The sequence below is a fragment of the Amycolatopsis viridis genome, from assembly GCF_011758765.1.
Taxonomy (GTDB): Bacteria; Actinomycetota; Actinomycetes; order Mycobacteriales; family Pseudonocardiaceae; genus Amycolatopsis_E; species Amycolatopsis_E viridis.
In genome coordinates, this window is sequence record NZ_JAANOU010000001.1 from 3082324 (window position 1) to 3136583 (window position 54260).

At 73.3% G+C, this 54260-nt stretch carries 63 protein-coding genes (2 of these 63 only partly in view); 21 read left to right on the top strand and 42 right to left on the bottom strand.

Annotated features, from left to right (window positions below; translation table 11 throughout):
* From FHX46_RS15305 to FHX46_RS15330, 6 genes are all read right to left on the bottom strand, one after another.
* Window positions 1–620 carry the 5' portion of a metallophosphoesterase family protein gene (locus tag FHX46_RS15305; RefSeq protein WP_167121485.1) on the bottom strand. It extends 205 nt beyond the left edge of the window, so the window shows 620 of its 825 coding nt (coding positions 1–620); its start codon is at window positions 618–620; the stop codon falls past the left edge of the window.
* 182 nt (window positions 621–802) lie between these two features.
* A complete protein-coding gene (gene mshC, locus FHX46_RS15310; RefSeq protein WP_167114933.1) occupies window positions 803–2041 on the bottom strand; it encodes a cysteine--1-D-myo-inosityl 2-amino-2-deoxy-alpha-D-glucopyranoside ligase in 1239 nt (412 codons plus the stop codon).
* Window positions 2042–2050: 9 nt separating this feature from the next.
* Window positions 2051–2767: a pentapeptide repeat-containing protein gene (locus tag FHX46_RS15315; protein ID WP_167114936.1), complete on the bottom strand. Its 717-nt coding sequence runs from the start codon at window positions 2765–2767 to the stop codon at window positions 2051–2053.
* 64 nt (window positions 2768–2831) lie between these two features.
* Window positions 2832–3545 carry a GH25 family lysozyme gene (locus FHX46_RS15320; protein ID WP_313886149.1) on the bottom strand — a complete coding sequence of 238 codons (714 nt, stop codon included), beginning with the start codon at window positions 3543–3545 and terminating at the stop codon, window positions 2832–2834.
* 102 nt (window positions 3546–3647) lie between these two features.
* Window positions 3648–4070: a hypothetical protein gene (locus FHX46_RS15325; RefSeq protein WP_167114939.1), complete on the bottom strand. Its 423-nt coding sequence runs from the start codon at window positions 4068–4070 to the stop codon at window positions 3648–3650.
* Entirely contained in the window at window positions 4063–4653 is a 591-nt protein-coding gene (locus tag FHX46_RS15330; RefSeq protein WP_167114941.1) for a helix-turn-helix transcriptional regulator, read from the bottom strand. The genes FHX46_RS15325 and FHX46_RS15330 overlap by 8 nt, the downstream gene beginning before the upstream one ends.
* A 74-nt stretch (window positions 4654–4727) precedes the next feature.
* On the opposite strand from FHX46_RS15330, the gene FHX46_RS15335 reads away from it, so the two are divergent.
* Window positions 4728–5090 carry a cupin domain-containing protein gene (locus FHX46_RS15335; RefSeq protein WP_167114944.1) on the top strand — a complete coding sequence of 121 codons (363 nt, stop codon included), beginning with the start codon at window positions 4728–4730 and terminating at the stop codon, window positions 5088–5090.
* A gap of 3 nt (window positions 5091–5093) precedes the next feature.
* Here FHX46_RS15335 and FHX46_RS15340 read toward each other — a convergent pair whose 3' ends face one another.
* Window positions 5094–7052, bottom strand: a complete 1959-nt coding sequence (locus FHX46_RS15340) for a vWA domain-containing protein (protein ID WP_167114947.1) — start codon at window positions 7050–7052, stop codon at window positions 5094–5096.
* Complete coding sequence (locus FHX46_RS15345) at window positions 7049–8446, bottom strand: ATP-binding protein (RefSeq protein ID WP_167114950.1); 1398 nt, start codon at window positions 8444–8446, stop codon at window positions 7049–7051. Before FHX46_RS15345 ends, FHX46_RS15340 begins: the two co-directional genes overlap by 4 nt.
* 79 nt (window positions 8447–8525) lie before the next feature.
* On the opposite strand from FHX46_RS15345, the gene FHX46_RS15350 reads away from it, so the two are divergent.
* On the top strand, window positions 8526–9323 hold the full coding sequence (locus tag FHX46_RS15350; RefSeq protein WP_167114953.1) for a hypothetical protein: 798 nt from the start codon (window positions 8526–8528) through the stop codon (window positions 9321–9323).
* 25 nt (window positions 9324–9348) lie between these two features.
* On the opposite strand, the gene FHX46_RS15355 is transcribed toward FHX46_RS15350, so the two are convergent.
* From FHX46_RS15355 to fabG, 3 genes are read right to left on the bottom strand one after another with little or no spacing between them, the layout of a single operon-like run.
* Window positions 9349–10386, bottom strand: coding sequence for a ferrochelatase (locus FHX46_RS15355; RefSeq protein WP_167114956.1), 1038 nt, complete (start codon window positions 10384–10386; stop codon window positions 9349–9351).
* A gap of 46 nt (window positions 10387–10432) precedes the next feature.
* On the bottom strand, window positions 10433–11200 hold the full coding sequence (fabI, locus tag FHX46_RS15360; protein ID WP_167114959.1) for an enoyl-ACP reductase FabI: 768 nt from the start codon (window positions 11198–11200) through the stop codon (window positions 10433–10435).
* A 47-nt stretch (window positions 11201–11247) separates the two neighbouring features.
* Window positions 11248–11952, bottom strand: a complete 705-nt coding sequence (fabG, locus tag FHX46_RS15365; RefSeq protein WP_167114962.1) for a beta-ketoacyl-ACP reductase — start codon at window positions 11950–11952, stop codon at window positions 11248–11250.
* 217 nt (window positions 11953–12169) lie between these two features.
* On the opposite strand from fabG, the gene FHX46_RS15370 reads away from it, so the two are divergent.
* The 7 genes from FHX46_RS15370 (at window position 12170) to FHX46_RS15400 (ending at window position 18176) form a co-directional block, all read left to right on the top strand.
* Window positions 12170–13480 (top strand): MFS transporter, encoded by a 1311-nt coding sequence (locus FHX46_RS15370; protein ID WP_167114964.1) that lies wholly within the window; start codon window positions 12170–12172, stop codon window positions 13478–13480.
* 10 nt (window positions 13481–13490) lie between these two features.
* Complete coding sequence (locus FHX46_RS15375) at window positions 13491–14147, top strand: response regulator transcription factor (RefSeq protein ID WP_167114966.1); 657 nt, start codon at window positions 13491–13493, stop codon at window positions 14145–14147.
* Window positions 14148–15542, top strand: coding sequence for a sensor histidine kinase (locus FHX46_RS15380; protein WP_167114969.1), 1395 nt, complete (start codon window positions 14148–14150; stop codon window positions 15540–15542).
* Window positions 15539–16528, top strand: coding sequence for a TAXI family TRAP transporter solute-binding subunit (locus FHX46_RS15385; RefSeq protein WP_167114972.1), 990 nt, complete (start codon window positions 15539–15541; stop codon window positions 16526–16528). The genes FHX46_RS15380 and FHX46_RS15385 overlap by 4 nt, the downstream gene beginning before the upstream one ends.
* A gap of 17 nt (window positions 16529–16545) precedes the next feature.
* The gene (locus tag FHX46_RS15390; RefSeq protein WP_167114975.1) at window positions 16546–16962 is read left to right on the top strand and encodes an acyl-CoA thioesterase; all 417 of its coding nucleotides are present in this window, start codon (window positions 16546–16548) and stop codon (window positions 16960–16962) included.
* Complete coding sequence (locus tag FHX46_RS15395; protein ID WP_167114978.1) at window positions 16959–17615, top strand: class I SAM-dependent DNA methyltransferase; 657 nt, start codon at window positions 16959–16961, stop codon at window positions 17613–17615. The genes FHX46_RS15390 and FHX46_RS15395 overlap by 4 nt, the downstream gene beginning before the upstream one ends.
* Window positions 17616–17711: 96 nt before the next feature.
* A complete protein-coding gene (locus FHX46_RS15400) occupies window positions 17712–18176 on the top strand; it encodes a tRNA (cytidine(34)-2'-O)-methyltransferase (protein WP_167114981.1) in 465 nt (154 codons plus the stop codon).
* Here the strand turns inward: FHX46_RS15400 and FHX46_RS15405 are convergent.
* The 11 genes from FHX46_RS15405 to FHX46_RS15455 all read right to left on the bottom strand — a co-directional run bounded on the left by FHX46_RS15405 (window position 18173) and on the right by FHX46_RS15455 (window position 26984).
* Window positions 18173–18574 carry a DUF2267 domain-containing protein gene (locus FHX46_RS15405; protein WP_167114985.1) on the bottom strand — a complete coding sequence of 134 codons (402 nt, stop codon included), beginning with the start codon at window positions 18572–18574 and terminating at the stop codon, window positions 18173–18175. The two genes, FHX46_RS15400 and FHX46_RS15405, sit on opposite strands and share 4 nt — an antisense overlap.
* 62 nt (window positions 18575–18636) lie before the next feature.
* Window positions 18637–19617, bottom strand: a complete 981-nt coding sequence (locus FHX46_RS15410) for a VWA domain-containing protein (protein WP_167114988.1) — start codon at window positions 19615–19617, stop codon at window positions 18637–18639.
* Complete coding sequence (locus FHX46_RS15415; RefSeq protein WP_167114991.1) at window positions 19614–20564, bottom strand: DUF58 domain-containing protein; 951 nt, start codon at window positions 20562–20564, stop codon at window positions 19614–19616. The genes FHX46_RS15410 and FHX46_RS15415 overlap by 4 nt, the downstream gene beginning before the upstream one ends.
* Window positions 20564–21625 (bottom strand): AAA family ATPase, encoded by a 1062-nt coding sequence (locus tag FHX46_RS15420; protein ID WP_167114994.1) that lies wholly within the window; start codon window positions 21623–21625, stop codon window positions 20564–20566. Before FHX46_RS15420 ends, FHX46_RS15415 begins: the two co-directional genes overlap by 1 nt.
* Window positions 21626–21754: 129 nt before the next feature.
* Complete coding sequence (gene mobA, locus FHX46_RS15425; protein WP_167121487.1) at window positions 21755–22249, bottom strand: molybdenum cofactor guanylyltransferase; 495 nt, start codon at window positions 22247–22249, stop codon at window positions 21755–21757.
* Window positions 22250–22306: 57 nt separating this feature from the next.
* Window positions 22307–23260 carry an LLM class flavin-dependent oxidoreductase gene (locus FHX46_RS15430; RefSeq protein WP_167114997.1) on the bottom strand — a complete coding sequence of 318 codons (954 nt, stop codon included), beginning with the start codon at window positions 23258–23260 and terminating at the stop codon, window positions 22307–22309.
* Window positions 23257–23925, bottom strand: a complete 669-nt coding sequence (locus FHX46_RS15435) for a maleylpyruvate isomerase N-terminal domain-containing protein (RefSeq protein ID WP_167115000.1) — start codon at window positions 23923–23925, stop codon at window positions 23257–23259. Before FHX46_RS15435 ends, FHX46_RS15430 begins: the two co-directional genes overlap by 4 nt.
* Window positions 23926–24006: 81 nt before the next feature.
* The gene (locus FHX46_RS15440; protein WP_167115003.1) at window positions 24007–24684 is read right to left on the bottom strand and encodes an alpha/beta fold hydrolase; all 678 of its coding nucleotides are present in this window, start codon (window positions 24682–24684) and stop codon (window positions 24007–24009) included.
* 3 nt (window positions 24685–24687) lie between these two features.
* Window positions 24688–25011 carry a biotin/lipoyl-containing protein gene (locus tag FHX46_RS15445; RefSeq protein WP_167115006.1) on the bottom strand — a complete coding sequence of 108 codons (324 nt, stop codon included), beginning with the start codon at window positions 25009–25011 and terminating at the stop codon, window positions 24688–24690.
* Entirely contained in the window at window positions 25004–26011 is a 1008-nt protein-coding gene (locus tag FHX46_RS15450) for an alpha-ketoacid dehydrogenase subunit beta (RefSeq protein ID WP_167115009.1), read from the bottom strand. Before FHX46_RS15450 ends, FHX46_RS15445 begins: the two co-directional genes overlap by 8 nt.
* Window positions 26004–26984, bottom strand: coding sequence for a thiamine pyrophosphate-dependent enzyme (locus tag FHX46_RS15455; RefSeq protein WP_167115012.1), 981 nt, complete (start codon window positions 26982–26984; stop codon window positions 26004–26006). The genes FHX46_RS15450 and FHX46_RS15455 overlap by 8 nt, the downstream gene beginning before the upstream one ends.
* A 208-nt stretch (window positions 26985–27192) precedes the next feature.
* Between FHX46_RS15455 and FHX46_RS15460 the strand changes: the two genes are divergently transcribed.
* Window positions 27193–28116 (top strand): DUF5829 family protein, encoded by a 924-nt coding sequence (locus FHX46_RS15460; protein ID WP_167115015.1) that lies wholly within the window; start codon window positions 27193–27195, stop codon window positions 28114–28116.
* Here the strand turns inward: FHX46_RS15460 and FHX46_RS15465 are convergent, their stop codons facing one another.
* Window positions 28117–28659: a MarR family winged helix-turn-helix transcriptional regulator gene (locus tag FHX46_RS15465; RefSeq protein WP_313886150.1), complete on the bottom strand. Its 543-nt coding sequence runs from the start codon at window positions 28657–28659 to the stop codon at window positions 28117–28119. It lies immediately after the preceding gene.
* Between the two features lie 54 nt (window positions 28660–28713).
* Between FHX46_RS15465 and FHX46_RS15470 the strand changes: the two genes are divergently transcribed.
* Window positions 28714–29439: an SDR family NAD(P)-dependent oxidoreductase gene (locus tag FHX46_RS15470; protein WP_167115017.1), complete on the top strand. Its 726-nt coding sequence runs from the start codon at window positions 28714–28716 to the stop codon at window positions 29437–29439.
* A gap of 7 nt (window positions 29440–29446) precedes the next feature.
* On the opposite strand, the gene FHX46_RS15475 is transcribed toward FHX46_RS15470, so the two are convergent.
* Entirely contained in the window at window positions 29447–30958 is a 1512-nt protein-coding gene (locus FHX46_RS15475) for an MFS transporter (RefSeq protein WP_167115019.1), read from the bottom strand.
* Between the two features lie 89 nt (window positions 30959–31047).
* Here FHX46_RS15475 and FHX46_RS15480 point away from each other — a divergent pair, with 89 nt between their 5' ends.
* A complete protein-coding gene (locus FHX46_RS15480) occupies window positions 31048–31578 on the top strand; it encodes a TetR/AcrR family transcriptional regulator (RefSeq protein WP_167115023.1) in 531 nt (176 codons plus the stop codon).
* A 43-nt stretch (window positions 31579–31621) separates the two neighbouring features.
* Here FHX46_RS15480 and FHX46_RS15485 read toward each other — a convergent pair whose 3' ends face one another.
* The 12 genes from FHX46_RS15485 to FHX46_RS15540 all read right to left on the bottom strand — a co-directional run bounded on the left by FHX46_RS15485 (window position 31622) and on the right by FHX46_RS15540 (window position 39302).
* Entirely contained in the window at window positions 31622–32485 is an 864-nt protein-coding gene (locus FHX46_RS15485; RefSeq protein WP_243871277.1) for a mechanosensitive ion channel family protein, read from the bottom strand.
* Between the two features lie 327 nt (window positions 32486–32812).
* Window positions 32813–33103 (bottom strand): gas vesicle protein K, encoded by a 291-nt coding sequence (locus FHX46_RS15490; protein WP_167115026.1) that lies wholly within the window; start codon window positions 33101–33103, stop codon window positions 32813–32815.
* Complete coding sequence (locus FHX46_RS15495; protein ID WP_167096411.1) at window positions 33096–33287, bottom strand: gas vesicle protein; 192 nt, start codon at window positions 33285–33287, stop codon at window positions 33096–33098. Before FHX46_RS15495 ends, FHX46_RS15490 begins: the two co-directional genes overlap by 8 nt.
* Complete coding sequence (locus FHX46_RS15500) at window positions 33284–34045, bottom strand: GvpL/GvpF family gas vesicle protein (protein WP_167115028.1); 762 nt, start codon at window positions 34043–34045, stop codon at window positions 33284–33286. The genes FHX46_RS15495 and FHX46_RS15500 overlap by 4 nt, the downstream gene beginning before the upstream one ends.
* On the bottom strand, window positions 34038–34412 hold the full coding sequence (locus tag FHX46_RS15505; protein WP_167115031.1) for a gas vesicle protein: 375 nt from the start codon (window positions 34410–34412) through the stop codon (window positions 34038–34040). The genes FHX46_RS15500 and FHX46_RS15505 overlap by 8 nt, the downstream gene beginning before the upstream one ends.
* Window position 34413: 1 nt before the next feature.
* On the bottom strand, window positions 34414–34713 hold the full coding sequence (locus FHX46_RS15510) for a gas vesicle protein GvpO (RefSeq protein WP_167115035.1): 300 nt from the start codon (window positions 34711–34713) through the stop codon (window positions 34414–34416).
* Between the two features lie 6 nt (window positions 34714–34719).
* A complete protein-coding gene (locus FHX46_RS15515; RefSeq protein WP_167115038.1) occupies window positions 34720–34962 on the bottom strand; it encodes a gas vesicle protein GvpG in 243 nt (80 codons plus the stop codon).
* Between the two features lie 3 nt (window positions 34963–34965).
* On the bottom strand, window positions 34966–35757 hold the full coding sequence (locus FHX46_RS15520; protein WP_167115041.1) for a GvpL/GvpF family gas vesicle protein: 792 nt from the start codon (window positions 35755–35757) through the stop codon (window positions 34966–34968).
* A gap of 2 nt (window positions 35758–35759) precedes the next feature.
* Window positions 35760–36158 carry a gas vesicle protein GvpJ gene (gvpJ, locus tag FHX46_RS15525; RefSeq protein ID WP_167115044.1) on the bottom strand — a complete coding sequence of 133 codons (399 nt, stop codon included), beginning with the start codon at window positions 36156–36158 and terminating at the stop codon, window positions 35760–35762.
* A complete protein-coding gene (locus FHX46_RS15530) occupies window positions 36155–37192 on the bottom strand; it encodes an SRPBCC family protein (RefSeq protein WP_167115047.1) in 1038 nt (345 codons plus the stop codon). Before FHX46_RS15530 ends, gvpJ begins: the two co-directional genes overlap by 4 nt.
* 5 nt (window positions 37193–37197) lie before the next feature.
* On the bottom strand, window positions 37198–37785 hold the full coding sequence (locus FHX46_RS15535) for a hypothetical protein (RefSeq protein WP_167115050.1): 588 nt from the start codon (window positions 37783–37785) through the stop codon (window positions 37198–37200).
* Between the two features lie 269 nt (window positions 37786–38054).
* The gene (locus FHX46_RS15540) at window positions 38055–39302 is read right to left on the bottom strand and encodes an MFS transporter (protein ID WP_167115053.1); all 1248 of its coding nucleotides are present in this window, start codon (window positions 39300–39302) and stop codon (window positions 38055–38057) included.
* Between the two features lie 90 nt (window positions 39303–39392).
* Here FHX46_RS15540 and FHX46_RS15545 point away from each other — a divergent pair, with 90 nt between their 5' ends.
* Window positions 39393–40313, top strand: a complete 921-nt coding sequence (locus tag FHX46_RS15545; protein WP_167115055.1) for a LysR family transcriptional regulator — start codon at window positions 39393–39395, stop codon at window positions 40311–40313.
* Window positions 40314–40385: 72 nt separating this feature from the next.
* Here the strand turns inward: FHX46_RS15545 and FHX46_RS15550 are convergent, their stop codons facing one another.
* From FHX46_RS15550 to FHX46_RS15560, 3 genes are all read right to left on the bottom strand, one after another.
* Window positions 40386–40730, bottom strand: coding sequence for an MmcQ/YjbR family DNA-binding protein (locus tag FHX46_RS15550; protein WP_167115058.1), 345 nt, complete (start codon window positions 40728–40730; stop codon window positions 40386–40388).
* A 67-nt stretch (window positions 40731–40797) separates the two neighbouring features.
* Window positions 40798–42753, bottom strand: a complete 1956-nt coding sequence (glpK, locus tag FHX46_RS15555) for a glycerol kinase GlpK (protein WP_167115061.1) — start codon at window positions 42751–42753, stop codon at window positions 40798–40800.
* A gap of 16 nt (window positions 42754–42769) precedes the next feature.
* The gene (locus tag FHX46_RS15560; RefSeq protein ID WP_167115064.1) at window positions 42770–43531 is read right to left on the bottom strand and encodes an IclR family transcriptional regulator; all 762 of its coding nucleotides are present in this window, start codon (window positions 43529–43531) and stop codon (window positions 42770–42772) included.
* A 153-nt stretch (window positions 43532–43684) separates the two neighbouring features.
* Here FHX46_RS15560 and FHX46_RS15565 point away from each other — a divergent pair, with 153 nt between their 5' ends.
* Complete coding sequence (locus FHX46_RS15565) at window positions 43685–44500, top strand: MIP/aquaporin family protein (RefSeq protein ID WP_167096424.1); 816 nt, start codon at window positions 43685–43687, stop codon at window positions 44498–44500.
* 17 nt (window positions 44501–44517) lie between these two features.
* Window positions 44518–46029 (top strand): glycerol kinase GlpK, encoded by a 1512-nt coding sequence (gene glpK, locus FHX46_RS15570; RefSeq protein ID WP_167115066.1) that lies wholly within the window; start codon window positions 44518–44520, stop codon window positions 46027–46029.
* Between the two features lie 234 nt (window positions 46030–46263).
* On the opposite strand, the gene FHX46_RS15575 is transcribed toward glpK (FHX46_RS15570), so the two are convergent.
* Window positions 46264–47487, bottom strand: coding sequence for an acetyl-CoA C-acetyltransferase (locus tag FHX46_RS15575; RefSeq protein WP_167115069.1), 1224 nt, complete (start codon window positions 47485–47487; stop codon window positions 46264–46266).
* Window positions 47488–47668: 181 nt separating this feature from the next.
* Here FHX46_RS15575 and FHX46_RS15580 point away from each other — a divergent pair, with 181 nt between their 5' ends.
* The 3 genes from FHX46_RS15580 to FHX46_RS15590 all read left to right on the top strand — a co-directional run bounded on the left by FHX46_RS15580 (window position 47669) and on the right by FHX46_RS15590 (window position 49432).
* Entirely contained in the window at window positions 47669–48346 is a 678-nt protein-coding gene (locus tag FHX46_RS15580) for a hypothetical protein (RefSeq protein WP_167115072.1), read from the top strand.
* Window positions 48347–48413: 67 nt separating this feature from the next.
* A complete protein-coding gene (locus FHX46_RS15585) occupies window positions 48414–48749 on the top strand; it encodes an L-rhamnose mutarotase (RefSeq protein WP_167115075.1) in 336 nt (111 codons plus the stop codon).
* Window positions 48750–48754: 5 nt separating this feature from the next.
* Window positions 48755–49432, top strand: a complete 678-nt coding sequence (locus FHX46_RS15590) for a FadR/GntR family transcriptional regulator (protein WP_167115078.1) — start codon at window positions 48755–48757, stop codon at window positions 49430–49432.
* Window positions 49433–49458: 26 nt separating this feature from the next.
* Here the strand turns inward: FHX46_RS15590 and FHX46_RS15595 are convergent, their stop codons facing one another.
* Both FHX46_RS15595 and FHX46_RS15600 read right to left on the bottom strand, forming a co-directional pair.
* Window positions 49459–50208 (bottom strand): SDR family NAD(P)-dependent oxidoreductase, encoded by a 750-nt coding sequence (locus tag FHX46_RS15595; RefSeq protein WP_167115081.1) that lies wholly within the window; start codon window positions 50206–50208, stop codon window positions 49459–49461.
* Window positions 50208–51065 carry a fumarylacetoacetate hydrolase family protein gene (locus FHX46_RS15600; RefSeq protein WP_167115084.1) on the bottom strand — a complete coding sequence of 286 codons (858 nt, stop codon included), beginning with the start codon at window positions 51063–51065 and terminating at the stop codon, window positions 50208–50210. Before FHX46_RS15600 ends, FHX46_RS15595 begins: the two co-directional genes overlap by 1 nt.
* A 146-nt stretch (window positions 51066–51211) precedes the next feature.
* Here FHX46_RS15600 and FHX46_RS15605 point away from each other — a divergent pair, with 146 nt between their 5' ends.
* The 3 genes in view from FHX46_RS15605 to FHX46_RS15615 are tightly spaced (each overlapping or abutting the next) and all read left to right on the top strand, a layout consistent with a single transcriptional unit that may run on beyond the window.
* The gene (locus FHX46_RS15605; RefSeq protein WP_167115087.1) at window positions 51212–52489 is read left to right on the top strand and encodes an L-fuconate dehydratase; all 1278 of its coding nucleotides are present in this window, start codon (window positions 51212–51214) and stop codon (window positions 52487–52489) included.
* A complete protein-coding gene (locus tag FHX46_RS15610; RefSeq protein WP_167115090.1) occupies window positions 52482–53435 on the top strand; it encodes an aldo/keto reductase in 954 nt (317 codons plus the stop codon). Before FHX46_RS15605 ends, FHX46_RS15610 begins: the two co-directional genes overlap by 8 nt.
* A protein-coding gene (locus FHX46_RS15615) for an amidohydrolase family protein (protein ID WP_167115093.1) crosses the window boundary here: on the top strand, window positions 53432–54260 show its 5' portion. 20 nt of this gene lie beyond the right edge of the window; 829 of the gene's 849 nt are visible here — the first part of the coding sequence; its start codon is at window positions 53432–53434; the stop codon falls past the right edge of the window. Before FHX46_RS15610 ends, FHX46_RS15615 begins: the two co-directional genes overlap by 4 nt.

Consider the following 54260-nt stretch of genomic DNA (forward strand, 5'->3'; position numbering starts at 1 on the left):
TGACGCAGCGGCGCCGTCGGGTGGCGATGGAGCGGCCAGTGCGACAGGAGGATGGTGCCGTGGTCGGCGGGGATGGCGTCCAGCCGCTGTTCGCTGATCTTGAGCCGGTGGTCGCACCAGTCCGGCCGGCTGGGGAACGGGTCCGGGTCGAGGTAGAACTCGTCGGTGCACACCACGTTCGCCGCGCGGGCCTGCGCGAGCGCCTCGGCCGTGGACGCGTTCTCGGCCTGGGGAGTGCGCCAGCTGTAGTCGTAGAGCAGGAACAGCGCCGCGATGGTGAGCGGGCGGCCGGCGTGCGGCCAGACCAGGTAGTCGTCCTCGGGGGTGTGGACGCCCAGGTCGCGGCAGCGCCGCACGAGGTGCCGGTAGCGGGTCTCGCCGCGCAGTTCGCCGCCGTCGCGCGGGACGGTCCACAGTTCGTGGTTGCCCGGCACCCACACCACCTCGGCGAAGCGGGACTTGAGCGTGGCGAGGGTGCCGATGACGGCGTCGGCCCGCTCGGCGACGTCCCCCGCGACGAGCAGCCAGTCGTCCGGGGAGTCCGGCTGGATTTCGTCGATCAGCGGCGCGTTGCCGGTGTGGGTGACGTGGAGGTCGCTGGTGGCGTAGAGGCGGGGCACGGCTCCACCGTAGAGCGGCCCGCCCACGACCAGCACGACGGTGGCGCGGCGGGCTCGCGCGCGCACGTGACCTCGGCCGCCCGGCGGTGTCTCTGCCGGTCGGGCAGCAGCGGCAGCGGGAGTGGTCCGGCGCGGCCCTGGGGCTCGCCCAGGGCCGCGCCGTATAGGTCGTTATACGCTCGTCAGAGCTCGACGCCGAGCAGCGCGTCCACCGCGACGCGGATCAGGGCGGGCGCGCCCGTGTCGCGCCCGCCCTGGCGGATCGCCTCGTCGGCCCACGCGTCGACCGCCCGCATGGCGTTGACCGTGTCCAGGTCGTCGGCCAGGTGGTCGCGCAGGCGGGCAATGGTGTCGTCGGCCTCCGGCCCGGACGGCAGCGCCACCGCCTCCCGCCAGCGCGCGAGCCGCTCCTGCGCGGTGGTGAGCAGGTCGTCGGTCCACGAGCGGTCGCTGCGGTAGTGGCCGGCGAACAGCGCGAGCCGGATCGCGTTCGGATTGACCCCGTCGGCCCGCAACCGCGACACGAACACCAGGTTGCCCCGGGACTTCGACATCTTCTCGCCGTTGAGGCCGATCATGCCGCCGTGCACGTAGTGCCGGGCGAACGGGTGCTCACCCGAGAGGGCCTCGGCGTGCGCCGCGCTGTACTCGTGGTGCGGGAAGATCAGGTCCGAACCGCCGCCCTGCACGTCGAAGCCCATGCCGAGCCGGTTCACCGCGATGGCGCTGCACTCGATGTGCCAGCCGGGCCGGCCGGGACCGAGCTCCGACTCCCAGGACGGCTCGCCGGGGCGGGCACAGCGCCACAGCAGCGCGTCCAGCGGGTCACGCTTCCCCCGGCGGTCCGGGTCGCCCCCGCGCTCGGCGAAGAACTTCGCCATGGTCTGCGCGTCGTAGCCGGACTCGTAGCCGAACCGGCCGGTGGCGGACCGGTCGAAGTAGATGTCCGGGTACTCCGGGTCGTCGGCCCGGTAGGCGGCGCCGTCGGCCAGGAGCTTCGAGATGGCCTCGACGATCTCCGGGATGCTCTCCACCGCGCCGACGAACTGCTTTGGCGGCAGCACCCGCAGCGCCTCCATGTCCTCGCGGAACAAGGCGGTCTCACGCAGTCCGAGGACCACCCAGTCGTCGGAGTCCCGTTCGGCGCGCTCCAGCAGCGGGTCGTCGACGTCGGTCACGTTCTGCACGTAGTGCACCGTGTGGCCGCTGTCCCGCCAGACCCGGTTGACCAGGTCGAACGCGAGGTAGGTCGCCGCGTGCCCGAGGTGGGTGGCGTCGTACGGGGTGATGCCGCAGACGTACATCCGAGCCGTCTTGCCGGGCGCGGTGGGGCGCACCTGCCCGGTGGCCGTGTCGTACAACCGGAGGGCGCGCGGAGTGCCCGGCACGTACGGCAGGGGCACCGAGGACCAAGTCTTCATGCCCCAACCCTAGGTGGCGCCGGGGTGCCGCGTCCCGCCCGGTGGGAACGGCGCCGTCCCGGCCGGCTGGTCCTCGACGACCAGGCCGGTCTGGGTCGCCAGGCCGACCGCGATCGCGACGGCCTGCTCGGTGCTGATCTTCGCACCGGCCAGGGTGCGCAGTCCGCGCACCGCGCGGAGGTTCGAGGAGCGCAGGTCGCAGTCCGCGGCACGGCGAACGGCGAACTCGGCGCCCTCCAGGTCGCACTCCACGAAGGCGACCGTGGACAGGTCGCCCAGGAACATCGCTTCCCGGAACGAGCAGCCCTGGAAGACCACGGCCTGCTTCACCCGCTCCAGCTCGATCGTGGCGTAGTCGAAGCGGCACCCCTCGGCGAGGACGTCGCTCGCCTGCCGGAACACCAGGTGCAACCCGATGCCCCGGCTCGCCTCGACGTGGACGCGGCGCGCCGTCGTCGCCGGCAGGGTGGCGTTGGACAGCTCGGTGTCGACCAGGTGCACGTTGGACAGTTCCAGGGGCGCGAGCCGGCTTCCCGACAGGTCGAGGTTCGACAGGACCGATTCCGCGATCGACCCCTCGCCGGTCACCCCGGCAGAGGTACTGCCGGTGATGGCGACCCGCGTCAGGTCGAACTCGCCGCGCAGTCCCGGGGCGCCCGCTACCAGTTCGGCACGATCGAGGGACGGAAGCCGGATCTTGCGGCCGGCCACATCGCGGAACTCCATCCGGCGACGATACCGCTCCCACCCCCGGCAGCCGTCCAGTGTGGACAGAGCGGGGACACCGCGGTCAGGAGGCCGTGAGCGATCGGAGTTCGGCGAGGGTGCCGAAGAACGTGTCCTGGTTGCCGGGCAGCGGGCCGGTGACCGCGGACTGCCAGAACTTCGCCGTCCAGCCGCCGGGCACCGCGCCCATCGAGGTGTTGTACCGGGCCAGCCAGAGGACGTGGTCGGCGGCGAAGTCGTGGCTGTCGCCGGTGCACGCCTGCCACCAGCGCGTCGTGGTGTAGATGATCGGCGTGTGCCCGGTGCGCCGCGTCAGTTCGGTGCTGAAGTCGCGGATCCAGGCGACCATGTCGGCCGGCGCCATCGCGTAGCACGGCGGCGTGTTCGGGGTGTCCTCCAGGTCCAGCGTCGGCGGCAGGGTCATGCCGTCGGCGAACCACTTGCCGTCGTGCGTGTGCAGGTACGCAGCCTGCTGTGCGCCGGTGCTCTTGTCCGGCCGCGCGTAGTGGTACGCCGACCGGTACAGCCCGGCGGCCTTGGCGCCGCGGAACTGCGCGAGGTAGTTCGGGTTGGCGTACCCGACGCCGGCGGTGTCCTTGACGAACACGAATCCCGCCCCGGCCGCCTTGGCCGCGGCGAAGTCCGGCACCCCCTGCGAGGCGCTGATGTCGAACCCGGCGACCGGCCCCGCGGGTTGTGCGGACGCGGCCACGGGCACGAGCACGCCCGCGAGCGCGGCCAGTACCGCCACCATCCGGAAGATCACTTTCGTTGCCACGACCGGACCGTAAGTCGGCTTTCCGATCATCGCGCGCCGAGCGACCGCATCGGGTGAACCCGTCCGGAAGGGGGTGGTGACCCGGTTCGCGCCGGAGCGCGGTCAGTCCGCGGCGGCCAGCAGCAGCCCCGCCAGCGTGAGCAGGGCCAGCACCTTGACGACCTCCAGCACGATGTAGGCCAGGTGCGCGCGGGAACGGGGAGCGTCCTCGCCCGCCAGCACCCGCTCGGAGCGCCGGTTCAGCGGCGGCCGCACCACGGCCAGCTGCACGATCAGCACGAGCGCGGTGATCCCGCTGCACAGGTAGACCGGCCATCGCACGTCCGCCACCGCGATCGCTGCCGCCACGAGGACGGCGAGCACCACCTCCGCGCCGTTGAGCGCGCGGAAGACCAGCCGCCCGATGCCCAGTCCGATCGGGACGGTCACCCCGGGGGCGCGGAACTTCAGCGGCGCCTCCAGGAACGAGATCGCGAGCACCATGCCGAGCCACAGGCAGGTCAGCCCACCGGCGAATTCAGTCACGCAGTTCCTCCAGTTCCAGGACGCAGGCGTCCGGTTCGGCGAACGGGAGCAGCTGCCTCGCCCGCAGCGGGCCGCCCTCCAGGGCACCACTGAGCATGCCGAGGTGCACCGCGCACACCGCGTCGCGGTGCCGGGCAGCGAGCTCGTGGAACGGGCAGTGCCGCAGCCGCACGCGGTGCGGGTCGCCGCCGGGCTCGGGCGCGAAACCCAGGCCGTCGAGCAGCCGCACCACCTGTGCGGGCGTGCCGGGGCGCTCCGGGAGGCGGCGCCCCCACGCCGCGCCCGCCCCCTCCGGGCCGTCGAGCCCGCCGGTGAGCAGGATCTCCGCCAGCACCTCGTAGCGGCGGTCCCGGCCCCGGGCGGTGACCGGGGGCACGCGGTACTCCGCCGCGGGCCGGCCCGGGCCGCGGGCCGCTCCCGGGACGCGTTCGACCAGTTCGTCGGCGACCAGCTGGTCCAGGTGGAACCGGACGCTGTTGGGGTGCAGCGCGAGCCGCCGGGCCAGCTCCGCGACGCCCACCGGTCCCGCCTCGCGGATCGCGCGCAGCACCTGCCCACGCCGTCCGGACACCTGGTGCGCCATCTGGGGCCTCCCGTGCGGGTTATGCTGACCCCGAATTTATCCAAGGATTTCTCGTACTAACAAGGCGGGTCTCGTTGCGCGAACACACCCCGAGCGAAGCCGTCCCCGCGAACCTGCGGGAGATCGCCGCCACGGGCGCGGCCGGCATCCTGTGGCGGCTGCGCGAGGAGGGCCGCCAGCTCGACGCGAACCTCGTGCGCCTGGCGGCCGGTGAGCGGATCGACCAGCACGCCGAGCCGGATCTGGACGTGCTGCTCGTCGTCGTGTCCGGCGCGGGGACCCTGACCACCGGTGACGGCGCTGTCGGCCTCACCCCCGGCGCCCTGGCCTGGCTGGCGCACGGCCGGGCCAGGGCCGTCGAGGCCGGCCCGGAGGGCCTGTCCTACCTGACCGTGCACCGGCGCCGGCCGGGCCTGCGGATCGGCTTCCGCAGCTGACGATCAGCGGCGCCGCGTGCGCAGGTAGTCGCTGATCACCGCGGCGCCGAGACCGTCCACATCGGGCGCCACCACGCGCCCGCCGGAGCGCCGCGCGATCAGGTCCACGAACGCCGCCAGCCGCGGCTCGTCGCCCAGCCGGAACACCGACACCGACGCGCCCATCTTCGCCAGGCGGTCCACTTCGGACAGCGTCTTGACCAGCGTGCGCGGCTGCGGCGGATAGTCGAATTGCGCCGTGCCGTCCGCTTCCAGGTGCGCGGTGGGCTCGCCGTCGGTGACCATCAGCACCACCGGCTGCGCATCCGGGTGCCGCCGCAGGTGCCGCCCGGCCAGCAGCAGCGCGTGGTGGGCGTTGGTGCCCTGCTCCCACGCGCCCTCCAGCCCGACCAGCTCGGGCAGATCCACCGAGGCGGCGTACCGGCCGAAAGTGATCAGCTGCAGCGCGTCGTTGCGGAACCGGGTGGAGATCAACTGGTGCAGCGCCAGGGCGGTGCGCTTCATCGGCAGCCAGCGCCCCTCGGACACCATCGACCACGACGTGTCCACGCACAGCGCGACCGCGGCGCGGGACCGCAGCTCGGTCTCCACCACCTCCACATCGGACACGTCCAGGCGCACCCGGCCACCGCCGGTGGTGGCGGTCCGCAGTACGGCGTTGCGGACCGTGCGCGAGACCTCCCACGGCTCCCGGTCGCCGAACTGCCACGGCCGGCTCGCCCCGGTCGGCTCGCCCGCCGCACCGGCGGACTCGGTCTGCCGCTCACCGGTCCTGCCGCGCAGCGAGTGCACGATGTCCGACAGCGCCGTCTCCCCCAGGCGCCGCAACGCCTTCGGCGTGAGCCGGAGCGAACCGTCCGGCGCGCGTTCGAACAGGCCCTGCGACCGCAGTTCCCGCTCCAGTTCGGACAGTCGCCGCGCGTCCACGCCCGCGTCCGGCCCGAGCTGGCGTTCCAGCGCCTCCAGGTCGATGTCCTCCAGCCGGGCGCCGGGGTAGGACTGGGCCAGCTGCTCGGCGAGCGCGTCCAGCTCGGCCAGGTCCGCCATCGCCTGGGCACCCTCGCCCAGGCCCAGCGGGTCCTGTCCGCGGAAGCGGGCCGAGGACGTCCAGTCCTCCCCCGGTCGCAGCGCCTGCAGCCGGGCGTCCAGGCCGGCCAGCTGCTGCCCGATGCGCGGGTCCCCGAACGCCTGCTGGGCCAGCTCGGCCAGCTCCGCGCGCTGCTCGGCCGACATCGAGTTGAGCATCCGCTGGGCCGCCGCCGCCCGGGCGGCCAGCGCGTCGATCAGCTCGTCCACGTTGCGCGGGTTCTCCGGGAAGAACTCGCCGTGCCGGCGCATGAACTCGGCGAACCGCTCGTCGAGATCGTCCACGTCCCGGGCGTGCGCGTCGAGGAGGGCGTTGAGGTCGGCCAGCATCTGGTGGACGCGTTCGACGTCCTCCGGGCTGGTGCTCTGCAGCGCCTCCTTCATGCCTTCGAAGCGGGCGTCGAGCATCTCGCGGCCGAGCAGGTCGCGGATCTGGTCGTACTTCTCGCGGGCGTCGGCCGACCGCCACGGGTATTCGGACAGCTCGCGCACCGCGGCGGCGGTGCCCGGCGGCAGGGCGTCCAGCTGGGCCTCGGCGAAGCGGGCGTCGTCCGACGGGTCGGGGAACAGCGCCCGCCGCTCGGCGTCGAGCGCCTCGTCGAGCAGGCGCCGCACCTCCTGCAGGGTGCCGTCGAGCCGGTGCCGCCGCTGGATCTCGGCCCGGCGCTGCCACAGGCGCCGCGTCATCTCGTCCAGCCCGCGGGTGTTCGGTGTGCCGCGGCGCAGCAGCTCCTCCAGCGCCGAGCGCGGCGAGGCGCCGTCCATCACCTCGCGGCCGATCTCGTCCAGCGCCTCGCGCAGGTCGACCGGGGGTGCCAGTGGGTCCGGCCCCTCGTGCCACGGTCCGTAGGACCAGCTGCCCGGTGCGGTGGTCACGGCCCGTACACCGTGGTCGCGTCGTCGGAGTCCTTGGCCAGCTGCCGGGCCAGGTACAGCGACTCCAGAGCCAGCTCGACGGCCGCCGCGATCCGGCCGGGCTCGTCGGTGGCCGACACCCCGGCCCGCGCGGCGACCTCGTGCAGCACCGGCAACTCGGGCAGCGCGGCGAGCACATCGGCGCCCGGCACGCGTTCGCCGGTGGCGACCAGGTGCCCGTCCGCCACCGCCTCGACCAGCGGGCGCAGGTTGAGGCCGCCGAACCGCTCGCGGGCGGTCTCGGCGACCGCCCGGCGCAGCAGGTGCACCAGGTGCTCGGTCTCGCGGCCCTCCTCGCCCGGCTCGAACTCGATCTTGCCGCGCAACACCGCGGGCACGGCCTCCAGGTCGACCGGGCGGGCGACCGCGGGGTGCTCACCGGTCAGGGCGGCGCGGCGCAACGCGGCAGCCGCCACCGTCTCGGCGGCGGCGACGGCGAACCGGGCCGACACCCCGGAGCGCTGGTCCACCACGGTGGACTCACGCAGGTTGCGCACGAACCGGGCCAGCACCTCCAGCAGCGGTTCGCCGACCTCGGCCACCAGATCCGCCTCCTGGCGCACCACGTCCACCTCGGCAGCCACGGTCAGCGGGTAGTGCGTGCGGATCTCGGCACCGAAGCGGTCCTTGAGCGGGGTGATGATCCGCCCGCGGTTGGTGTAGTCCTCCGGGTTCGCGGTGGCCACGAGCAGCACGTCCAGCGGCAGCCGCAGCGTGTAGCCGCGGATCTGGATGTCCCGCTCCTCCATCACGTTGAGCAGCGCCACCTGGATGCGCTCGGCGAGGTCGGGCAGCTCGTTGATGGCCACGATGCCGCGGTGCGCGCGGGGCACGAGTCCGAAGTGGATGGTCTCCGGGTCGCCCAGGCTGCGGCCTTCGGCGACCTTCACCGGGTCGACGTCACCGATCAGGTCGCCCACCGAGGTGTCCGGCGTGGCCAGCTTCTCGGTGTAGCGGTCGTCGCGGTGCAGCCACGCCACGGGCAGGTCGTCGCCCAGTTCGGCAGCGCGGCGCCGCGAGACCGGCGTGATCGGCTCCAGCGGGTGCTCGGCCAGCTCGGAACCCTCGATCACCGGCGTCCACTCGTCGAGCAGCCCGGCCAGCGTGCGCAGCAGGCGGGTCTTGCCCTGCCCGCGCTCGCCGAGCAGCACCACGTCGTGGCCGGCCAGCAGGGCGCGTTCGAACTGGGGCAGCACGGTCCGGTCGAACCCGACGATGCCCGGCCACGGGTTCCGGCCCGCGCGCAGGGCGGCGAGCAGGTTGTCGTGGATCTCGGTCTTGATGCCGCGCGGCTGGTACCCGGCGGCGCGCAGCTCCCCCGCGGTGCGCGGAAGGTTCTCGGGTGCGGGTGTCACCTCTCCGACGCTACGCACCTCCGGCGGTGGCGTCGACGTGGAGCAACTCCAGCGTCCGGGTGCCGTATTCTGGGTCGCCGTGTGCTGTCCCAGTGCAACCCTCACCGTGTGGGCCTCGGCGTGGCTGTCCGGTGCCGCCGCGTCCGACGACGTGCTCGACGCCCTGCTCGCCTGGGGCGAGGCGCACGAGGTGGTCGCGGCCGACGCCGAAGCGGCGGTGACCCTCGACCTCCCGCTCGCCGGTGACTTCCCCGGCACGGCCGTGCAGCTGCTCGCCGCGCTGCGCGCGCACGGCGCCTCCTCGGCCCGGCTGGTGCTGCCCGCGCCGGGCGATGCGCGGGGGCTCGGCGGAGGTGGGCCGTTCACCGAGGCAGCGATGCGGGCGGGTGAGGCGGTGCTGCTGCCGGACCTGGGCTTCGGCCTGGTGCCGGTGCCCATCGCCGAAGGTCTCGTGCGGTGGTCCGTGCACAAGACCGTGGTGCCCCTGGCACCGGACTACGTCGGGCTGGCCGAGGCCGAGCACGGCCTGACCGACGCGATCCGCGACTCGGCCGGGGCGCTGCAGGCGCTGGACGTGGCGCGGGAGCGGCCCGGGGTGCGGGCCGAGCTGGCGGCGAAGCTGCGCGCGCGGCCCCACCTCGACTGGCCGGCCGGGACACCGGGCCGGGCGCTGCGGGTGCTGCAACGCGCCGACGAGGTGGGTGCGATCCTGGCCATCGCCGAGATCGACGATCCGGGTGGCGCGCTGTCCTCCTCGGCGGCGGTGCGCCGCGCCGATGCGCTGCGCCCGCTGAACACCGCCGTCCGCACGGCCCGGCTCGCGGCGATCAGCGAGGCGGTGCGGCAGCTCACCGGTCAGGCCGACCGGCAGCCCTGACCGGTGGCCGGCCGTGTGTCCGGGCTCAGGTGCGGGCCGGGCGGCGCAGCGGCTCGCAGCACCCCACCGCGCACGGCGCGCCGTTCGCCGTGCACCCGGCGAGCGGGAAGTCCGACAGCTTCCGCACCGGTGCGCCGGTCAGGTGCTCGCGCACCAGCTCCACCACCAGCTCCGCGAATCGCGGGTCACCGTTGGGTGTCGCCGCGCGGGCGAATCCCATGCCGTGCTCCGCGGCGCGTTCGGCGGCCTCGTTGTCCAGGTCCCAGACCACCTCGAGGTGATCGGACACGAACCCCACCGGGCACACCACGACCCCGGTGACGCCCCGGGAATGCAGGGCGTCGAGGTGGTCGACGATGTCCGGCTCCAGCCACGGCACCTGCGGTGGCCCGGACCGGGACTGCCACACCACGTCGTACTCGGCCACCCCGGCCTGCGCGGCCACCAGGCGCGCGGCCTCGTGGATCTGCCGCGAGTACCGCCGGCCGCCCTCGGACGGCGGTCCGGCGGCCCGGTCCGCGCTGTCGGGCACCGAGTGCGCGGTGAACACGACCCGCGCACCGGGCACCTGCGCCAGCCCGGCCCGCACGGCGTCGGCGAAGGCGCCGACGAACAGCGGGTGATCGAAGAACTGCCGCAGCTTCACCAGTTCCGGCGCGCCCTCGCCGACGGCGGCGCGGGCGCGTTCGATGTCCTCGTCGTACTGGCGGCACGCCGAGTAGCCACCGTAGGCGCTGGTCGGGAACACCAGCGCCCGGCGCACCCCGTCGGCCCGCATCCGCGCGAGAGTGTCCTCGACCATCGGTGCCCAGTTGCGGTTGCCGAAGTACACCGGCAGGTCGACGCCCTGCGCCGCGAGTTCCTTCTCCACCGCCGCGATCGCCTCGCGGTTGAGCCGGTTGATCGGCGACACGCCACCGAAGTGCTGGTAGTGCTCGGCGACCTCGAGGAGCCGTTCGCGCGGCACCCCCCGCCCCCGGGTCACGTTCTCCAGGAACGGCATGACGTCGTCCGGTCCTTCCGGACCGCCGAAGGACAGCCACAGCAGCGCGTCGTAACCCACGGCAGGAGATTCTGCCGCTGTGGCCGCCCCCACGCCCCCTCAGGGGTCACTGTCCCAGCGCGTGCACCCCGCCGTCGACCATGATCATCGAACCGGTGGTGGCGGGCAGCCAGTCCGACAGGACGGCGCAGATCGTCTTCGCCACCGGCGTCGGGTCCTCGGCGTCCCAGCCCAGCGGCGCGCGGTCGCCCCAGCCGCCCTCCAGCTCGCCGAAGCCCGGGATGGACTTGGCGGCCATGGTCTTGACCGGGCCGGCCGCGACCAGGTTCACCCGGATGCCCCGGGGCCCCAGGTCGCGCGCCAGGTAGCGGTTGACCGACTCCAGCGCCGCCTTCGCCACGCCCATCCAGTTGTAGGCCGGCCACGCCACGCGCGCGTCGAAGTCCATGCCCACCACCGAGGCGCCCCGCGACAGCAGCGGCAGCAGCGCCTTGGTCAGCGACATGAACGAGTACGCCGAGACCTCGACGGCGACCGAGACGTCCTCCTTGGGGGCGTCCAGGAACGGCGCGCCCAGGCAGGACTGCGGCGCGAAGCCGATCGAGTGCAGCACCCCGTCCAGTCCGTCGGTGTGCTCACGCACCCGGTCGGACAGCGTGTCCAGGTGCTCGGCGTTCTGCACGTCCAGCTCGATCACCGGCGCCTCCTGCGGCAGGCGCTTGGCGATGCGCTCCACCAGCGAGAGCCGGCCGAAACCGGTGAGCACGACCTGCGCGCCCTGCTCCTGCGCGGCCTTCGCCGCGTGGAACGCGATCGAGCCGTCGGTGATCACGCCGGTGATCAGCAGCCGCTTGCCTTCGAGAAGTCCGGCCACGCCAGTCCTTTCGTGTGTGTTCGCAGAAGGTGTCAGTGCAGAAGGTGTCAGTGCCCCATGCCGAGGCCGCCGTCGACCGGCAGCACGGCACCGTTGATGTAGCCCGCTTCGTCGGAGGCCAGGAACCGCACCGCGGCGGCGATGTCCGCGGTCTCGCCGTAGCGCCCGGCGGGGATCTGGGCCAGCGCCGCGCTGCGCTGGTCCTCGGTGAGCGCGCTCGTCATGTCGGTGACGACGAACCCGGGCGCGACGACGTTCGCGGTGATGTTGCGCGAGCCCAGCTCGCGGGTCAGCGACCGGGCCATGCCGACCAGGCCGGCCTTGCTCGCCGCGTAGTTCACCTGCCCGGCGCCCCCGGACAGGCCGACCACCGAGGAGATGAAGATGAACCGGCCCCACTTGCCGCGCAGCATGCCGCGGGAGGCCCGCTTGGCGACCCGGTAGGCACCGGTCAGGTTGGCGTCGACGACCCGGGTGAACTGGTCCTCGGTCATGCGCATGAGCAGCGTGTCGTCGGTGATGCCGGCGTTGGACACGACGACCTCGACCGGCCCCTGGTGCTCCTCGACCTGCTTGAAGGCCGCGTCGAGCTGCTCGCCGTCGGTGACGTCGGCCTGCACGCCGAACAGGCCCTCCGGCGCCCCGGAGCCCCGGTGCGTCACCGCCACCTGGTGCCCGTGCTCGGCGAGGTCCCGGGCGATGGCCAGGCCGATGCCCCGGTTGCCGCCGGTGACCAGTACGGACCGTCCCACGTACCACTCCTCGTTCGATTTCCCGCAGTTGCCCGGTGAGGTTATCCGGCGGCCGCGCGGCGGGGCAGCACCCCCGCCCGGCTACGCGGGAGTAACCCGGTGAGCCCGGTCACGAGCACCGCGGCTTAAGGGACTGTTAGGTGTGCGGGCACGCCCTTGTCGCCGGCCGCTCCCGGCACCGAACGTGGTCGGCGGTCATGAGACAAGGGAGTTTTCGATGACGACACGGATCTCCACCGGCGGGGACGAGCGCGCCGGGCGCCGCGTGGTGAGCAACATCCTCCGCGGCTCGGTGGGCAACCTGATCGAGTGGTACGACTGGTACGCCTACACGGCGTTCAGCGTGTACTTCGCCGCCACGTTCTTCCCGAAGGGCGACTCGACCGCGCAGCTGCTCAACACCGCGGGCGTGTTCGCCGTGGGGTTCCTGATGCGGCCGCTCGGCGGGTGGCTGCTCGGGCGCTACGCCGACCGCTTCGGGCGCCGCGCCGCCCTGACCCTCTCGGTGAGCATGATGGCGGCCGGTTCGCTGCTCATCGCGCTCACCCCGGGTTACGGCACGATCGGTCTCGCCGCGCCGTTGCTGCTGGTGCTGGCCCGGCTGCTGCAGGGCATCTCGGTGGGTGGCGAGTACTCGACCTCGGCGACGTACATGTCGGAGGTCGCCACCCGCGGCCGGCGCGGCTACTACTCCAGCTACCAGTACGTCACGCTGATCGCCGGCCAGCTGGTCGCGCTCGCGGTGCAGATCCTGCTGCAGCAGGTGCTCACCACCGAGCAGCTGCACAGCTGGGGGTGGCGCGTCGCGTTCGGCATCGGCGCGATCGGCGCGCTGATCGTGTTCCGCCTGCGCCGCGGCATGGACGAGTCGGCCGACTTCGAGGCGTCCAAGGCCGAGCGCGGCCCCGCCGCGCACGGCACGCTCAAGGCCCTGGCGAAGCACCCGCGGGAAGTCGCGCTGGTGGTCGGTCTCACCATGGGCGGCACGCTGTTCTTCTACACCTACACGACCTACCTGCAGAAGTTCATGGTCAACACCAGCGGTATCAGCAAGCCGACCGCGGCGTGGATCAACTTCCTCGCGCTGGTGGTGTTCGTGGTGCTGCAGCCGCTCTACGGCGCGCTGTCCGACCGGGTGGGCCGCCGCCCGCTGCTGATCGGCTTCGGCGTGCTGGGCACGCTGGTGACCGTGCCGTCGCTGACGCTGCTCGCGCACACGCGCAACCCGGTGTTCGCGTTCGTGCTGATGACCGTGCCGCTGGCGATCAGCGCGATGTACACCTCGATCAGCGCGGTGGTGAAGGCCGAACTGTTCCCGACCAACATCCGCGCACTCGGGGTCGGGCTGCCGTACTCGGTGGCGGTCGCGGTGTTCGGCGGCACCGCCGAGTACATCGCCCTGTGGTGCAAGCAGGCCGGGCACGAATCGCTGTTCTTCTGGTACGTCACGGTGGTCGTGTTCCTGTCGCTGATCATCTACGTGCGGATGCGCGACACCGGCAAGAACTCGGCGATCGACGCCTCCTAGGGTGAGGGCCGTGCGCGTGCTGCTGGTGGAGGACGACGACGGGGTGGCCGGCGCCCTCACCGATTCCCTGGGCGCGCACGGCCACCGGCTCACCCGGGTGCGGCGCGGCGCGGACGCCCTGCTCGCCCACCGCGACGCCGACCTGGCGCTGCTCGACCTCGGCCTGCCCGACCTGGACGGCCTCGAGGTGCTGCGCAAGCTGCGGGCGGTGAGCGCGCTGCCGGTCATCGTGCTCACCGCGCGGGGCGACGAACGCTCCGTGGTGCGCGGCCTGCGGCTCGGGGCGGACGACTACCTGGTCAAACCGGTGCGGCTGAGCGAGCTGCTGGCCCGGATCGAGGCCGTCACCCGGCGGGCGGCCGCCGCCCGGCCGCAACCGCGTGTGGTGGTCGTCGGGGACATCGAGGTGGATCTGGACGCGCGGCGGGTGCAGGTGGGCGGCGCGGACGTCGAGCTGACCGCGAAGGAGTTCGCCGTGCTGGCGGCGCTGGCGCGCCGCGCGGGCACGGCGGTGAGCCGGCAGCAGCTGATGGACGAGGTGTGGGGGGACGCCTTCGTGGCGGTGTCCCGGTCGCTGGACGTGCACCTCACCCAGCTGCGGGCGAAGCTGCGGCGGCCGGAGCTGCTCACCACGATCCGCGGGTTCGGCTACCGGCTGGGCGGGTAGGTGCGCACCCGGGTCCTGGCCGTGCTGCTGGCCTTCGTCGTGCTCGCGACCGCGGGGTTCGCGTTGCCACTGCTCACGGTGACCGCCACCGAGCGCACCCAGCAGCTGCTGCTCGCGCGCACCGCGGACCTCGACCGGTTCGCCGTGCTCGCCGACGCGGGTGACCGGGCCGCGCTGCGGGCGGAGGTGACCCGCTACACGGAGCTGTACGGGGAGGGGATCGTCGTCGTCACGGCGCAGCGTGTGCCGCTGGCCGAGGCGGGCGGGCTGAGCGCGGCGGACCCGGTGGTGGCCCGGCTGATCGACGCGGCGCTGCGCAACCAGCCGGTCCAGCCGGCGGGCACGGTGCGGCCGTGGTCACGCACGCCGGTGCTGCTGGCCCGCCCGGCCGGAACCGGGACGAAGGTGTCCGGGGCGGTGGTGTTGCGCGCGTCGGTGACTGCCGCGGCGGACGACGTGCAGCGCAGCTGGTTCGCCGTGCTGGCCGGTGCGGTGCTGGTGACCCTGGCCGGGGCGGGACTCGCGCTGGGCGCCACCCGCTGGGTGCTCGGCCCGCTGCGGCGCCTGGACCGCGCGGTCGGGACCTTGACCGCCGGGCTGCGGCCGGTGCACGCCGACCTGGCCGGACCGCCCGAGCTGCGGCAGCTCGCGGCGGGGTTCAACCGGATGTCGGACACGGTGACGGCGGCGCTGGACCAGCAGCGGCGGCTGGTCGCGGACACCTCGCACCAGATGCGCAACCCGATGACGGCGCTGCGGTTGCGGGTGGACGCGCTGGAACCGTCGTTGCCCGAGTCGGCGTCGGCCACCTATGCGGGGGCGGTCGGGGAACTGGACCGGCTGGAGTCCCTGCTGGACGACCTGCTGACCCTCGCGGCGGCCGAGCACCGGGCCGGTGAGCTGGCCGTGTCCGGGGAAGCCGCCTGCTGTGACGCGGCCGCCGTGGCGCGCGCGCAGACGCACCTGTGGCAGCCGCTCGCCGAGCGGGCCGGGGTGACGTTGCGCTTCGGCCCGGTGCCGGCCGGAGTGGACGGCGGGCCGCTACCGGCGGCCGCGACGGAGGCGGAGCTCGCGCAGGTGCTGGACGTGCTGCTGGACAACGCGCTGAAGTACGCGCCGGGCGCGGAGGTCGCGGTCTCCTGCGACCGGGAGGGCCGGTGGGCGGTGGTGACGGTGCGCGACTCCGGCCCCGGGCTGACCGCGGACGAGCTGGCGCAGGCGCAGTCCCGGTTCTGGCGCGCCGACCGGCACCGCGGCCTGCCCGGGACCGGCCTGGGACTGGCCATCGCCGAACGGCTGGCCGCGGGCCGCGGCGGGCGCGTCGAGCTGCGGGCCGCGCACCCGCACGGCCTCGTGGTGCGTGTCCTGCTGCCCGCCGCGCGGGAGGCGCGATGACCGCCGCCCCGCACCAGCCGCTGCCCCGAACGGAGCACCCCCGTGCCACCCGCCGGAGTGTGCTCCGGGCCGGGGTGGCGCTCGCCGTCACCGGCGGTCTCCTCACCGCCGGGCAGCCGCCCCGCAGCGAGGGACCGGCCGGGCTGCTGCGCATCGCCACCGGGGAGGAGTCCGGGTTCTACCGCGCGTTCGGCCAGTTGCTCGCCGCCGAGCTGCGAGCCGCCTACCCGCGTCTGGACGCCGTTGCCCTGGTCACCGAGGCCAGCGTCGCCAACCTGGAGATGCTCGAGGCCGGCACCGCCGATCTCGCCCTGGTCCTCGCCGACATCGCCGGCACCGCCCTGGGCGGCACCGCCCCCTTCGGGCACCGCATCGAACTGCGCGCGCTGGGCCGGGTCTACGAGAACTACCTGCAGCTCGCCGTGCGCGCCGACTCCCCCGTCACCACCGTGGCGGACCTGGCCGGGCGCACCGTCTCGCTCGGCGCGGCCCGCTCCGGCGGGGCGGTGCTCGGTGACCGGGTCCTGGCCGCCGCCGGGGTGACCGCGACGATCCGCCACCTGTCCATGGCGGCGGCCCGCGACGCCCTGAAGACCGGGGCCATCGACGCCATGCTCGTCTCCGGTGGCGTGCCGCTGCCCGTGCTGTCCACACTGGACAGCGAGGTCGGCATCCGGCTGGTGCCGCTCGCCCCCTACCTGCCCGCCCTGCACGGATTCGGCTACGAGGCCGTGCGGGTGCCCGCCGGCGCCTACCGCTCCCCCGAGGTCGACACGATCGGCGTGGCGAGCCTGCTCGTCTGCCGCCCGGACCTGCCCACCCCGGTCGCCGCGGCCGTCACCCGGGTGCTCGTGCAGCAGGCGAGCCGGCTGGTTCCGGCGCAGACGGTGGCGATCCAGTTTCTCGATGTCCGGTCGCTCATCGGAACCGGTAGCGTGCCCCTGCACCCCGGAGCCGTGGCGACCTACCGCGCGCTGCACGGCTGAACGAGGAAGGACCACCCGTGACCCAGTCCCGCCCGCCGGTCGTGGCGATGCCGCTGCGCGTCCGCTTCCACGAGTGCGACCCGCAGGGAATCGTGTTCAACGCGCACTACCTGGCCTACTTCGACATGGCGTCGTTCGAGTTCTTCAAAGCGGTTTTCGGCTCCTACGACGCGGTGCGCGATCGCGGCGTGGACGTCGTGGTGGCCGAGTCGAACCTGCGCTACCACGCGCCGAGCCGCTTCGACGAGGAGCTGGTCGTCGAGGTCGTGATCGACCACCTCGGCACCACCTCGATGATCCTCGGGTTCACGGTCCGCCGCGGCGCGGAGCTGATCGCCACCGGCACCAACCGGTACGTGTTTGTGGACGCGACCGCGCTCACCAAGGCCGCGCCCCCGCAGGACGTGCGCGCGAAGCTCGAGGCGCACACGTGACCGAGCCCGGTTTCGTGCGGGACACCCGCGCAGCCTACGACGCCCTCGCCGGGGACTTCGCCGAGTGGATCCGCGACGAGCTGGCGAGCAAACCGCTCGACCGCGCGGTCCTGGCCGCCTTCGCCGAGCTGGCCGACGGTCCGGTGGCCGACGTCGGCTGCGGTTCCGGGCGGATCACCGCGTACCTGCGCGGCCTCGGCGTGGACGCGTCCGGCATCGACCTGTCCCCGGAGATGATCGCGGTGGCCCGCCGGAACCACCCGGGCATCCGCTTCGAGGTCGGCTCGATGACCGCGCTCGACCTGCCCGAGGGCAGCCTCGGCGGCCTGGTGGCCTGGTACTCGATCATCCACGTCCCGCCGGAGGCGCTGCCCGCGGTGCTCGCCGGGTTCCGCCGGGTCCTCGCCCCGGGCGGATACCTGCAACTGGCGTTCCAGGTCGGCGACGATACCGTGCACCGCGACGAGGTGGGCGGGCACCGGGTGAGCCTGGACTTCCACCCCCAGCGGGTGCCCGAGGTCGCCGCACTGCTCGCCGAAGCGGGCCTTCAGGTGCGTGCCCGGCTCGAGCGCGCACCCGACGAGGACGGCCCGTTCCCGGAAACGACCCCGCAGGCGTTCGTCCTCGCCCGGCGGCCCGCGCAGCGCTCCTGACCCGCCGGTGGCGTGGTTCGGGCCCGTCCCCGCGCTGTGATGGGATGGGCGCACCAGGACGCGCGAACCACGGGTGAACGGACACGATCAACTCCGATGTTTCGGATTCTCTTCTACCAGCCGGAAATCCCGCCCAACACGGGCAACGCGATCCGGCTCGCCGCCAACACCGGCTGCCAGCTGCACCTCGTCGAACCGCTGGGGTTCGCGTTGGAGGACAAGCACCTGCGCCGGGCCGGACTGGACTACCACGACCTGGCCGACGTGCACGTGCACCCGGACCTGGACAGCGCGTGGCGGGCGCTGCTGCCGGCGAAGGTCTACGCGTTCAGCGCCGGCGCCACCCGGTGGTACACCGACGTGGCCTACCAGCCGGGTGACGTGCTGCTGTTCGGACCGGAATCCACCGGCCTGCCGCCCGCCGTGCAGGACGCGCCCCAGGTCACCGACCGCGTGCGGGTGCCGATGCGGCCGGGCGTGCGCTCGCTCAACCTCGCGAACACCGCGGCCATCGCGGTTTTCGAGGCGTGGCGCCAGCACGGGTTCACCGGCGGCCGCTAACGGTGCTGGTCCACCGGGGCGGTGGAGAGCAGGTCGTTCCGGTAGTCGGCAGGCAGCTGCTGTTCGAGGTGGTCGAACTCGCCCTGGCTCACGCCGGCCTTGAGCGCGGCGATCACCGCCCGGGCGTGCTCGCGGGCGCCGTCCTGCGTGCAGCCGTGACCTTCGGCGTCCATCACGCGGCGGTAGAACTCCTCGACGCCGAACGAGGCGCCTTCGCCGGTCTCCGGCAGCGCTTCCCTGATCCCGGCGGGCAGCTGCCCGGCCAGGTCGCCCGGCTCACCGCCGGCCAGCCGCTGCCCCAGCACGGTCAGTGTGGCCCGGGTGGCCGCCTCCGCGTGCCCGGCGTCGGCCAGCCCCGCGGTGCGGCGCACGGCCGCGATGATCTCGTGTTCCTTCATCACGCCTCCCTGTTCGGATCTCCCGGCAGGCGCATACCCGGCCGGGCCGGACACCACACCCGTCAGGGCAGCCGTTGACCCACGAACAGCGCCGTCCCGGCCGCGGCGACGAGGGCGAGCGTGCCGAGCAGCACCCACGGGCGGCTCGCGTCGGCCTCCTTCATCTCGTAGCCGATCTGCTCGCCGAGGTCGGCGTAGACCTGCTTGAGCTGCTCGGCCGAGCCGGCCTGGTAGAACTGCCCGTCGGACAGCCGCGCGACCTCCTGCAGCGAGCCGTCGTCGACGTCCACCGGCACCTCGCGGCCGTCGATCTCGACCGTGCCGTGGCTGGTGCCGAACGAGATCGTGGAGATCGGCACCTGCTCCTTGCGCGCCTCCTGCGCGGCGGTGAACGCCCCGCGCGGCGCGTACAGGTCGTCCGGCACGGTCTGCTTGCCGTCGCTCATCAGCACGACCCGCGCCGGCGGCGGCCCGTCCGCGCCGCCGACCACCGCGGAGAACCCCTGGATCGACTGGAGCGCCGCGTAGATACCCTCGCCGGTCGCCGTCGACTGGGCCAGCTTGAGGTTGTCGATCGCGGTGACCACGCTCTGCCGCTGCGTGGTCGGCGCGACCAGCACGGTGGCGGTGCCGGCGAACGACACCAGCCCCAGGTTGATGCCCGGCGTGAGGCCCTGCGCGAACTGGGTCGCCGCGTCCTGCGCCGCCTTGATCCGCGACGGCTTGACGTCGGTGGCCTCCATCGACAGCGACACGTCCATCACCAGCATCACGGTGGCCCGGTTGCGCGGCACCTTCTGCTCGGCGGTCGGGCCGGCCAGCCCCACGGTCAGCAGCAGCAGCGACAGCACGATCAACGCGGCCGGCACGTGCCGCGGCCAGCCCTGCGAGCGGGGCGCGATCCGGTCGAGCAGCTCCAGGTTGGCGAACCGCAGGGTGCGGCGCCGCCGGGCGCGCTGCGCCAGCACGTAGCCGACCGCCACCGCGGCGACCACGAACAGCAGCAGGAACCACCAGGGGGCGGCGAATCCGGAGACGCTCATGCCGCACCCCCGCTCCACCGCCGCTTGCGGGCCACCACGAAGCGCACCGTGTCGGCGATCCAGTCGGAATCCGTGCGCAGCACCAGGTGCGCGGCTCCCGCCTGCCGCAGCGCCCGCGCCACCTGCTCCCGGTGCGCCTGCGCGGCCGCCGCGAACTCACGGCGCAGCAACGCCGAGGCCCGCACCTCACGCTGCTTGCCCGTCTCCGGGTCGGCCAGCACGATCGTGCCCACCTCGGGCAGGTCGACGTCACGCGGGTCGAGCACCTCGATGCCGATGAGGTCGTGCCGCGCGGACAGCGCACGCAGCGGCCGCTGCCACTCGGTGCCGCCGAGGAAGTCCGACACCACCACGACCAGCCCGCGGCGGCGCGGCGGCCGGCGCAGCTGCTCGATCATGGCGGCGAGATCACCGCGGGTACCCTCGGGCGCGCGCGGCGTCTCGGCGATCCGGCGCAGCAGGTTGCGCGCGTGGGCACGGCCGCCGCGGGCCGGGATCCGCTCGGTCCGCTCGCCGTTGGCGAACACCGCGCCGAGCCGGTTGCCCCCACCGCCGGTCAGGTGCGCGATCGCGGCGACCGCGCACACCACCAGGTCCCGCTTCTCCGACAGCGCGGTGCCGAAGTCCAGGCTCGCCGACAGGTCCGCGGCCACCCAGGTTTCCAGCTCGCGGTCGGCGACCGTTTCCCGGATGTGCGGCTCGGTGGTGCGGGCGGTGACCGCCCAGTCCATCCGGCGCACGTCGTCACCCGGCTGGTAGGGCCGCGCCTCCCCCGGCTCCGACCCGGGGCCGGGCACCAGGCCGAGGTGGTTGCCCTGCAGCAGGCCGTCCAGGCGGCGGCGCACCTCGAGTTCGAGCATGCGCAGGCCGGCGTCCAGCCGTTCCCCGCGGAGCACGGGCGGCGCCCACGCGGGCCGGCCGTCGCCGGTGTTGGCAGACCTGGCCACTACCGCCCCGGGATTCCGCTCGGCACCGGCTGGCCCTCCGGGCGGGCGGAGACCTGCGGCAGCGGCACGGTCTGCAGCACCCGGGTGATGATGTGGTCCAGCGGCACCGCGTCGGCGAGCGCGTCGTAGGACAGCACGAGCCGGTGCCGCAGCACGTCCGGCACGACGTCCACCACGTCCTGCGGCAGCACGTAATCGCGGCCGCGGACCAGCGCGAGCGCGCGGGCGGCGGCGATGATGCCCAGGCTGGCGCGCGGGGAGGCACCGTAGGACACCCAGCCGGCGACGTCGGTGAGGCCGTGCTCGGCCGGGGTGCGGGTGGCCAGCACCAGGCGCACGACGTAGTCGACGAGCGAGTGGTGCACGAACACCTTCGACGCGACCTCCTGCAGCCGCACCAGCTCGCCCGGGCTGAGCACCTCGTGCGGCTCCGGGGGCGTCACGCCCATCCGGTAGATGATCTCGCGCTCCTCCTCGGCGGAGGGGTAGTCCACGATGATCTTGAACAGGAACCGGTCGCGCTGCGCCTCGGGCAGCGGGTAGACGCCCTCGTTCTCGATCGGGTTCTGGGTGGCCAGCACGAGGAACGGGTCGGGCATCGGGAAGGTCTTGCCGCCGATGGACACGTGCCGCTCGGCCATCACCTCGAGCATCGCCGACTGCACCTTGGCCGGCGCCCGGTTGATCTCGTCGGCCAGCACGAAGTTCGCGACCACCGGGCCGAGCTCGACGTCGAACTTCTCGCTGCCCTGCCGGTAGATGCGGGTGCCGAGGATGTCGGCGGGCACCAGGTCGGGGGTGAACTGCACGCGCGAGAACGAGCCGCCGACCACCCGGGCGAGGGTCTCCACCGCCAGCGTCTTGGCCACCCCGGGAACGCCCTCCAGGAGCAGGTGGCCCTTCGCGAGCAGGCCCACCAGGAGGCGCTCGACGAGCCGGTCCTGCCCGACGATCACCCGCTTCACCTCGAACACGGTGCGCTCCAGCAGCTGTGCGTCCCGCGCGGGGGTTGCCTGCTGCTGTTGCCCGTTCGCGCCCTCCGGGTAGCGGGGCTCGGTCACGGTTCCCTCCTCGCTCACGTTCACCTCTCGCGCTGCGACCGTACTAGCCGGCCGGGCACGGAGAGTCGCCACGGTAGTCAACGCGCTCACCGGTGTGACGGCTGTGAGCTGCGTCGCCGCGGTCCGGCGTCAGGTCAGGCGATCCAGGTCCCCGGGCGTGTCGACGTCCGCGCTCTCCCCGGGGATCGCCGGCACGTCGGCGATCGTCAGCCCCGCGAGCACCCGGCGCAGGGCGGCCCCGTGCGGCTGGGCGGGCAGCGCGGCGCGCAGGCTCGCGCTGCGCCACACCCCGATGAGCCACTGGCGGTGACCGGACTCGGTGAGCACCGCGCCGTCGGCCTGCCCGACAGCCGCCGCGAGGCGGTCCACGGTGGACGCGGTGATCCCGGCCAGGTCCCCGGCCAGCACGGCGACCCGTGGCGATCCCACATGCCGCAGGCCCGCCGCGAGCGCCGCGACCGGGCCACCGCCGGGCGGTTCCTCGCGCGTCCAGAGCACCCCGGACGTCCCGGCCCGTTCCGGTCCGACGACGACGACCGGGTCGGCACCGGCCACCGCCGCGAGCACGCGGTGCAGCAACGGCGTCCCGCCCACGACCAGCATGGCCTTGTCCACACCGGACATCCGGCTGGCGGCGCCACCCGCGAGCACCACGGCGGCCAGTTCACGCACCCCGCCAGGCTATCCCCGGCTCACCGGGAGCACCGCGGCCAGGGAGCCGAGTGCGGCCGGCGGGTCCGGCGCGACCGGGATCAGCACCACCGACGTGGCTCCCGCCGCGCCGAGAGCGCCGATCCGCCGCCGCAGCGCCGGCGCGGGTCCGGCCAGCGTGAGGGCGTCGACCCACTCCGGCCGCAGCGCGCCAGCGACGGTCCCGGATGCGCGTCCGGCCAGGGCACGCAGTTCGGCGGCGAAGGGCAGCGACTCGACGTGCGCCGACAACGCCGGATCCGCGACCCCGTCCAGCCGCGGCCGGACCAGCGCCCGCGCGGTGTCGGCGTCGTCGTGCACCGCGGCGTGCTCGAAGGCCACCACCCGGGCGTCCGCGGGCAGGAATCGCCGCGCCGCGGCGACGTACGCCGCGGGGGCCGGTTCGGCGAGGATCACCCCGTCCAGTTCCGCACCCGCCACCGCCAGCGATTTCGGGCCGCGCACCCCGGCCAGCACCGGCGGCACGACGTCCGGCGGTGATTCCAGGGCGACCCCGTCGAGGCGGACGTACCGGCCTGCCACCCGCACGCGTTCCCCGCGCAGCAGTGCGGTCAGCGCCCGGGCGTACTCCGTGAACAGGGTCAGCGGGCTCGCCGGCCACGCCCCGGCCTGCCGCATCCAGTCCGGCATCCCGTGCCCGATCCCGGCGACGACGCGCCCGGGGTGGAGGCGGGCCAGCGTCGCGAACTCCATCGCCGTGAACGCGACGGAACGGGCGCCCGCGGGGAGGATCCCGATCCCGACCCGGATCCGCCCGGTCACGGCGAGCACCGTCGCGGCCTGCGCGATCCCACCGTGGAACCCGAGATCCTCCACCACCCACAGCTCGCCGAACCCGAGTTCCTCGGCGCGCCGGGCGAACGGCACGATCTCCGCCGCGGGCAGATCGCGCGGCAGCACCACGCCGATGTCCACGGCCGTCATCCGAGGACGACCGGCAGCCGCCCGGCCAGCGGCCCGGCCAGCGGCCCGAGTGCGGCCCGCTCGGCGTCCCCCGGGGCACGTCGCCCGGTGCCGATCCGCAGCGCGTCGGCGTCCGGCCACGCGGCGGGGAACGCGAACCCGGCGATCCTCTCCAGCATCTCCCGCGACCGGGCGAGCCCGTCCGCCGGCGGTCCGGGTACGTGCGGCAGGTGCGCGACGAGGTCGAGGTGGTGCAGCGTCCACTCCAGGACGTAGGCGGACAAGTAGTCGCCGGTGGTCAGGACGAAGCCGCGGGTCCGTACCGGCTGGGCGGGATCGGCCAGCGCCGCGGCGCGGCCCGCGGCGGACCCGACGTCCTCGAGGTGGAACTTCAGCAGCGCTGGCTCCTGGTACGCAGCCGCCAGCCGGACGGTCAGCGCGTCGAGCGGATCCTCCCCGGTGGGCAGGGTGGCGGTCACCTCCCAGTAGGTCACCTGGTCGCGGGACGGTTCCTCCTCGACGGGCGTGGCGAGCGTGATGAGGACGTCCTGGGCGTCGATGACCAGATGGCACACCAGGTCCCGGACGAGCCACCGGGCGCAGCCGGACGGGCGGGCGAAGTCGTCGTCCGCGAGCCCGGCGACCGCGGCCCGCAACGCCGGCCACGAGCGCGAGAAGTGATCCACGGCGGCACGCTACCGCACCGGCGCCCGGCCCGAACCGGACTGCACGGCGCCCGCAGGGCCGGGCGGCACCGCACGGCTGCGTCAGCCGCCCGGCGCCGCACCCGGCCCGCCGGGCGCGTTGTCGAAGAACCCGATCGCGGCCTCCTTGAACGCGCGGCTGGACACGGCGTTGAAGTGGGTGCGCCGCCCCAGGGACACGAACGGCGCGCCGAGCCGGGCGGCGAACTCCGGCGCGTCCGCGGCGATCTCGTCCTGCTCACCGGCGGCGAACAGCACCGGAACGGGTGGCGGGCCGTCCAGCCGGTGACCGGCCATCCCGTCGATGCACGCCTGCAGGTCGCCGCCGGAGAGGGCCTCGGCCACCCGCCGCATGGACGACGCCCCGGCGGGCTGCCCGCCGGCACCGCCGAGAACGAGCCGGCCGATCCGGCCGGGCGCGAGCCGCGCCACCGTCCAGCCCACCAGCGCGCCCATCGAGTAGCCGACCGCATCCACTGTGGACAGCCCCGTCTCGTCGAGCACCGCGAGGACGTCCCGCGCCAGGATCTCCGGCGAGTACCCGGACGGCGGCCGGTCACTGCGCCCGTGACCACGCAGGTCGACCAGCACGTGACCGCGGCCGGCCAGGGCGCGCACCCAGCCGGTGCGCACCCAGGTGCTCTCGCTGTCCGAGGCGAACCCGTGGATCAGCAGCACCGGCCGTGGTCCGGCGGCGACGTCGTAGGAGATCTTCACCCCGTCGTCGGCGGTGGCGAACACGGTCTAGTCCTCCGGCAGGCTCAGGCGGACCCGCCGCTGCGGTTTCCGCTCCTGGGGCACGGTGCCGACGATCCCCGCCCGGTCGTCGTCGACGGTGAAGGTGACCAGCGGCTCGCCCACCGCCAGCTCCTCGTCCGCACCGACGTGCAGGCGCGCGACCCGGCCGGACTGCGGTGAGGGGATCTCCACCGCGGACTTGGTGGTCTCCAGCTCGACCAGCGGTGCGTTGCGCTCCACCCAGTCGCCCTCGGCGACCAGCCATTCCAGCACGCGGGCGCTGATCAGGCCCTCGCCGAGATCGGGCAGCGGGAAGGTCACTTCAGCCACGGCGGTACTCCAAAGTGGTCTGGACGGCGGCCAGGATGCGGTCCGGGGTGGGCAGGTACTCGTCCTCCAGCGCACCGGACGGGTAGGGCACGTCGAACCCGGTGACGCGCTGCACCGGGGCGCGCAGGTCGGCGAAGCAGCGCTCGGTGACGAGCGCGGCCACCTCGGCACCGAGCCCGGCGGTCAGCGGCGCCTCGTGCACCACCACCGCGCGGCGGGTGCGCGCGACCGAGGCGGCCAGGCCGTCGGCGTCGATCGGCTTGAGCCAGCGCAGGTCGAGCACCTCGAGTTCGACGCCGTCCTCCGCGGCGAGCTCGGCGACCTGCAGGCAGCGGGCGACCATCGCACCCCACGCGATGAGCGTGGCGTGCCGGCCGGGGCGCGCGATCCGGCTGGTGCCTGCCGGCGGCATGGTCACCTCGGCGGTGGGGTCGAACGACTCGCGGTGCCAGTACCGGGCCTTCGGTTCGAGGAAGATCACCGGGTCCGGATCGGCGATCGCCTGCCGCAGCAGGTGGTACCCCTCGCTCGCGCCGGCGGGCGACACCACCTTCAGCCCGGGCACGTGCGCGAACAGCGCCTCCAGGCTCTCGCCGTGGTGCTCCGGCGCGCGGATGCCGCCGAAGCTGGGCAGGCGCAGGGTGATCGGCATGTTCAGCACACCGCGGCTGCGGTAGTGCATGCGCGCGACCTGGTTGACGATCTGGTCGATCGCCGGATAGCTGAAGCCGTCGAACTGGATCTCCGGTACCGGCCGCCAGCCGTGCATCGCGAGCCCGACGGCCATGCCCATGATCGCGGACTCGGCCAGCGGGGTGTCGAACACCCGGTGCTCGCCGAACTTGTCCTGCAGCCCGTCGGTCACCCGGAACACCCCGCCGAGCGTGCCCACGTCCTGGCCGAACACCAGCACCCGGTCGTCGTCCTCACAGGCGTGCCGCAGGGCGAGGTTGAGGGCCTGCTGCAGGGACAGCTCGGCCGGCGCGGACAGCTCAGACATCGAGGGTCTCCTTCCACGCCCGCTGCTGCTCCAGCAGGGCCTTGGTGGGCTCGCGGTAGACGAACGAGAAGAGCTCGTCGGCCGGGGGCGCGTCCAGCGCGCACAACCCCTCCCGGACCTCGCGCACCACGGCAGCGGCGTGCTCCTCGGCGGCGGTGACCGCGTCGGCGGGAAGCTGCGCGGCGGCCCGGGTGAGCGGGTCGCGGGCGGCCCACGCCTGCTCGTCGGCGAGGGCGCGGTAGCGGCCGGGATCGTCCGAAGTGGAGTGCGGGCCCATCCGGTAGGTCATCGCCTCGATCACCGTCGGGCCGCCGCCGTCGCGGGCGCGGTCCAGCGCCGCGCGGGTCGCCTCGAACACGGCGACCACGTCGTTGCCGTCCACGCGGTGCCCCTCGATCCCGTACCCGGCCGCCCGGGCGGCCACCGAGCCGCCGGCGACCTGGCGCCCGGTGGGCACCGAGATCGCCCAGCCGTTGTTCTGGCAGAAGAAGATCACCGGCAGCCGGTAGACACCGGCGAAGTTCATCGCCTCGTGCACGTCGCCCTGCGAGCTGGCACCGTCGCCGAAGTAGGTGATCGCGGCGCCGCCGGTGCCGTCCAGCTTGGCACCCATGGCCCAGCCCACCGCGTGCGTCACGGGGCCGCCGACGACCGCGTTGAACGGCGCCAGCCGGGATGCCTGGGGGTCGTAGAGGCCGCCGTGCCAGATGCCGAGGTGGGTGGCCAGGTAGGCGACGAGGTCGACCCCCAGCGCGACGGCGGCCCCGAGGTCGCGGTAGCCGGGGAAGGCGAAATCGCGGGCCGGGTCCAGGGCCGCCGCGCTGCCCACCTGGGCGGCCTCCTGCCCCTGGGCGGGTGCGTAGCCGGGCAGCACGCCCTGGCGCTGCAGCGCGATGGCCTCTTCGTCGAGGCGGCGTGCCACCAGCATGAGCCGGTGGAGCTCCCGGAGATCACGGGGATCACGTTCCTGCATGCTGGGAAGAGTGCGGGGCGGACTCCGCGCTGTGCAAGTCTCGGTATCGCGGCTGATCACTCTGCACGATCTGACGGGTCTTGCCGCACTCGTACTGTGCAGATTGTCCAATCGGCGAGGCACGTTGCCGCCGGATGGGGACGGACCCGCGCAGTCCCCGGGGGTGAGGTCGCCGGCCTGGTTGACCGGCCCCGGTTGACTTCCGGCCATGACCACGTCATCGCGTTTCCGGCGGGCGCTCGCCGTGCTCGCTCTCACCGTCACCGGGGCGGCCGTCGTGCCCGGTGCGGCCCAGGCGGACGAGGCCGGCCGGGCGGCGCAACTGCTCTTCTACAACCACGCCTACGACGTGCTGGACAGACCGACGGCAGACGCGATCGAGCACTCCACCTACCTGCGGGAGTTCGCCAACTTCGAGGTCCGCACCACCAGCGGCGGTGGCGCGACCTGGACCGGCCGGTACCTCCGGGGCCGGGAGACCTACCTCGAGTTGTTCGGCGTCGGCGACCTGCCGGGTCCGGACGGGCAGTTCGGCGCGGCGGGCACGGCGTTGTCCAGCGAGCGGGTGGGCGGCCTGGCCACGGTGCGGAAGCGGCTGCAGGACCAGGGCATCACCCCGGTGGACTACCGGCAGACCCGCGACTTCGGCGACGGCGTCCCGGTGCCGTGGTTCGACACCGTGCGGACCGCGCCGCAGTACGAGGCGTTCGACGGCTGGGCGATGGAGTACCTGCCGGAGTACTTCGCCGACCCGCGCAGCGGCACCGAACCCGCGAGCTCCCCGGACGACGTCAGCCGGGAGCGCTTCCTCCCGGACGGCTACCGCGACCACCTGATGCGCGACATCGCCGCGATCCGCATCGGTGTCACCCCGAAAGACCTGGCCATCATGGTGCCGGTGCTCAAGGCCGGTGGTTTCCAGGTGCGCACCCAGTCCGGCGGCAGCGTCATCGCCACCGGCGGCGGCACCACCATCCGCTACGACGCGGTGCCGCGCGCCCGGGCCGGGCTGAAGGAAGTCGTGTTCACGCTGAACCGGACCACGCCGCGGCACGTCGAGCAGATCGGCCGGTCGACCCTCGTGGCCGGGCCGGGCGCCACCGCGGTCTGGACCTTCACCGGCACCGCCTGATCACTGCGCCGGCGGCTGGAGTGTCTCCTCGAGCCGGGCGAGCAGCGCCGTGAGCGCGGCCCGCTCGCCCGGCTCGAGGCCGCCGATCAGGTCGGCCTCGTGCGCCAGCAGCCGCCGCACCGTGGTCTCGACGAGCCGGTGCCCGGCGTCGGTGAGCCGGACCGCGACGGCGCGGCGGGACGCTGCCGACGGCGCCCGCGCCACCAGCCCGGCCTCCTCGGCCCGGGCCACGCGCTGGGAGACCGCGCCGGGCGTGACCAGGGTGCGCCGGGTGATCTCACGGGTGGTGAGCTCGTACGGCGGCCCCGCCCGGCGGATCACGCTCAGCAGGTCCAGTGTGGACGGATCGATCCCCAGCTCGGTCAGGGTGCGCCGCCGGTCGTCGGCGAGCAGCTTCGCGATCCGCCACACCGGGGTGATGATCTCGATCGACTCCGTGCGCACCCCGGGCAGTTCGCGCCGCCACGCGGCGGCGATGTCCCCCGCGGGCCAGCGCAGGATTTCCGCCATCGGGTAGCCCTCGGCACCGGCGTCCTCCGGCACGCTTCCACCTCCCTGTTATGTTTAGCGCTAAATCTAACACGGGAGGAACGCTTCATGAGTCGGATCGTGCTGGTCACCGGTGGCGGCAACGGCATCGGCAAGGCCGTCGCAGCCCGGTTCCGCGCGGCCGGGGACACCGTGGTCGTCACCGGGCGGAACAGGACGCGACTGGAGCGCGCGGCGGCCGAGATCGGCGCCCGGCCGATCTCCTGCGATGCCACCGTGCCGGAACAGGTGGCGCGGATGGCCGACGAGCTCGGCCCGGAACTGGACGTGGTGGTCAACATGGCGGGCGGCAACACCGACCTCCTCGACCCGGGCACCGGAGGCGGAGCCCTGGACCGGACGGCGGCTGCGTGGCGGGCGAACCTGGACGCGAACCTGCTCAGCGCCGTGCTCACCACCACCGCCGTGCGGGAGAAACTGCGGCCGGGCGGCTCGATCGTCAACATCGGCTCCATCGGCGCCGAGTACGCCGCGTCCTCCTACGGCGCGGCGAAGGCGGCGCTGGCGGCGTGGACCGCGGGCCTGTCGGCGGAAGTCGGACCGCACGGCGTGACGGCCAACCTGGTCGCGCCCGGCTACATCGCCGACACCGGCTTCTTCCACGGGAAACTCGGCGCGGAGCGGCGGGCCGCCCTGATCGCGGCGACGCACAACAGGCGGGCCGGGCACCCCACCGACGTCGCCGAGACGGTGTTCTTCCTGGCCTCACCCGGCGCGCGGCACATCACCGGGCAGACGCTGCACGTCAACGGGGGCGCCCACACCACCCGCTGAGCCGGCGTCAGCGCGGAACCCCGGCCGGGCGCTGCTGCACCGGGGCGGCTTCCACCGGGCGCCGCAGCAGCACCATCGCCTGCACCGCGGTGTAGGTGAGCAGGACGGCCCCGGCCACCGCGCTGACCTGGAGCCCGTGCACGAACGCCGTCTTCGCGGCAGCCAGCAGGGTGTCCGCCTGCGCGGGCGGCAGCGCGGCGGCCGCGGCGACTGCGCCGCCGAGAGTCTCCCGGGCCGCCTCCCCCGCCCCGGCCGGCAGACCGGACCGGTAGACCGCCGCGGCGATGCTGCCCAGCACCGCGGTGCCGAGCGCACCGCCGAGTTCGAACCCGGTCTCCGAGATCGCGGAGGCGGCACCGGCGCGCTCGGCCGGGGCCACGGTGACGATCAGGTCGTTGGTGAGCGTCTCGGACACCGACACGCCGAACCCGACCAGCGTGAGCGCGGTGACGAGCACCCCCGGCCCGGTGTCCAGGCCGGTCACCACGAGGGCCCCGAACCCGGCAGCCGCGGCGAGCAGCCCGCCACCGACCAGCCATCGCACCGGCACGTGCCGGGCCAGCCGGGCGGCGGCGAACGCGCCCAGGATCCCGGCCGCGGTGGTGGGCAGCAGCCACAGCGCCGCGACCACCGGGGACCTGCCGAGCACCAGCTGGAGGTGCTGTGGCAGCAGGACCAGCAGCCCGACCAGTGAGAACACGCCGAGCATGTTGGTCAGCAGCGACGCGCTGAACCGGCGGTCGCGGAACAGCCGCAGATCCAGCATCGGATCGTCCAGTGCGCGTTGCCGGCGCACGAACACCACGCCGAGCAGCGCCCCGGCCACGACGACCAGAGCACCGAGCGCGTCGGGGCCCTGCTGGGCGAACCGCTTGATCCCGTAGACGACCGGCAGGATCGCGGCCAGCGAGAGCAGCGCGGACACCGGGTCGAAGCGGCCCGGCCGCGGATCCTGGGCCTCCGGCAGCAGGACCGGCCCCAGGGCCAGCAGCACCAGCATCACCGGCACGTTGATCAGGAACACCGAGCCCCACCAGAAGTGCTCCAGCAGCCAGCCGCCGAGCACCGGGCCCAGCGCCATCCCGCCGGAGAACCCCGCTCCCCACACCGCGATCGCGGTCCGCCGCCGGCCGGGGTCGGTGAAGATCGTGCGGATCAGGCCGAGCGTCGAGGGCATCAGCGTGGCGCCGCCCACGCCGAGCAGCGCCCGCGCCGCGATGAGCAGGCCCGGGCTGGCCGCGAACGCCGCGAACACCGACGCCGCGCCGAACGCCACCGCACCGCAGAGCAGCAGCCGCCGCCGGCCGATCCGGTCGCCCAGCGTCCCCATCAGCACCAGCAGCCCGCCGAGCACGAACGAGTAGATGTCGACGATCCACAGCTGCTCGGCGGCGGTCGGGCCGAGGTCCTCGCTCAGGTAAGGCAGCGCGAACCCGAGTACCGTCATGTCCACGCTCAACAGCAGCACCGGCAGCACCAGCACCGCGAGCGCGAGCCAGTCCCGGCGTCCCCCGGCCATGCCGATCACGATCCCTTTCTGAACAGTCCAGACGGTATAGTTTACCTCCTCGTCGAAAGTAGACCGTCCGGACGGTATCGTCAAGCGCCATGGGACGGCCCTCATCACGGGAACAGATCCTGGACGCCTACCAGGAGATCCTCATCGACAGCGGCTCGGCCGCGGTCACCCTCGACGCCGTCGCCGCGCGCGCCGCCGTCTCCAAGGGCGGGCTGCTCTACCACTTCGGGTCCAAGGACGCGCTCCTGGACGGGCTCCTGGACCGGCTGCTGCGGCTCGCCGCCGCCGACGTGGAGTACGCGCGCACAGCACCCGAAGGCGTGGTGCGCTACTTCCTGCTCTCCTCGGTGACCGACGCGGACATGTCGAAACCGGCCCACCGCGCCTCGATCGCCGCGCTGCGGCTCGTGGGCAGCGAGCCACGGGTCACCGAGGCGATGGTGGAGGTGTGCCGGCTGTGGTCGGAACTGCTGGCCGAGCACATCGACGACCCGCTGACGGCCGAGATCGTCAGCCTGCTCGGTGATGGCCTCTACCTGCGCGCGACGCTCGGCGGGCCGGCCCCGCAGCCGGTGCTCGACCGGCTGCCGGAGACGCTGCGGCGGCTCGGCCTGGAGTGAGCCGGGAGGGCCACCGGCGGCGGCCCTCCCGGTCCGGTCGCGGTCAGGACGGCGGCGTCCGGTCCGGCGGACGGGTCGTCGCGGTCGGCTCCCCCGACTCCCCCGACTTCCCCGACTCCACTGACGACGCTGACGACGCTGACTCCGCCCGCTCCCCCGGCGGTTCCGCGGCGTGCCGCGGTCCGCCCGCGGCGGCTTCCCGCTCCGCGTCCTCCCGTCCGCGCCGGTACGCCTCCCCCCGGCTGCGCATCGACGGGATCTCCTCCTCGGCCCGGTTGAGCCAGCGGTCCCAGCGTTGCTGCATCGGCCGCATCAGGCCACCGCCGGCGCCCACCACCAGCACGCCGCCCACGGTGGCGAGCACCGCGATCAGCACCGGCCCGGTGACCGTGGTGGCGACACCGATCTGGTTCAGCGCGGCGATCACCCCGAACGCGATGACGATCACCTGCACCGTCTTCGCGACCAGCGGCCCGTAGCTGAGGCCGCCCATGGCACCGCGGATGAGGTCGTGCAACGCGCTGGCCACCGCGGCCGCGACGACCACGATGACGATCGCCACGATGGCACGCGGCAGCCAGGCCACGATCGCGGCGAGGATGGCGCTGATCGGGTTGGGGCCGAACACACCGAAGGCCAGTTGCAGCGTGATCAGCAGAACCGCGTAGTACACGAGCGCGGCGAGCAGCCCGCTCGCGTCGTACCGGGATTGTTCCAGTGCCCGTTGCACACCACCGCGTTCCACGGCGCGGTCGAAGTGCAGCCGTTCCAGGACGACCTTCACCACCTTGCGCAGGGCGGTGGCGACGAGCCAGCCGATGATCAGGATGACGAGGAACACCGCGAACTTGGGCAGGAAGGTGATGACCTTGCCGACCGCGTCGTTCCAGAATTGGGTGACGTTCATGGTTCACCTCCAGGAGGTGGGGCGCGGTCCGGACCGGGTTCGCCGGTGGGGGCCGGGCCGGGAAGGGGCCGGCGCACGAGCTCGGGCCGGCCTCCGCCACGGCAGGCCGGCGGCCGGTGCGGCCCCGGGGTGTTGCCGGCGCGCGGCTGGGTCAGGATCTCGAAGCAGCCGGCGCCGCGGGTGCCGGTGTGCCCGGCGCCGCGGCGATCGCGGTGCCCGGCACCGGCGGCAGTGCTCTGATGGTTCCGGTCGTGGCCATCGCGACTCCACTGTTGCGGCGACGCTTTCCCGGACTACGCGGACATCCGGGACGACACGGTTGTCGGCTCACCTCCGTTCGGACAGCAACGGCCCGAGCGGGCCGAGATCGATGTTCAGCTCCTCCGGGGACAGCCCGAAATGCTCGCACAGTTCGTCCATGCGCTCCTCCAGCCGCATGAGCGTCAGACCGATCGCCTCGACCTGGTCGTCGGTCAGGTCGCCGCGGTCCACCCGGCGCAGCGCCTGCTTCTCCATGAGCTGGCGCAGCAGCTCCACCACCGTCAGCACGAGACTGACCAGACCCCGCTCCACCGACTCGGGGTCGCTGTCCACGCGGCGCTTCACGGGCTCAGTCATGGGCGGGCACCAGCGCGCTCACCGAGGACAGCAGGGTCCGCAGCGAGATGTGCACCAGGTCGACGTCGGCGATGGACAGGGTGATCTCGCCCGACACCACCACCCCGCCGGCGAGCACCCGGTCGAGCAGGTCGACCAGCGACACCGGCCGGTCGGCGACGGTCGCGGGAACCGGTTCGGTCATCGATCCTCCCAATCGGCGAAGGAGTACGGCGGCCACGGGCCGGTCAGCTGCACGCGCACCGCGGGACTGTCCTGGTCGCACGCGGCGACCGCCTCGGCGAACGCACGCGACCGGTCGTCGTCGACGAGGTAGGCGGCGTTGAGCACCATCTGCCCGCCGTGCCCGGACAGTTCCCTGCTCTGCGGTGGATGGGTGCGCGCGGCGGTGGCCAGCCCGGTCAGTCTGAAGTGGACCTTCCCGGCCTGTTCGACGGCGAGCCGTTCGGCCTCGGCCTGGGTGTCCCGTTCGGCGCGGCGGCGTGCGAGGTACGCCGCCCCGGCCCCTCGCCGGGACGGCGCCTCCTCGGTCCGCGGAACGGGCGGCGGCACGTCCACGAACGCCTTCACCCCCCATTCCGTGCGCCCGGCGACGCGATCCAGCGTGCGCCCGAACTCCTCCGCGCGTTCCTCGAGCACACCGCGCACCCCGTCGTCGTCGTGGTACACCGTCGCGAGCCGGATCGGCACCACCGGCCCGGTCCGCGCCACCGCCCCGATCACCGCGTCGTGCGCACGCGCGACGGCGCCGAGCCAGTCCAGGTCCTCGAGGTTGCGGTGCAGGGCCTGTTCGCCGAACGCGTCCAGCGGCACGTCGCCGACGACGGCCACCAGCCCGCCCGCCGCGACCGTGCGCACCGCTTCGCCGGCGACGCCGCGCTGCCCGCCGCCGCCCGCTTCCCGGGCCACGGCGTAGAGCCAGACGCCCCGTTCCTCACTCATCCGGCTCATCCGAGTCATCCACTGCATCCTCGATCTCGGCCCGGCTCCCGCCGGATTCCAGTTCCTCGACCCGGGCACGCAGCTCGCGGTTCTCGTTCTGCAGCCGGGTGGTGTCACCGGAGAGCCAGGGGTCGCTCTCCCACCAGTTGATCCCCACCTCCCTGGCGGTCTCCAGGGAGGCGATCACCAGGCGCAGCTTGATCGTCAGCAGCTCGATGTCGAGCAGGTTGACGCGGATGTCCCCGGCGATCACCAGCCCCTTGTCGAGCACCCGCTCCAGGATGTCGCCGAGATTGGAGGACTGGTGGTTTCCGGTGGACAGCGGGGCGCTCTGTCCCGGCGTGACGGCGGGCTGTCCCGCGACCATGTCAGGACACCCCGCTTCCGCTGCCGGCCCGGCCCCGGGAATAGCGTTTCGTGCGCCGGTAGGCGAGCAGTTCACCGTCGGTGCCGAGCTCCAGCTCGTAGAGCGCGAGCATGTCGGCCGACGACGGGATGCGCCGGTCCTCCAGCACCTCGACCTCGACGAGCCAGCCGTCCTCGATGGGCTCGACCGAGGTGACCGCCGCCGGATTCCTCGTGATCAGCTCGCCGGCGTGGGCCAGCGCCCGGGACGCCGCCTCCGGCGCCGACAGGACGCCGTCACCGGCTTCGTCGCGTGGAGCCATCGACGGTCACCTCTCCTCGCTCGCCTCCGACACGTCCAGCCGTCGCAGCACCTGTTGCTGGATCGCGGCTTCCTCCTCCGCCGAGATCTCCCCGGCGGCGCGTTTCTCCTCGGCCTCCTCCAGTTCCCGGCGGATCGAAGCCGGTGCCGCGACCTCCTCCTCGACCCGGCGGCGGATCAGCTCGCCGAGCGAGATCACGCCGCGCACCGGCAGCAACGGCAGGCCGAGGATTCCGGACAGCAGACCCATCGGCTACGCCCCCGGCCGTTGCGTGACGACGAAGTCGTACGCCGCCAGCGGTCCGAGCAGGCGCATGTCGACGCGGCCCGACCACTCCTCGGCGATGCGGTCGACCACGTCCTCCAGGTCGGACTGCTTCGCGGTCTCGGCGAGACACGCGACGTGCACGGCGTCCTCCTCGTGGGTGGGCTCCCGCACGGCGATCTGGGCGCCGAGTTCGGACAGCGCGTCGACCACCTTCGCCGTGTCGGCCTCGCGCCTGGCCGCGATGGCGTTGCCGATCCCCTCGCCCAGCGCCATCCGCTCGTTGCGGGTGGCCTCCTCCGGCTTGCCCCGGATCGCCTCGCGCAACTGGGACAACCGTTCGTCGGACTCGAGGATCTCGCGGAGGATGGCCTGCTCCACGTAGCGGGCCTTGATGACGTACTCGGCCTTGCCCTCGAGCTGGTCGAGCGCTGCGGCGAAGTCGTCGTGGTTCTGCTCCAGCAGTTCCGTGCGCACCGCGTCCTCGTCGGCGACCACCGCACCGAACCGCAACGGCAGCACCGGCACCTCGGCGGCCGCCGCGTCGAGCAGCGCGGCGTGCGCGGTGAGGTCCTCCGGCCGCCCGAGCGGCTTGTCGCGCGGGATCTCGCTGATCAGGGCGGCGACGCGGTCGTGCTTGACCGCCCTGATCTCGGCCGGCGGGTCGCCCACGCCGCGGGCCTCGGGGTCGGTCTCCACGTCGGCGGGCACCATGCCGTACACGTAGACGACCGTCTCCCGGTCCTGCTGCTGCTCCTGGGGCTCCGGCTCGTCGGCCATCGTCACGCACCGCCCTTCCGGCGCCCGGCGCGCTCCTGCTGCGGGTCCTCGCCGAGGATGTCCCGCAGCTTCTCACCGGCGGCTTCGAGTGCACCCCGGGTCTTCGCCTTCGAGCCACCGGAGGTCACGTCCTCCAGCAGGTCGGGCAGTCCCTTCTGCTCGGTGTCGGAGATCTCGAGCCGGTTGACCGCCTCGGCGAACCGCAGGTAGGTGTCCACACTGGCCACCACCACGCGCGCGTCGACGGTCAGCAGCTCGATCCCGACCAGCGACACCCGCACGTAGGCGTCGATGACCAGCCCCTTGTCCAGGATCGTGTCGATCACGTCGGCGAGGCTGCTGGAGCTGGGCCCGCCCAGACCTCCGCCACCACCGCCGGACGGCTGAATCGCTGTCGTCATCGCCTGCTGCCCCTCCCCCGGCCGGCCGCCGCGCGCACACGGGGCCGCCGTTCGGGTTGTTCCTCGTCCTCGCCGGCTTCCTCGGGTTCCTCGTCCTCGGATTCCTCGTCGCCGGCCTCGTCCTCGTCGCGTCCGCGTTCGTCCTCTTCGGACTCCGGTTCCTCCTCGCCGGTGTCGGGTTCCTCCTCCTCGGTGTCCTGGACCTGGCCGTCGTGGATCTCGCCGTGCCAGCCCTGGATGTCGTCGGGGTGCAGCACCGCCTCGGTCATCACGTACCGCTGGAAGTGCTTGAGCTCCAGCCGGGCGCGCCGGCCCTGGGCGCGCCAGATGTTGCCGGTGCGCTCGAACAGGCCCTGCGGGTGGTATTCCAGGACGACCACGACCCGGGTCAGGTCCGGGGTGAGCTCGTGGAAGGTGACGGCGCCGTCGACGTGCCCCTTCGCGCCCTTGGAGCGCCACACGATGCGCTCGTTGGGCACCTGTTCCAGGATCGTGGCCTCCCAGGTGCGATGCGACCAGAAGACCTGGGCCTTCCACTCCAGCTTCTCGTCGCTGACCTGCTCGACGTTCTCAACCTTCTTCATGAAGTGCGGGAAGTCGGTGAAGCGGGTCCACTGGTCGTAGACCAGGTCGATCGGGGCGCCGACGTCGATCTGCTCGACGATGTTGGTGACCTTGATCTTGCCGCCCTTGCCCCCGCCGCCGGTGAGGGCGTCCTTGACCTTGTCCATGAGGCCGCTCATCCCGCCCTTGACGGCGCCCATCATCGCCTGCCGCTTGATGCTGGGCTTGCCGCCGGTGACGGCTTCCAGCAGGCCGCCGCCGTCCCCGCCGCCGGAGGCGTAGTCCTGCAGGCGGCCGGAGGTCGACATGATCTTGTTCGCCAGCGCGGTGGACGCGCGGCTGGTCGCGGCTCCGGCCAGCTTGCGCACCGCGTCGCCGAGCTCACCGGACGGTTTGGTCGCGGTGTCGGCCACGCCGGAGACGGTGTCGGTGGCCTTGCCGAGGGTCTTCCTGATCTGGTCGGTGGCCATGGTGCTCACCTCCGGGCCCGGCGGACCGGGGTGCGTCCGGTGGATGCCCGGGTGCTGCGGCGGGCCCGCGTGGGCGCGGGCTGGGAGCCCTCGTCCTCATCGCCCCCCGTGCGCCGGCGGGTGGCGGTGCGGCGCGCCCGGGGCGGCCGCTGCGGCTCCTCCTCGTCCTCCTCCGGTTCTTCCGCGGACTCTTCTTCGGGCTCTTCGGACTCTTCGCTGTCGACGTCCGCGGACCGGTCCTCGGTCTCGCCGGTCTCGTCCGGTTCTTCCTCGTCGGTGCGCTCCGAGCGGGACGAGGACTTGCCGCCCTCCTGGAGACGCTCGGTGAGGGACTCGATCCGCTGGGACGCCGCCGTCACCGCGGCCGCCTTCGCAGCATTGATCAGCTGGTCGCGGGCGACGCCGGTCAGTTGCGAAAGCTCCGGCGTCTCGCCGAGCTTGCCGAGGCCCTGTTGCAGCAGTTTCCCAGGCGTGACACCGGTCTTGCCGGTCGCGCCCGCGGCCGCGATCATCAGCGCCAGGCGCATCTTCTTGCTGCGTCCCAGCAGATAACCGAGCCCGACACCGGCGGCGACACGTGCTCCTGCCTTCATTCGTTGTCCTCCTGACTCAGGCGATTGGCGAGTTCTGCCGACAACCCACGCGCCACCCCCCGAACATCTCGGGGCGAGCAGGATGTACCGCCCGAGGATCTACCCCATCGGGTGATCCGGAAAACCGTGCGAGCGCGAGAAAAATCAATTTCCGCGGTGCACCGGCAGGTCAAAAGCCACTAACCGGGACAACGCTAATTGCGGTGACCGAGCAATTACTACTCCCGCGTCAAAACAATGTTCATGCGGATTGCGCACAAGACTGTCGCTTATTTCGCGCCGCTCTTCTCCCCGGCGTTCACCTGCGTGGTGTCGAGGGCTTCCCGCGACGGCAGCAGGAGCGGCGTCGCGAGCAGCAGCACGCCGGCCAGGCCGAGCGCGGCGCGCTCACCGGTGACCTGCGCCAGCAGGCCCCACAGCAGCGTGGTCAGCGCGACGCCGGTGCTGGTGCTGACCGACCACGCCGTGAGCACCCGCGCGTGGCGGGCAGGATCGGTGACAGTGAGCCGGTACGCCGCGAGAACCGGGTTGACCAGGCTCGTGCACACGATCAGCGCGAACTGGGTGCTCATCACGAGCACCAGCCCGGCGGGTCCGGGCGGCACGAACGCGAGGCCAAGCGGCCAGCAGACGCGGAGCGCACCGAACACCCGCAGCACGGTGCCGTCGCCGTAGCGGCCGGCAACCCGGCGCGCCAGCCGCGACCCGACCAGCCCACCCAGGCACGGCACCGCGAACGCGAGCCCGTACTGCCAGGCGGGGAATCCCAGCCGGCCCATCATGAGCACCGACACGAGCGGTTCCGCGGCCATGATCAGCGCGTTGACCGCCACGGCGTTGACGAACAGCCGGCGCAAGGCGCGGTGCCCGAAGATGTGGTGCCAGCCCTCGGCGAGGTCGCGCCACCGGCGCGTGCCCGGCCGATCCGGCCGCCGCCGTTCCGGTTCCCGGATCGCGGCGACACCGAGCGCCGACAGGAGGTAGCTCAGCGCGTCGGCGAGCACCGTGGTCACCGGGCCGAACAGGCCGATCGCGGCGCCGCCCACGGGCGGGCCGACGACGGTGGCCGACCAGGTGGTGGACTCCAACCGGCTGCTCGCGACCAGCAGCGCGTCCGCGGGCACCAGGCTCCTCAGGTGGGCACCGCCGGCCGCGGTGAACGCGATCTTCGCCGCCCCGGACACCACGGCCACCACCAGCATCTGGGGGAAGGACAACACCCCCAGCCCGTAGGCCAGCGGGATCGACCCGAGCGCGGCGAACCGGACCACGTCCATCCCGATCATGACGGGGCGCTTGGCGCGGAACTCCATCCACGGCCCGAGCGGGACGGCCAGCAGCGCACCGATCGCCAGCCCGGATGCCGACAGCGCCGCCACCTCCGCCGGTCCGGCGTGCAGCACCTGGATGGCGATCACCGAGAACGCCCCGAACCCGAGGCCCGTCCCGTACGCGCTGACCGCGTACGCAGCCCACAACCACCCGAACGACCGCCCCAGCTTGACTCTGTTCCGCATGGGGGCAGGGAAACCGATCGGGTGGCGGCGCCACCAACAACGGACCGGGCGGCGTGTCACAACTTCCGGTTGTGCCAGTAGGTTCGTCCCGTGGATCTCGATGCGGTGCGCACCTTCGTCGCCGTCGCGGAGGCGGGCCAGTTCCAGGCCGCCGCCGACGAACTGGAGGTCACCCAGCAGGCCACCTCGAAACGGGTGGCGGCGCTGGAGCGGGATCTCGGGGTGCGGTTGTTCGCGCGCCTCGCGCGCGGTGCGCGGCTCACCGTGGACGGGCAGGCGCTGCTGCCGCACGCCCGCGAACTGCTGCGGGCCGCCGACCGGGTGCGGGCAGCGGTCACGCCGGGCCGCCGGGCCCTGCGGGTCGACGTGGTCGGCAAGCGCATCGCCCCGGCGAGCGCGCTGCACGACTTCTACCGGCAGCGCCCGGGCATCGAACTCGACGTGGTCACCCTCGCCGACGCCGCGGCCGCGCTGGCCGAGGTCGCCGCCGGTGCCGTGGACGCCACGTTCCGGTCGTTGCGCGAGATCGACCTGCCGCGCGGGCTCCGGGCGTCCCGGGTGATCGACGACCGGCACGAACTGCTTGTCGGGCCGCGGCATCCGCTGGCCGGCGCCACGTCGGTACGGCCGGCGGACCTGGCCGCGCACCCGATCTGGATGCCGGGCGTGACCGACCCGGAGCCGCTGGGTTACTACGCCGAGCTGGCTGCCGCGTTCGGGCTCCGCATCGACACCTCCGGGCCGAGTTTCGGGGTCGAGGCGATGCTCGCCGAGATCGCCGGCTCGGCGCGGCTGGCCACCTTCGTCGGCGCGGGCACGCGGTACCTGTGGCCGGAAAGCTACGACCTCCGCCGGATCCCCCTGGCCGGCCCGGCGCCGGTGTACCCGCTCAAGGTCATCTGGCGGGCGGACAACCGGCACCCCGTCCTCGCCGATTTCCTGGACTACCTGCACACCCGCTACCGCAGCGCCCCGCCCGGCGAGGTGTGGACCCCCGCCTGGGCCGGCTGAGTCCGCTCCGGGCGAGGCCGTGCGCACACCGCGGCCACCGTCCCCAGCCGGGGGGCCGGATCGACAGCCGCGCTACCCGGGCAGCGGCTGCTCCGCGGCGAGCTCCTCCGGCGCGGACAGCCGCCACGCCTCGTACACCAGCTCGGCGAGCTCGTCGGCATCGATGCCCGCCAGGTGGACCACGACCCAGCCGAACCCGCCCGCGGTGAACTGCTCCTCGAACACCTCCGGCCGCTCCGCGACGAGCGCCTGCTGCTCGAGCAGGGTCTGTTTCAGCCCGACGGTCTGCGTCCGCGGCCAGTAGTAGCCGAACCGTTTGCCGCGCACGCTGAACGACGTGTACTCGCCGCCCTGCGCGCGCTGCACCTCCGCCAGCGCCGCCACCACCCGGTGGAATTCCTCGCTGTCCACGCTCATCCCGCACCCCCGGTGTCCGGCCTCAGCCTAGCCACCGGGTACGACATTCCCGGGCGCGCCGACGGGGTCAGGACAGGTGAACCGGCGTGCCCGGCTCACGGCGGAGACCGCCGGCGCGGGCCTGGTCCACCCGGCGGGCGCGTTCGGCGGCGAACGCCCGGCCCAGGCCGAGCCGCTCCGCCGCGGTGGCGGTGCGCCGCAGCTGGTTGAGCAGCCCGCGTTCCTCAGCACGGATGTGCTCGTCCACCACGCGTTCCAGGCGCAGCAGCGCCTTCTCCGCGTCCACGTCCGCTCCGGTGCCGGTGAGCGTGAGCAGGTCGGTGAAAATGTCCACCCCGGCGCCGGCGGAACGCAGGACCCGCGACGTGGCGATGGCGTGCGCGGCGAGCAGCGCGGTCAGCTCGGCCACCAGCGCGCCGCGGTCGGCCTCGTCGTTGCGCAGTTCGCGGAACAGCTCCTCGAGACGGCGGTGATCGGCCTGCACGAGATCGATCACGTCGGTGCCGGGAGCGGCCGCCGGGGCCGGGCGGGTCCAGCCGAACGTCAGCCCCACCGCCTGCCGCCACTGCGCGTACTCCAGTTCGCGGCGGGCCGGGTCCATCTCCGGCAGCCACTGGCCGGCGCGGTGCCAGTTGCGCCGCAGCCCCTCCAGGTCCGGCCAGTACCCCACCGACAACCCCGCCGCGTAGGCGGCGCCGAGGGACACCGTCTCGGCGACCATCGGCCGCACCACCGGCACGTCCAGCACGTCGGCGACGAACTGCATGAGCAGGTTGTCCGCGGTCATCCCGCCGTCGACCCGCAGGGTGCTCAGCGTGAGACCGGAGTCGGCGTTCATCGCGTCCACCACCTCGCGGGTCTGCCACCCGGTCGCCTCCAGCACGGCCCTGGCGAGGTGCCCCTTGGTGATGTAGGACGTCAGGCCGGCGATGATCCCCCGCGCCTCGCTGTGCCAGTGCGGCGCGAACAACCCGGAGAACGCCGGCACGATGTAGCAGCCGCCGTTGTCGGAGACGGTGCGGGCCAGCGTTTCGATCTCCGGTGCGCTGCTGATCAGGCCCAGCCCGTCGCGGAACCATTGCACGAGCGAGCCGGTGACGGCCATCGAGCCCTCCAGCGCGTACACCGCGGGCTCGTCGCCGATGCGGAACCCGACCGTGGTGAGCATGCCGTGGGTGGAGGGCACCGGGGTGGTGCCGGTGTTGAGCAGCAGGAAACTACCGGTGCCGTAGGTGCACTTGGCCTCGCCGGGCGCGAAGCACGTCTGGCCGAACAACGCAGCCTGCTGGTCGCCCAGCGCGGCGGCGATCCGGATGCCCGGCGCCACGCGGGAGGTCGTGCCGTACACCTCGGTCGAGGGGCGGATCCGCGGCAGCATCGCGCGGGGCACGCCGAAGAACGCGAGCAGCTCGTCGTCCCAGGACAACGTGCGGAGGTTCATCAGCATCGTGCGGGAGGCGTTGGTGACGTCGGTGACGTGCACCCCGCCCTCGGGGCCGCCGGTGAGGTTCCAGATCAGCCAGCTCTCCAGCGTCCCGAACAGCACGTCGCCGCGCTCGGCGCGCTCCCGCAGCCCCGGGGTGCGCTCGAGCAGCCAGCGGATGCGCGGCGCCGAGAAGTAGGTGGCCAGTGGCAGCCCGCACAGCTCGCGGACGCGGGCGGCGCCGGGTTCCCGGGCGAGCTGCTCGACCACCGCGTCGGTGCGGGTGTCCTGCCAGACGATCGCCCGGCCCACCGGGAGACCGGTGTGCCGGTCCCACAGCACCGTCGTCTCGCGCTGGTTGGCGATGCCCAGCGCAGCGACCTGCCCCGGTTCGGCGCCCGCATCGGCCAGTGCCCGCGGCACGATCTTGGTCAGGTTGCGCCAGATCTCGGTGGCGTCGTGCTCGACCCAGCCGGGCTGCGGGAAGTGCTGCCGGTGCTCGCGCTGCGCCAGCGACACGAGCCGGCCGCGGGCGTCGAACAGGATGCACCGCGTGGACGTCGTGCCCTGGTCGATCGCCATCACGTAGCGCTGCACCATGACGGGCGGCCTCCTTTCACCGGGACGCGCCCAGGTCACGGGACACGGCCCGGGCGGCGTCGCGGACGTGTTCCACCAGCCGTGCTTTCGGGGTGCCGCTGGGCGCGCAGATCCGGTCCTCAGGCCCGGAGACGCCGATCGCCCCGACCACGATGCCGCCGTGCCCGCGCACGGGGGCCGCGATCCCGGCCTCGCCGGGCACCATCTCGCCGAGCTCGCCCGCCCAGCCGGCCCGGCGGACCTCGGCCAGGGCCCGGGCGAGCGCGGCCGGGGTGAGGGTGCGGCGGGTGTAGGGCTCCGGCTCGCGCGCCCGCCAGGAAGCGGTCAGGGTGGCGTCGTAGGCCAGCAGCACCTTGCCCAGCGCGGTCGCGTGCAGCGGCAGCTGGGCGCCGACGTCGAGGACCTGCGGGCTGTCGTCCGGGCGGAACACGTGGTGCACGACCAGGACACGACCGTCCCGCGGCACACCGATCCGCACGGCCTCGCCGCTGCGCGCCGCGAGCGCGTCGGCCCAGTTGATCGCGCGTGAGCGCAGCTCGTTGACGTCGAGGGGGGCGGAGCCGAGCTGCCGCAGGGCAGCGCCGAGCCGGTACTTGCCGGTGCCGCGGTCCTGTTCCACGAATCCGACACCGGTCAGCGTGCGCAGGATGCCGTGCACGGTGCCCTTGGCCAGCTCCAGCGACTCGGCGATCTCGACGACGCCCAGCCGGCCGGAGCCGCGCGCCAGCAGCCGCAGGACCGCGGCGGCGCGCTCGATGGACTGGATGGAACCGGGCACAGCCGGACCCTACCTCGCCGAATCTCATTCGACAATGTCGAAACGCTCGCTGGACTGTTCGACATTGTCGACCGCAAGGCGTTGCCCCGGTCACACCACCGGCCCTAGCTTCGCCTCACCACTGGGGGCAAAAGGTCCATTCTGGAGGAAGCAATGACGCGAAGCCTCAAGGCTCACGGGCTCGCCGGTGAGCTCGCCGCCGAGTTCGTGGGGACGATGATCCTCATCCTGTTCGGGGTCGGGGTGGTGGCCCAGGTGGTGGCCGCCGGGATCGGCGACCACGACAGCATCGCCTGGGCCTGGGGGCTCGGCGTCACGCTGGGTGTCTACGTGGCCTCCCGGATCAGCGGCGCGCACCTCAACCCGGCGATCACCGTCGCGCTCGCCGTGTTCCAGGGTTTCTCCTGGCGCAAGGTGGCCCCCTACGCCCTGGCCCAGACCGCCGGCGCGTTCGTCGCCGCGCTCCTGGTCCGCTGGAACTACACCGAGGTGCTGCACGCGGCCGACCCCGGCCTGACCATCAAGACGCAGGGCGTGTTCTCCACGCTGCCGGGCAACGGCTCGCTGCCGGTGGGCGAGTGGGGTGCGTTCCGGGACCAGATCATCGGCACCGCGATCCTGGCGCTGATCATCTTCGCCATCACCGACCTGCGCAACACCGCGCCCGCCGCCAACCTCGGCCCGGTGGTCGTCGGGTTCGGCGTGGTCGCCATCGGCATGGCCTGGGGCACCAACGCCGGGTACGCGATCAACCCGGCCCGCGACTTCGGCCCGCGCCTGATGTCCTGGCTCACCGGTTACGACACCGCCTGGAACGACCAGTACGGCAACTCGTACTGGTGGGTCCCGGTCCTCGCACCGGTGATCGGCGCCGTGCTCGGCGGCGCGCTGTACAAGTACCTGATCAGCCGCAACCTGCCCCGCACCGAGGACATCGGCCCCGCCAAGGCCCTCGAGCCGACGGCCTGACCGGGCCGGGAGCCACCATGCCGGACTTCGTCGGTGCCGTCGACCAGGGCACCACCAGCACCCGTTTCATGATCTTCGACCACGGCGGCGGCGAGATCGCCCGCCACCAGCTCGAGCACGACCAGATCCTGCCCCGGCCGGGCTGGGTCGAGCACAACCCGGTCGAGATCTGGGAGCGCACCCGGGCGGTGATCACCAGCGCGCTCACCCAGGCCGGCCTGACCGCGGCCGACCTGGCCGCGCTGGGCATCACCAACCAGCGCGAGACGACCGTCGTGTGGAACCGCCGCACCGGCCGCCCCTACGGCAACGCGATCGTGTGGCAGGACACCCGCACGGACCGGATCGCCTCCGCGCTGGAGCGCGGCGGCCAGGGCGAGGTCATCCGGCGCAAGGCGGGGCTGCCGCCCGCGACCTACTTCTCCGCCGGCAAGCTGCAATGGATCCTGGACAACGTGGAGGGGGTCCGCGCCGACGCGGAGAACGGCGACGCGCTGTTCGGCACCACCGATTCCTGGCTGATCTGGAACCTCACCGGCGGCACCGGCGGCGGCGTGCACGTCACGGACGTCACCAACGCCTCGCGCACCATGCTGATGGACCTGGAGACGCTGGACTGGGACGACGAGCTGCTGTCCTTCTTCGGCATCCCCCGGCGGATGCTGCCGGAGATCCGGCCGTCGTCGCACCACTTCGGCACCACCCGGGCGGACGGGCCGCTGGGCGGCGAGGTCGCCATCACCGGCGTCCTGGGCGACCAGCAGGCCGCCACGGTCGGGCAGGTGTGCTTCCGGCCGGGCTCGGCCAAGAACACCTACGGCACCGGCAACTTCCTGCTGCTCAACACCGGCCCCGAGCTGGTCCGGTCGAAGCACGGACTGCTCACCACGGTGTGCTACCAGTTCGGCGACGCCAAGCCGGTGTACGCGCTCGAGGGCTCGATCGCGGTCACCGGGTCGGCCGTGCAGTGGCTGCGCGACCAGCTCGGCATCATCAGCGGCGCGGCGCAGAGCGAGAGCCTGGCCCGGCAGGTCGCCGACAACGGCGGGATCTACTTCGTCCCGGCGTTCTCCGGCCTGTTCGCGCCCTACTGGCGCTCGGACGCGCGCGGCGCGATCGTCGGCCTGACCCGCGCCACCACGAACGCCCACCTGGCGCGCGCGACCCTGGAATCGATCTGCTACCAGACGCGCGACGTCGTGGAGGCCATGCAGAACGACTCCGGCGTGCCGCTGGACGTGCTGCGCGTGGACGGCGGTGTCACCGCGAACGAGCTGTGCATGCAGCTTCAGGCGGACATCCTCGGGGTGCCGGTGTCCCGGCCGGTGGTGGCCGAGACCACGGCCCTGGGTGCCGCCTACGCGGCCGGGCTCGCCACCGGGTTCTGGCGGTCCACCGACGAGCTGGAACAGAACTGGAACGAGGACCGGCGCTGGGAGCCGTCGTGGAGCGACGACCGGCGCGCCGAGGGGTACGCCGGCTGGCAGAAGGCGGTCGGCCGCACCCTCGACTGGGTCGACGTCGGGTAGGCCCCCGCGGCGCAGTGAACACGGCGCAGTGAACACGGCGCAGTGACACGGCGCGGTGCGCACGAGGAGAGCCGTGCCCCAGCCCCTGTCCCCCGGTTACCGCGGCGACGCGCTGCCCGGCTGAGGCCGTCGCGGTCCCGGGTGATCCCGCTGGGGGTGGGATCACCCGGACGGCGGTCCCACCGTGCCGCCGGGCCGGTTCGCGGGCTCGCCCCGGCGGGCACGCGTGCCGCGTCAGGCGATGCGCTCGAAGACCGCCGCGAGGCCCTGCCCACCGCCGATGCACATCGTCTCCAGGCCGTAGCGGGCCTCGCGCCGGGTCATCTCCCGGGCCAGCGTGGCGAGGATCCGCGCACCGGTCGCCCCGACCGGGTGCCCCAGCGACACGCCGGAACCGTTGACGTTGAGCCGTTCGTGGTCGGCGTCGGTCAGGCCGAGCGCCCGCGTGCACGCCAGCACCTGCGCGGCGAACGCCTCGTTCAGCTCGATGAGGTCGATCTCGGCCAGCGTCAGGCCCGCCTTGGCCAGGGCTGCCCTGGTCGCGGGCACCGGGCCGATCCCCATCGTCTCGGCAGGCACCCCGGCACGGGCGAAGGACACCAGGCGCACCAGCGGGCGCAGGCCCAGCTTCTCGGCGGTCGCGGCGCTGGTGACCAGGCACGCGGCGGCCGCGTCGTTCTGGCCGCTGGCGTTGCCCGCGGTCACCGTCGCATCGGGATCGGTGCGGATCATCACCGGCGTCAGCTTCGCCAGGCCCTCCGCGGTGGTGTCCGGTCGCGGGTGCTCGTCGGCCTCGACGACCGTCCGGCCCTTGCGCGTCTGCACCGTCACCGGAACGATCTCCTCGGCGAACAGCCCGTTCTCCATCGCCCGGGCGGCCCGCTGCTGCGAGGCCAGGGCGAGTGCGTCCTGGTCCTCGCGGGAGATGCCGTACTCCCGGCGCAGGTTCTCGGCGGTCTCGATCATCCCGCCCGGGATCGGGTGGTGCACGCCGCCCGCGGTGGCGCGGCCCCGCGCCAGCGAGTCGTGCAGCTGCAGGCCCGGGCCCTTGATCCCCCACCGGCCCTCGTGCGTGTAGTAGGGCGCGGCGCTCATCACCTCGGCGCCGCCGGCCAGGACCACCTCGCTGAACCCGGCGCGGATCTGCATCGCGGCGTCGAGCACGGCCTGCAGGCCGGACCCGCACCGCCGGTCGATCTGGATGCCGGTCACCGTGTCCGGCAGACCCGCGTCCAGCGCCGCGACGCGGCCGATCGCCGGCGCCTCCGACGTCGGGTAGGCGTGGCCGAGGATCACCTCGTCGACCCGGCCGGGGTCGATGCCGGTGCGTGTCACGACGGCGGACAGCACGTGCGCGGCGAGCGCCGCGGGGGTCTGGCCGGCCAGCGCGCCTCCGAACCGGCCGATCGGCGTGCGCAGCGGCTCGCAGATCACGACATCGACGGGCTGACCGGGCATCCGTGGTCCTTTCCGGGCGGGCAGGCTGACGGTTCGACCATCGCACTCCGGCACCATGATGTCCAATATCCGATTCGCCACCGACTGAGACGACCGAGATCTCAGTCCGGGCCCCTGCCCGACACCATGGCCGGTCACTGGAGCCGGGCGCGGTGACGGTGCGGTGGAGGATGATCCCCCCATGACTACCGATGACACGACGCTGCCCGCGTGGCGGCGTCCCACCGAGGGGGCGCACCGCTGGCCGGCGGCGCTGACGGTGGCCGTGGCGATCGGACTGCAACTCCTCCTCCCCGACCGCCTGGTGATCCACCCGCACTGGGTTCTCCCCGCGTTGTCGGCGCTGCTGCTGGTGACGCTCGTCGGCCTGGGCCCGCGCCGGGCGGCCGGGGACCACCGGCACGCGCGCAAGGTCGCGCTGAGCCTGCTGCTGGTGGTGAGCGCGGGCAACGCCGGCTCCGCCGTCCTGCTCGTCGGGCACATCCTGAACGGCTCGATCGGCGACCAGGCCGCGCCCCTGCTCGCCGCCGGCGCCAGCATCTACCTGACCAACATCGTGGTGTTCTCGTTGTGGTACTGGGAGTTCGACCGCGGCGGGCCGGCCGCCCGGGCCGCGGGCTCACGCGAGTTCCCGGACCTGCTGTTCCCCCAGATGGCCGACCCCAAGCTGGCCCCGCCGGACTGGGAACCGGTCTACCTGGACTACCTCTACCTGGCCTTCACCAACGCCACCGCGTTCAGCCCGACCGACGTCATGCCGCTCAAACCGTGGGCGAAGCTCACCATGCTGGCCCAGTCCGCGGTGTCGCTCGTCCTCGTGGTGCTCGTCGTCGCCCGGGCGGTCAACATCCTGCACTGAGCCGGCCCGGGGCTGACCCGGAAAGATCCGATGTATCCTGCCGCTACACATCGGACAGGGAGCGGGTATGCCGGAGATCGCGCTGCACACGGAGCTGAAGCCCGGTGCAGAGCTCGACTACGAGACCGTCCACCGGTCCATCCCCTCCGATGTGGCGGCGGCGCTGGTGGAGAGCGGCGTGCGGAACTGGCGGATCTGGCGCGACGGCACCCACCTGTTCCACCTCGTCGAGGTCGACGACTACCACCGCATGCGGGACGCGCTGCGGAACCACCCGGCGAACGTGCGCTGGCAGGCGACCGTCGGCCCGCTGCACGCGAAGCCGGACGACTACTCCGGCACCGATGACGGTCTCCCGCTGCTGTGGAGCCTCACCGGGCAGCTGGCCGGGAAGGATCACTGAGCCGCATGTCCGTCACCGACGACGCCATCGAGGCGATCAAGCAGATGATCGTCGACGGCGAACTGCGCCCCGGCGACCGCCTGCCCCGCGAGGCCGACCTCGCGGACCGGCTCGGCCTGTCCCGCAACTCGCTGCGTGAGGCCGTGCGCGCGCTGTCGCTCATCCACGTGCTGGACGTCCGGCGCGGCGACGGCACGTACGTGACGAGCCTGGAACCGTCGCTGCTGATGGACGCGATGGGGTTCGTCGTGGACTTCCACCGCGACGACACCGTGCTGCAGTTCCTGGAGGCCCGCCGCGTCATCGAGCCGGCCGTCACCGAGATGGCCGCACGGCAGATGCCCGACGAGGAGATCGCGGCGCTGGCGAAGCTGCTCGACTCGCTCGGCGACGAGCCGACGGTGGACCAGCTGGTGGAAAACGACCTGGAGTTCCACCGCCGGATCGCGACTGCGTGCGGCAACCCGGTGCTCGCGTCGTTGCTGGAGAGCCTGTCCGGGCGCACCCAGCGCGCCCGGACGTGGCGCGGCATCACGCAGGAGGGCGTGAGCGAACGGACGCTCGCCGAACATCGCGCGATCCAGCAGGCACTGGCCGCCCGTCAGCCCGATGTGGCCCGCGCCGCCGCGACCGTGCACATCGCGGGCGTGGAGCAGTGGCTGCGCCAGGCCCTGCTGGGCTGACCGCACGGAGGGGCCCGGGCGCGCGGTCAGCGCGGCCGCAGCCGCAGCTCCTGCATACCGCCGTCCACCGCGATCCCGGCCCCGGCCGTGGACGTCGCCAGCGGGCTGGCCAGGTACAGCACGGCGTGCGCGATCTCCTGCGGCGACACCAGCCGGCCGTGCGGCTGCCGCGCCTCCAGCGCCGCGCGTTCGGCGTCCGGATCGGCGGCGCGCTGCAGCAGACGGCCGATCCACGGGGTGTCCGCGGTGCCCGGGTGGACGCAGTTGACGCGGATCCCCTCGGCCAGGTGGTCGGCGGCCATCGCCCGGGTCAAGGCCGCGACGCCGCCCTTCGACGCGGAATAGAGCGCCCGCTGCGGCAACCCGGCGGTCGCGGCGATCGACCCGATGTTCACGATCGCCGCCGCCCGCGATCGGCGCAGGTGCGGCAGCGCCGCGCGGCTGACGCGCATCATGCCGAGCAGGTTGACGTCGAGCACCCGCTGCCACTCGGCGTCGTCGTTGTCCTCGACGGTGCCCTGCGCACCGATGCCGGCGTTGTTGACCACGATGTCCAGGCCGCCGAAGCGGTCCACGACCGCCGCGATCGCCTGCCGCACCGACGCGTCGTCGGTGACGTCGGCCCGCACGCCGAGCAATCCGTCCCCGTCGTCCACCGCCTGCAGATCGAGGGCGGCCACCCGCGCGCCCCGCTCGTGCAGCGCCGCCACCACCGCGGCGCCGATCCCGGACGCCCCGCCGGTCACCACCGCGACCAGCCCGTCGAACTCGCCCATCACGCCACCTCCGCCGCCACGAACTCCTGACGCTGCCTGCCCAGGCCCTCGATCTCGAGCTCCACCACGTCCCCCGGCCGCAGGTACGGGTACTTCCCGGACAGCGCCACGCCCTGCGGGGTGCCGGTGAGGATCACGTCGCCCGGCTCCAGCGCGAGGTAACGGCTCAGGTGCCACACCAGGTGCTCGACGCCGAAGATCATGTCCGCCGTGGTGGAGTCCTGGCGCGGCTCGCCGTTGACCCAGCTGCGCAACCGCAGGTTGCCGTGGTCCACCTCGCCGGCGGGCACCAGCCACGGCCCGAGCGGGCTGAACCCGGGCGCGCACTTGCCCTTGCTCCACTGCCCGCCGGAGTCGACGAGCTGGTACTGCCGCTCGGACACGTCGTTGCCGACCACGAACCCGGCCACGTGCTCCAGGCTCCGCGACGGCGAGTCGAGGTAGAGGGCGCGCTTGCCGATGACGACGCCCAGCTCGACCTCCCAGTCGGTGCGCTCGCTGCCCGGTGGGATCGTCACCGGATCGTGCGGCCCCGCGACGGTGCCGGGGGTCTTGAGGAACAGGATCGGCACCTCCGGCGGCGCCGAGCCCGACTCGGCCGCGTGCTCGGCGTAGTTCATGCCGATGCAGAGGATCGCGCCCGGCCGCGCGATGGGCGCGCCGAGGCGCATCGTGTCGGCGTCCCCCAGCTCCGGCAGTTCACCCGCCTCGACGGCGGACCGCGCCGCCGCGACACCGCCCGAGGCGAGGAACGCGCCGTCGACGTCGGCCGTCAGCCCGGACAGGTCGTAAGTCGTGTCCCCGGCGACGACAGCGGGACGTTCCTGGCCCACGGGGCCGAGGCGGACAAAGTGCACGGTTCACTTCCTCACGGTATTGGTCGGGTCTCTTCTCCCAGGTCGTCGAAATCGTAGAGCAACTTTCCCGGACCGCGCGAGCCTTGACGGCGCAGACATCGGATCTCTATCGTCTGCCACACCCAGACGTACAAGGGAGTGGGTCCGTGGCACGCATCGTCGCCCTGCACACGCACGACGTCCGGTTCCCGACGTCCCGGACGCTCGACGGGTCGGACGCGATGAACCCGGACCCCGACTACTCGGCGGCCTACCTGCGGCTGGTCACCGACGCCGCCGACGGTCTGGAGGGACACGGGTTCGTGTTCACCATCGGCCGCGGCAACGACGTGCAGGTCGCCGCGCTCCGCGCGCTGGAGGGCCACCTGCTCGGCCGGGACGTGGACGCGCTGCTCGCCGACCTGGGCGGGGTGTGGCGCGAACTGGTACACGACTCGCAGCTGCGCTGGCTCGGTCCCGAGAAGGGGATCATGCACATGGCCATCGGCGCGGCCGTCACCGCGCTGTGGGACCTGCGCGCCAAACGTGAGGGCAAACCGTTGTGGCAGTTGCTGTCCTCGCTCAGCCCGGAGGAGATCGTCGACCTGGTCGACTTCCGGTACCTCACCGACGCGCTGACGCGGGACGAGGCGCTGGACATCCTGCGTGCCGCGCAACCCGGCCGCGCCGAACGGGAGGCCCGGTTGCTCAGCGAGGGCTACCCCGCCTACACCACGACGCCCGGCTGGCTCGGCTACGACGACGCCAAGCTGGCCCGGCTGTGCCGGGAGGCGGTGGCCGACGGGTTCGGCCAGATCAAACTCAAGGTGGGCGCCGATCTCGACGAGGACGTGCGGCGCCTGCGGATCGCCCGCGAGGTGTGCGGTCCGGACGTCCGCATCGCGGTGGACGCCAACCAGCGCTGGGACGTCGGCGACGCGATCCGGTGGCTGGAGCGGCTGCGGCCGTTCGACATCGCCTGGATCGAGGAGCCCACCAGTCCGGACGACATCCTCGGCCACGCCGCGATCGCCCGGGCGGTCGCGCCCATCCCGGTGGCCACCGGCGAGCACGGCGCCAACCGCGTGCTGTTCAAACAGATGCTGCAGGCGAACGCGTTGTCGGTGCTCCAGCTCGACGCCACCCGGGTCGGCGGTGTGAACGAGAACATCGCGATCCTGTTGCTGGCCGCGAAGTTCGGCGTCCGGGTGTGCCCGCACGCCGGCGGGGTGGGCCTGTGCGAGGCGGTGCAGCACCTGGCGATGTTCGACTACGTCGCGGTGTCGGGCACGGCCGAGGACCGGATGATCGAGTTCGTCGACCACCTGCACGAGCACTTCGTCACCCCGGTCGACGTCCACGATGGACGGTACTTCGCGCCCAAGGCGCCCGGGGCCGGGACCGAGATGCACGCCTCCTCGCTCGCGGAGTACGCCCATGGTTAATCTCCCCGGCCCCTTCGCGTTCGGCGCGGCGAACCTGGGCAACCTCTACTCGCCGATGAGCGACGAGCAGGCGCACGCGGTGCTGGCGGCGGCGTGGGACTGCGGGATCCGCTACTTCGACACCGCGCCGCACTACGGTCTCGGCCTGTCCGAGCGCCGGCTGGGCGCTTTCCTGGCCGGCCGCCCGCGGGCGGAGTTCGTGGTGTCGACCAAGGTCGGCCGGCTGCTGGTGCCCGACCCGGCGGGCGCGGACCGGCTGGACGAGGCGAACCAGTTCGCCGTGCCGGCCGATCACCGCCGGGTGTGGGACTTCACCGCCGGCGGGGTGCGGCGCAGTCTGGAGGAGTCGCTGACCCGGATGGGTCTGGACTCGGTCGACGTGGTCTACCTGCACGACCCGGAGGAGTACGACCTGCCCGCGGCCCTGGCCTCCGGGCTGCCCGCGCTCGCCGCGCTGCGTGAGGAGGGCCTGGTGCGGGCGATCGGCGTCGGCTCGAAGTCGGTGACCGCGCTGGCCGCCGCGGCCCGCTCCGGCGTGGCCGACCTCCTGATGGTCGCCGGCCGGTTCACCCTGCTCGACCAGACGGCGATGGACGACGTGCTGCCCGAGTGCGGCGACCGCCGGGTCGGGGTCGCGGTCGCCAGCGTGTTCAACTCCGGGCTGCTCGCCACCCCGGAACCGTCGGCGTCGAGCCGTTTCGACTACGCCGCCGCGCCCCCGGACGTCCTGGTCACCGCGCGCGAGATCGCCGCCGTCTGCGCCGAGTTCGGCGTGGACCTGCCCACCGCCGCGCTGCACTTCCCGCTGCGGGATCCCACGGTGCACGCGGTGGTCGCCGGCGCCGCGACGCCTGGGGAGATCCGGGAGAACGACCGGCGGCTGCGGACGCACGTGCCCGCAGAACTGTGGCCGACACTGCGGGACAAGGGGCTGATCCGGGCATGAGCACCGATTTCGTCGTGGACACCCACCTGCACCTGTGGGACCTCACCGTCGGCGAGTACGCGTGGCTGCCGCCGGAGGGGCCGCTGCACGCCACCTTCACCGCGGAGCAGGCCCGGCATGAACTCGACGCCGCGGGCATCGCCGCCGCGGTGCTGGTGCAGGCCGAGGACTCCGAGACCGACACCGAGTTCCTGCTCGCGCAGGCCGACCGCCACGACTGGATCGCCGGGGTGGTCGGCTGGGTCCGCCTCGACGAGCCGGACACCGCACTGCGGCAGCTGGACCGCTGGCAGCAGCACCCGGCGTTCCGCGGCGTGCGGCACCTCGTGCACGACGATCCGCGCGAGGACTTCCTGGAACTGCCCGCGGTGCGCCGGTCACTCACCGCGCTCGCCGAGCGCGGCCTGCCCTTCGACGTGCCGGACGCCTGGCCCCGGCACCTCGCCCGGGTCGCCGATCTGGCCGCCGCGCTGCCGGAGCTGACGATCGTGGTCGACCACCTCGGCAAGCCACCGGGGGATCCGGCGGAGTTCCGGAACTGGGAGGCGACGCTGCGGTCGGTCGCCGCGCACCCGAACACGGTCGCCAAGGTCTCCGGGCTGCAACGGCCCGGAGAACCACTCACCGTCGCCGCGGCGCGACCGGCCGTCGCGGTCGCGTTCGAGGCCTTCGGTCCGCGGCGGCTGATGTACGGCGGCGACTGGCCGATGACCGTCCCCAGTGGAGGGTACCGCCCAACCTGGGAAACCGTTTCGACACTGTTCGGTGAGCTGTCCGAGACCGAACGGTCCGATGTGTTGTCCGGTACCGCGAGCGCGGTCTACG

What these genes read in the sequence shown, in the direction of transcription:
- mshC (WP_167114933.1), bottom strand. Translation starts at nt 2,041, where the DNA reads ATGAAGACTTGGTCCTCGGTGCCCCTGCCGTACGTGCCGGGCACTCCG.
- FHX46_RS15315 (WP_167114936.1), bottom strand. Translation starts at nt 2,767, where the DNA reads ATGGAGTTCCGCGATGTGGCCGGCCGCAAGATCCGGCTTCCGTCCCTC.
- FHX46_RS15330 (WP_167114941.1), bottom strand. Translation starts at nt 4,653, where the DNA reads ATGGCGCACCAGGTGTCCGGACGGCGTGGGCAGGTGCTGCGCGCGATC.
- FHX46_RS15370 (WP_167114964.1), top strand. Translation starts at nt 12,170, where the DNA reads ATGACGACACGGATCTCCACCGGCGGGGACGAGCGCGCCGGGCGCCGC.
- FHX46_RS15385 (WP_167114972.1), top strand. Translation starts at nt 15,539, where the DNA reads ATGACCGCCGCCCCGCACCAGCCGCTGCCCCGAACGGAGCACCCCCGT.
- FHX46_RS15400 (WP_167114981.1), top strand. Translation starts at nt 17,712, where the DNA reads ATGTTTCGGATTCTCTTCTACCAGCCGGAAATCCCGCCCAACACGGGC.
- FHX46_RS15405 (WP_167114985.1), bottom strand. Translation starts at nt 18,574, where the DNA reads ATGAAGGAACACGAGATCATCGCGGCCGTGCGCCGCACCGCGGGGCTG.
- FHX46_RS15410 (WP_167114988.1), bottom strand. Translation starts at nt 19,617, where the DNA reads ATGAGCGTCTCCGGATTCGCCGCCCCCTGGTGGTTCCTGCTGCTGTTC.
- mobA (WP_167121487.1), bottom strand. Translation starts at nt 22,249, where the DNA reads ATGTCCGGTGTGGACAAGGCCATGCTGGTCGTGGGCGGGACGCCGTTG.
- FHX46_RS15430 (WP_167114997.1), bottom strand. Translation starts at nt 23,260, where the DNA reads ATGACGGCCGTGGACATCGGCGTGGTGCTGCCGCGCGATCTGCCCGCG.
- FHX46_RS15450 (WP_167115009.1), bottom strand. Translation starts at nt 26,011, where the DNA reads ATGTCTGAGCTGTCCGCGCCGGCCGAGCTGTCCCTGCAGCAGGCCCTC.
- FHX46_RS15455 (WP_167115012.1), bottom strand. Translation starts at nt 26,984, where the DNA reads ATGCAGGAACGTGATCCCCGTGATCTCCGGGAGCTCCACCGGCTCATG.
- FHX46_RS15460 (WP_167115015.1), top strand. Translation starts at nt 27,193, where the DNA reads ATGACCACGTCATCGCGTTTCCGGCGGGCGCTCGCCGTGCTCGCTCTC.
- FHX46_RS15470 (WP_167115017.1), top strand. Translation starts at nt 28,714, where the DNA reads ATGAGTCGGATCGTGCTGGTCACCGGTGGCGGCAACGGCATCGGCAAG.
- FHX46_RS15475 (WP_167115019.1), bottom strand. Translation starts at nt 30,958, where the DNA reads ATGGCCGGGGGACGCCGGGACTGGCTCGCGCTCGCGGTGCTGGTGCTG.
- FHX46_RS15480 (WP_167115023.1), top strand. Translation starts at nt 31,048, where the DNA reads ATGGGACGGCCCTCATCACGGGAACAGATCCTGGACGCCTACCAGGAG.
- FHX46_RS15485 (WP_243871277.1), bottom strand. Translation starts at nt 32,485, where the DNA reads ATGAACGTCACCCAATTCTGGAACGACGCGGTCGGCAAGGTCATCACC.
- FHX46_RS15490 (WP_167115026.1), bottom strand. Translation starts at nt 33,103, where the DNA reads ATGACTGAGCCCGTGAAGCGCCGCGTGGACAGCGACCCCGAGTCGGTG.
- FHX46_RS15495 (WP_167096411.1), bottom strand. Translation starts at nt 33,287, where the DNA reads ATGACCGAACCGGTTCCCGCGACCGTCGCCGACCGGCCGGTGTCGCTG.
- FHX46_RS15500 (WP_167115028.1), bottom strand. Translation starts at nt 34,045, where the DNA reads ATGAGTGAGGAACGGGGCGTCTGGCTCTACGCCGTGGCCCGGGAAGCG.
- FHX46_RS15505 (WP_167115031.1), bottom strand. Translation starts at nt 34,412, where the DNA reads ATGGTCGCGGGACAGCCCGCCGTCACGCCGGGACAGAGCGCCCCGCTG.
- FHX46_RS15510 (WP_167115035.1), bottom strand. Translation starts at nt 34,713, where the DNA reads ATGGCTCCACGCGACGAAGCCGGTGACGGCGTCCTGTCGGCGCCGGAG.
- FHX46_RS15515 (WP_167115038.1), bottom strand. Translation starts at nt 34,962, where the DNA reads ATGGGTCTGCTGTCCGGAATCCTCGGCCTGCCGTTGCTGCCGGTGCGC.
- FHX46_RS15520 (WP_167115041.1), bottom strand. Translation starts at nt 35,757, where the DNA reads ATGGCCGACGAGCCGGAGCCCCAGGAGCAGCAGCAGGACCGGGAGACG.
- gvpJ (WP_167115044.1), bottom strand. Translation starts at nt 36,158, where the DNA reads ATGACGACAGCGATTCAGCCGTCCGGCGGTGGTGGCGGAGGTCTGGGC.
- FHX46_RS15530 (WP_167115047.1), bottom strand. Translation starts at nt 37,192, where the DNA reads ATGGCCACCGACCAGATCAGGAAGACCCTCGGCAAGGCCACCGACACC.
- FHX46_RS15535 (WP_167115050.1), bottom strand. Translation starts at nt 37,785, where the DNA reads ATGAAGGCAGGAGCACGTGTCGCCGCCGGTGTCGGGCTCGGTTATCTG.
- FHX46_RS15540 (WP_167115053.1), bottom strand. Translation starts at nt 39,302, where the DNA reads ATGCGGAACAGAGTCAAGCTGGGGCGGTCGTTCGGGTGGTTGTGGGCT.
- FHX46_RS15550 (WP_167115058.1), bottom strand. Translation starts at nt 40,730, where the DNA reads ATGAGCGTGGACAGCGAGGAATTCCACCGGGTGGTGGCGGCGCTGGCG.
- glpK (WP_167115061.1), bottom strand. Translation starts at nt 42,753, where the DNA reads ATGGTGCAGCGCTACGTGATGGCGATCGACCAGGGCACGACGTCCACG.
- FHX46_RS15565 (WP_167096424.1), top strand. Translation starts at nt 43,685, where the DNA reads ATGACGCGAAGCCTCAAGGCTCACGGGCTCGCCGGTGAGCTCGCCGCC.
- glpK (WP_167115066.1), top strand. Translation starts at nt 44,518, where the DNA reads ATGCCGGACTTCGTCGGTGCCGTCGACCAGGGCACCACCAGCACCCGT.
- FHX46_RS15575 (WP_167115069.1), bottom strand. Translation starts at nt 47,487, where the DNA reads ATGCCCGGTCAGCCCGTCGATGTCGTGATCTGCGAGCCGCTGCGCACG.
- FHX46_RS15580 (WP_167115072.1), top strand. Translation starts at nt 47,669, where the DNA reads ATGACTACCGATGACACGACGCTGCCCGCGTGGCGGCGTCCCACCGAG.
- FHX46_RS15585 (WP_167115075.1), top strand. Translation starts at nt 48,414, where the DNA reads ATGCCGGAGATCGCGCTGCACACGGAGCTGAAGCCCGGTGCAGAGCTC.
- FHX46_RS15590 (WP_167115078.1), top strand. Translation starts at nt 48,755, where the DNA reads ATGTCCGTCACCGACGACGCCATCGAGGCGATCAAGCAGATGATCGTC.
- FHX46_RS15595 (WP_167115081.1), bottom strand. Translation starts at nt 50,208, where the DNA reads ATGGGCGAGTTCGACGGGCTGGTCGCGGTGGTGACCGGCGGGGCGTCC.
- FHX46_RS15610 (WP_167115090.1), top strand. Translation starts at nt 52,482, where the DNA reads ATGGTTAATCTCCCCGGCCCCTTCGCGTTCGGCGCGGCGAACCTGGGC.